A 56,908-nucleotide genomic window follows, 5' to 3' on the forward strand; every position below is an offset into this window, starting at 1 on the left:
CTGATCCTGCTGTTTTCGGTGACGCTCGGCTGGACCCCGGTATCGGGCCGCATCGACATCCTGTTCGACGTGCCGCCGGTAACCGGTTTCATGCTGATCGACAGCTTGTTGTCCGACGATAGCGGCGTGTTCAAATCGGCCGTCTCGCACCTGATCCTGCCCACCATCGCACTCGGCACCATCCCGCTGGCGGTGATTGCGCGCATGACCCGTTCGGCGATGCTGGAAGTGCTGCGCGAGGATTATGTCCGCACCGCGCGCGCCAAGGGTTTATCGCGGTTGCGGGTGATCGTGGTGCATGCGCTGCGCAATGCGTTGATCCCGGTGGTCACCGTGGTCGGCCTGCAGGTTGGCGTGATGCTGGCCGGCGCGATCCTGACCGAAACCATCTTCTCCTGGCCCGGTATCGGCAAATGGCTGGTGGCCGCAATCCAACGTCGCGATTACCCGGTCGTGCAGGGCGGCATCCTGCTGTCGGCCACCATCATCATCGTGGTCAATCTGGTCGTCGACTTGTTGTACGGCGTGATCAATCCTCGCATTCGGCACAGCTCATGAACAACGCCCAACCAACCCAAGTTACTCCGACCACACCGGCAATTCCGGCGGCTGCCGGCAAACCGCCGCATCCGATGCGCGAGTTGTGGTCGTATTTCAGCCAGAATCGCGGGGCCGTGATCGGCCTGGTAATCATTATTCTGATGGTGCTGGCCGCTTTGTTCGCCGACGTGATTGCGCCGCATTCACCGATCGAGCAATTCCGCGACGCCACCCTGGTGCCGCCGGCCTGGCAAGCGGGCGGCAGCAGCAAGTTCCTGCTCGGTACCGATCCGGTCGGACGCGACATGCTGTCGCGCCTGATTCATGGCGCCCGGCTGTCGCTGGTGATCGGCCTGGTGTCGGTATCGCTGTCGCTCACCATGGGCATCCTGCTGGGCCTGCTGGCCGGTTATTTCCGTGGTGTGGTCGAGATCGCGATCATGCGCTTGATGGACATCATGCTGGCTCTGCCAAGTCTATTGCTGGCGGTTGCCGTGGTGGCGATCCTCGGGCCTGGCCTGATGAACGCGATGTATGCGATTGCCATCGTGATGATGCCGCACTATGCGCGCCAGACCCGCGCCGCAGTCATCACCGAGATGTCGCGCGATTACGTCAGCGCCTCGCGCATCGCCGGCGCCGGCCCGTTGCGCATCATGTTCAACTGCGTACTGCCGAACTGCCTGGCGCCGCTGATCGTGCAGGCGACCCTGGGCTTCTCCGAAGCGATCCTGGACGCCGCCGCGCTTGGTTTCCTCGGCCTTGGCGCACAGCCGCCGACGCCTGAGTGGGGCTCAATGCTGGCCAGTGCAATGGAGTTCATCCAGAGCGCCTGGTGGGTGGTGACGTTCCCCGGCCTGGCGATCCTGGTCTCGGTACTGGCGTTCAACCTGATGGGCGACGGCTTGCGTGATGCGCTCGACCCCAAACTGAAACGATAAAGCGGAAGAACGACATGGCACTGTTAGAAATCAAGAACCTGAGAGTCGAATTCGGCTCGACGGCATCGCCGTTTACCGCTGTCGATGGACTGGACTTGAACGTCGAAACCGGCGAGGTAATCGGTATCGTCGGCGAATCCGGCTCCGGCAAGAGCGTGACCTCACTGGCCCTGATGGGCCTGATCGATTACCCGGGTCGGGTCAAGGGTGAACGCATGGCCTTCGATGGTCGCGACCTGCTGAAGATGCCGGAGGAGGAAAGGCGCAGTCTGCTGGGCAAGGACATCGCCATGATCTTCCAGGATCCGATGACCAGCCTTAATCCCTCTTATACCGTGGCGTATCAACTGATCGAAACCCTGCGTGTGCATCAAGGCGGTTCGACCAAGGAATTGCGCGCCAAGGCGCTGGCCTTGCTGAAGCAGGTAGACATTCCCGATCCGGAGCGCCGCCTCGATGCCTATCCACATCAGCTGTCGGGCGGCATGAGCCAGCGCGTGATGGTGGCGATTGCGATCGCCTGTAACCCGCGCCTATTGATTGCAGACGAACCCACAACTGCGCTGGATGTGACGGTGCAAGCGCAGATGCTGGACTTGCTGCTGCACCTGCAACGCGATCGTGGCATGGCGCTGATGCTGATCACGCACGACTTGAGCGTAGTCGCCCAAACTGCGCAACGGGTGGTGGTGATGTATGCCGGGCAGGTGGTTGAAACCGGCCGCGTGCCTGATATTTTCAACGCCCCTAAACACCCTTACACCCAAGCTTTGCTGGCAGCGCTGCCTGAACACAATATCGGCCGGGCGCGCTTGCAAACTATCCCCGGCGTTGTGCCTGGCCAGTACGATCGCCCCAGCGGCTGCCTGCTCAGCCCGCGTTGTGCGTACGCGCAAGACTTGTGCCGCCGGCAGCGGCCGGAATTGATGGGCGAAGAGCAAGTGCAGGCACGTTGCCATTTCCCGCTTGACGCCGCCGGCCAGCCGACCAATGGCTGGTCCGAACTGTCGCGCAAGACACCTGATGCCGTGCTGAGTGGCGGGGTTGCATGATGATGAATGCCAATATGAATGAAATCGCCAATCCGGTGGTCCTGCTGGAAGCAAAGAATCTGATCAAGCACTACGGCGTGTCGCAAGGCTGGTTCAAACCGAGAGCCACGGCGCGTGCGCTGGACGGTGTCTCGTTCCAGCTGCAGCCGGGTAAAACATTGGCAGTGGTCGGCGAGTCCGGTTGCGGCAAGTCGACCCTGGCGCGGCAGATCACGATGATCGAACCACCGACCGGCGGCGAGCTGTGGATGGACGGCGCCAACATTGCCGACGCAGACCGCGCCACCTTGAAACGGGTGCGGCCACTGGTGCAGATGGTGTTCCAGAACCCGTACGCTAGCCTCAACCCGCGCAAGAAAGTCGGGCAGATGCTGGAAGAGCCGCTGATCATCAATACCGAACTCAGCAAAGAGCAGCGCGCGCAGAAAGCCCAGGCGATGATGGCCAAGGTGGGTTTGCGGCCCGAGCATTACGGCCGCTATCCGCACATGTTTTCTGGCGGCCAGCGGCAGCGTGTGGCGATCGCCCGGGCGCTGATGCTGGATCCGAAAGTCATCGTTGCCGATGAGCCGGTCTCTGCGCTCGACGTTTCGATCCAGGCGCAGGTGCTGAACCTGATGATGGATTTGCAGCAGTCAACCGGCGTGGCTTACCTGTTCATCTCGCACAACTTGTCGGTGGTCGAACATATTGCTGACGATGTGCTGGTGATGTACCTAGGCAAGACCGTCGAGCATGGCAGCAAGCAACAGGTTTTCAGCCGTCCGCTGCATCCGTATACCAAGGCCTTGCTGGCCAGCACGCCGCGCATCGATCCGGCCCAGCGCCAGCAAAAGATGATGTTGCCGGGCGAACTGCCTTCGCCGCTGGCGCCGCCGCCGGGTTGTGCTTTTAATAATCGTTGCCCACGCGCTGTCGACCGTTGCCGGCAGGAAGTGCCTGTATTGCAATCGTTTGAAGGGCGCCTGGTGGCCTGCCATCGGGTTGCTGAAATATCCTGAGCGTTGCCGCCAGTCTGCCTGCGGGTAGGCTGGCGGCGCGATAGTCGCTCCATTTACGGAGCACTATCGCGGCCGGGCTTGGTACAATGGCGGCTTATTTCCCTGCCTATTTACTCAGTCCATGATCGACATCCAACTTCTTCGCAAAGACATTGCCACCGTAGCCGAGCGATTGGCTGCTCGCAAATTCCAGCTCGACGTCAACGGCTTCAATGCCCTGGAAGCCGAGCGCAAGCAAATTCAGACACGTACCGAAGAACTGCAAGGCCAGCGCAATTCGCTGTCGAAGCAGATCGGCATGCTCAAGGGCAAGGGCGAAGACGCCTCGGCTGTGATGGCCGAAGTGGCCGGCATCGCTGATGAGCTGAAAGCCTCCGCAACTCGCCTCGACCAGGTGCAAGAGCAAGTCAGCGCCTTCATGCTGTCGGTGCCGAACCTGCCGCACGAATCGGTGCCGGTTGGTCAGGATGAAGCCGGCAACGTGGAAGTGCGCAAGGTTGGCACGCCGCGCAGCTTCGATTTCGAAGTACGCGACCACGTTGACGTCGGCGCCGCGCTGGGTCTGGATTTCGATGTCGCCGCCAAGCTGACCGGTTCACGCTTTGCCGTGATGAAGGGCGGCATTGCCCGTCTGCATCGCGCACTGGCGCAGTTCATGCTGGATACCCACACCGGCGAGCACGGCTACACTGAATGCTATACCCCGTACATCGTCAATGCCGATTCGTTGCGCGGCACCGGCCAGCTGCCGAAATTTGAAGAAGACCTGTTCGCCGTCAAGAAGGGCGGCCAGGAAGGCGAGCAGGGCGTCGACGCCGCTGCCTTATACCTGATCCCTACCGCCGAAGTGCCGTTGACCAATACAGTGCGCGACGAGATCGTCGCCGGCGAAACCCTGCCGCTCAAGATGACTGCGCATTCGCCATGCTTCCGCTCCGAAGCCGGCAGCTACGGCCGCGACACCCGCGGCATGATCCGCCAGCATCAATTCGACAAGGTCGAAATGGTGCAAATCGCCCATCCGGAAAAGTCGTACGAAGCGCTGGAAGAAATGGTCGGCCACGCAGAAAACATCTTGAAAAAACTCGGCCTGCCGTATCGCGTGGTATCGCTGTGCACTGGCGACATGGGCTTTGGCGCCGCCAAAACTTATGACCTGGAAGTCTGGTTGCCGGCACAGAACACCTACCGTGAAATTTCCTCGGTGTCGAATTGCGAAGCCTTCCAGGCACGTCGCATGCAAGCCCGCTTCCGCAACGCCCAAGGCAAACCGGAACTGGTGCACACCCTGAACGGTTCCGGCCTGGCAGTCGGACGCACCCTGGTGGCGCTGCTGGAGAACTACCAGCAAGCCGACGGCAGCGTCGACATCCCGGCCGTGCTCCATCCGTACATGGGCGGCATTACCAAGTTGACTGCGTAAGTATTTGATTTAACAAGAATATTTTGCAGGAAATCGACGCTAGTGTTTACTGTGGCAAGATGAATAAAAAAAGGCATTCCATAGTCAAAAAAAGTCTGCTACAATCTTGCGCTTTGCTGCATTAAACACAGCAAGTCGACCGAAAACCGGAGAGGTGGCAGAGTGGTCGAATGTACTTGACTCGAAATCAAGCGTACGTTAAATCGTACCGTGGGTTCGAATCCCACCCTCTCCGCCAGATATTAGTTTCAAATAGATCTAAGAAGTCCCAGAGCCCGCATATCTCACTATGAGAATGCGGGTTTTTCGTTTCATGACGTCTCAGTTGGTTCATTGACATCCCAAAAAATCGGGGGTACTTTCGGGGGTATCAAAAGCACCCCTTGGGGGTACTCATATCAACCCTGATCCAATGAACTGATGGCACTGACAGACGCAGCCTGTAAAAACGCAAAACCCAAAGAGAAACCTTATAAGTTGGCCGATAGCGGCGGCTTACATTTGCTGGTGAAGCCCAACAGTGGGCGTTACTGGCGCATGAAATACCGCTTTGACGGCAAAGAGAAGTTGCTTTCCTTTGGCGTCTACCCTGAAGTCTCCCTCTCCGAAGCACGTACCAAGCGCGACAAAGCCAAGGCTCACCTGGAGGAGAGTCAGGATCCGGCGCAGGTCAAGCGGATAGAAGCCCTGCAACGGACAGAAAGTAATGCCAACACGTTCGAGGCGGTGGCACGGGCTTGGCATGATAATAAATTGGAAACATGGCAACCACAGACCGCTGCGAATATTTTGCATCGGCTGGAAAAGGATGTGTTTCCGCTGATTGGCAAGTTGCCTATTGCGACGATCAAAGCGCCAGTCATCCTTGACGTACTGCGCCAAATTGAAAAGCGCGGGGCATTGGATATCGCCAAGCGACAAGCTCAAGTGTGTGGCCAGATATTTCGCTATGCGGTAGCGACTGGCGCTGCCGAATATGATCCTGTCCCCAGTTTGCGTGGCGCCTTGAAGCCTAGCATTAGTGGTCATCATGCTTCCATTACTACCGACGAACTGCCCGAATTCATGCGCATTCTAGAGCGCAATGAAGCCCGCATGTTTATGCCGACGCGGGTGCTAATGCGAATTATGCTGATGGTGTTCGTGCGCACCAGTGAGTTGATCGAGACGCCGTGGACTGAAATCGATTTAGAGAATGAAATATGGGTGATTCCCTGGCAGCGCATGAAAATGGGCAAAAAGAAACTGAATCCCCGTAAGGTCGACCATCACGTGTTCTTGCCGCGCCAAGGCTGGGAGCTATTACGAGAGCTGCGCGCACTCACAGGCGGCAATACCTATTTGTTCCCGAATCAACGCGATCCTAGTAAACCGGTGAGCAACGGTGCAATTTTGGCGGCATTGAAGCGCATGGGCTATCAAAACAAGATGACAGGTCATGGCTTCAGATCACTGGCGATGGGCATCATTAAAGAGCGCCTGGGCTTCCGTCATGAAGTAGTGGACCGTCAATTGGCACACCAATCTGGCGACACTTACGGTGAAGCCTATGACCGGGCTGAATTCAAAGAAGAGCGGCGAGTGATGATGCAGCAATACGCCGATTATCTGGATAACATCGGCAGCGCTAAGGTCATCGTAGGTAATTTTAAGCGGGCGTGACTACCGTAGTTTGCCATCTCGAGACCGCGCCGCAGCGCGGCTTTTCACATCCCATATCATCATGTCCTTATTTTCCCCCACTATCAAGGTGTTGGAGGCATGGAGGCAGCATAGACAAATACAATAAGCTGTTGTTTATATAGATAATTATTGCTTCCAGAAATAGTAATAATGATGGGAGCGGGATGGAGGCATGTCGGGGGCGATCTGAAGTTAGCGGACACTTGATGCAGGTTGGCACGATGAAATTGCTTATCGTGTATGCACAGCAATTCTGCGATCCGATTACACGAATGCGATGCGGCTATGAAATCGCCCATCGCTCGGACAAAATAATTGACAAGATATGAAAAAAAACGACGTACTGGAAAATGGCTTGGAACTGTTACAGGCAAATAAAACCGCAGGACGGCAAGCCGAAGATGCGCACAGACGTAGAAAAATAATGGAATTGCTAAAAAAGCAAATCCCGTCCCAATCGCCTGCCATGAAGGCAATTGCTGCCAATGCAAAAAAGCTTGCCGAGCGCACTCAGCCAATTCGCGAATTGCAGGCTAGGCTGAAGCCACTAGCTGAACTGCGTCAGTTTGCCAAGCTGGATATCCCGGCTATGAAAATATTTAATGCGCTCGATTTACGCAGGGACTTGGATTTACATAAGAATCTCGCCGACTCAATGATAGTCATTGAACGCTTGAGTGCTCTAACCAGTATCCTGTCGCCTGACGATAGTGCGGCAGAAGTGTTTCGTAATAAAACAAAATTATTCTACGAAGAGAATTGCCAGTTCTTTCTAGCGATGAGTTTGATTGATGCTATCGAAGTTCAAGACGGCGAAGCAATCGATCAGTTAATGCAAAAATCTGATTTTGGCAGCATGACACTTGTTGAACTTGTCCGGATACAAAAGCAATCCAGTGAAGATAAGGAAGCCGAGTTGGCGCAGATGACTCGTGAGCTGGAGGCGCTGCAGATTGAAGCACGTGGCCTTGACGACAAAATGGAAAAAATCAAGGATGGTTTTAAAGCAGGCGCAAGTTATGCGGACAAGCAGATTTTTAATCAATGGGTGATGGCATCAAATATCGTTGTCCGCAATCTGCCTGAGTTGATGGCGGCATTTCAAAATGCCGAATTGCCATTGCAGAAGACATATACCGAGCAAACCATCAAGGGTTGGTACAAAAAAATCATGCCGACGGTAGCGTTAAGCAACGGCAGGCCAAAGAATAACTAGGTGTGACCCGGTTAAACTACCTTTTACCCGATCAGGGGTAATTTTATTATTATCCGCTAAGGCCAATACTTCTATGCATCCCGTGCAGTACCGCACGGTCTCATATGCAAACAAAGGAGTATTGAACTATGCAGCAACAGCAATCTACCAATCCATTGTGGCGCCTACCGACAGTCGTCGCGCAAACCGGCCTATCCAAATCAGAAATTTATCGTCGAATTAATAATGGCACATTTCCCAAGCCGCTGAAGTTGGGCGCGCGCGCGGTTGCATGGCCCGCAATGGAGATTGATACTTGGATCAAGTCGCTCATTCGGGGGATTGCACAATGAGTACGATGCATTCCCACGTGGCGGCAGGCTTTTGCGCTAAAGCCGATGACTTTACTGAGCTAGAAGTGGTAGGCGGTGCGAAATGAACCAAGAAATTGCGCGTGTCACGAAGTTCGCATCGGAAAACCTGGTTCAGACAAGCAATGGTGAATCATCTTCTCGTCCCTTCTTTAAGGTCGATAAACGTGGTGTGTGGTTTCACGGCTTTAATCAGCAGGGTGAAGTGTTGTCACCGCTGTGGATCTGCTCTCCTCTGCACGTCCCTGCAAAATCACGGGACGCCCACAACGGCGAGTGGGGCTATCTATTAGCATTTGAGGATGCCGACGGAAAGCCAAAGAGGTGGGCTATGCCTGCAAGTATGTTGGCCGGTGACGGTACCCCGTATCGTGCCATGCTGCTGTCAATGGGATTGCAAATTGCGCCGAGTGCGCAAGCTAAAAATCAGTTGACTGTCTATATTCAGTCCCAGCAAACAGATATGCGCGTGCGCTGTACTGAACGTATCGGCTGGCATGATAACGTGTACGTGTTGCCGGATCGAACAATCGGGGAAAGCGGGGAGATGGTGCTGTTCCAGGCAACGGGCGACGTCACTTCCCAATTCAAACAACGTGGCACCCTGAAACAGTGGCGGGAAGAGGTGGCAGCACTGTGCCAGGGCAATGCGCGGATGGTGTTTTGTGTCAGTGCGGGATTCGCCGCCCCTCTGTTGCATCATGCCGGTATTGCGTCCGGTGGTTTTCACCTTTGGGGTGATTCATCCAGCGGCAAATCGACGGCAGTGCGGGTGGCCGGTTCGGTCTATGGCAGCAAGGATTATCCACGCAATTGGCGCATGACCGATAACGCCCTGGAGATGACGGCGGTTCAGCATTCGGATGCATTGTTGATTCTGGACGAGATCGCACAGGTGGACCCGAAGGTCGTTGGTGACACTGTATATATGTTGGCAAACGAAACTGGCAAGGGACGTGCGACGCAAACTGCTACTGCAAGACGTGTTGCTACCTGGCGTTTGTTGTTTTTGTCCGATGGCGAAGTCAGTTTGGCGCATCACATGGGGGAAGCCGGAAAAAGCATCAAAGGTGGTCATGATGTGCGAATGGCGCATATTGGTGCTGACGCAGGTAAGGGGCTCGGTATTTATGACACCTTACACGGCTTTACAGACGGTGCGACGCTATCAAATCATTTGATGAGCATGATTGAACAGTATCACGGTACTGCTGGCATGGCCTTTCTGGAGTGGGCGGTAGTACGTTCTGCCAGCTTATCTGCCGATTTGCGTCAATGTGTGACTGAATTGACGCGAGACATGTTGCCGACGGATGCGCACGGACAGGTTGCACGCGTCGCGGCGCGGTTTGCATTGGTCGGAATGGCAGGGGAAATGGCGACTGAAGCGGGGATCACGGGTTGGCCGGCAGGTGAGGCGGCAAAGGCAGCTCGTGTCTGCTTTGCTGCATGGTTAGAAGGACGTGGCGGTGCTGGCAACGTGGAACATACGTCAATCATTCGTCAGGTGCAGGGTTTCTTGCAAGCGCATGGCGATGCGCGTTTTGTGTGGTGGCACCGTGCGCTGGATGATCGCAAGCAAAATACGGTCAACCGGGCGGGATTTAAACGTATGCTGACGAAAGAGGGAGCACCGATTAGTTCTAACGCCGATCATCATCGGGCATACGGCGACAGAATGCTTCTCGACGAGGTAGAAGATACAGAACTGGAATATTTTGTTTTGCCGGAAGTCTTCAACAATGAGATGTGCAAAGGTTATAGCCCCAAGATGGTCAAGAAGCTGTTAATGGATCGGAGTCTATTGGTCACAGAAGGAAAAGGTGACAAGGTCAGAGCTGATCGAAACGAACGATTACCAGGTTTGGGTAATACGCGATGCTATCGATTCAGCTCTAAAATCATGAGTGTGGAAGCTTAAGCGATAGACGGCGGGTGTTAAATCGGGTTGGAAGCAGATTTCCAACTATCGCAATAGTTCAAGGGGACATTCTCCACGTACTTACTAGCTCCGCGACCAGCTCGTATCAATCTTGTATCAACCAGCTCCCGATAAGTCGAAATCAACTGTATGAAAAGCGCCTTGATGCCTCCTTTTGCAGCTGACAATTCACGAAAACTAGAACGGTTGTGCATACCAAAAAATGTAAACAACCCCTCTCATCCCGCAGTTATAAGGCTTTTGTCGCCAACATCTCATGAAAATGTAATCAAAACAGCAGAATAAGGACAAGTTGTTTACATTTGGCGTCCTCAAGATGCAACTTGGTCATCGATGCCGTGGCCCGGCGAATATTTTTTCATGATGCTCAAGACCGACATGTCTTAGCTAGCATGAAGCGCGCCGCAATAAATTGGCCACATTTAGCAAGATAAATTGAATTTGCGTTACTTACCCACCGATGAAGGCTAGGTAAAGGGTGCTGAGGAAGCCTTCCAAGGACTTGTTTTCAGACGCAATAATAAAAATCACCTTTTCCAGTGGCTGCGCGAGGTGATGGCTCGCATTCGCCATGAGAATGGTGTACTTAAGCGCTTGACCGGAGCTTGTCCCGGTTTGGCGGATTCGTTTCCACCCTCCGTTCTCTTGCTCTTGCTGCAGAGCGCCGAAAATGTTGACCCTTACAAACTCGGCACAAAAACGCTGATCAAGTGGTGGCGAAGCTACATAAAGAGCCTATAAGGATAGATTTTCCCTGGTAGGTCCGGCGCGTTTGCGATGGTCCGAGCCAATCGTTGTGAGTAGCGGATGCTCACAGGAACAGGGTCATAGAGAGCATCATTGTTCCAATCCATTTTTGTTAATGCCAGCACCTCGTGCGCGACAGTTTCCAAAGGTCCGCGTCCAGCATGCCTAGTCAGTTGCAAAGGTTTCGGAATGCTTTTGCCGCCTTGGTAAAAATCACCCTTGGTGGACACGCTTGGTGCATTTCCGGCAGCCCACAACAAAACTGACGTGCCGGACCGCACAACGACCGTCCCCCTAGGTACTGGATAGTTGGAGGGAATGCTCTTGGGCGCCTCTCTCTTGGAATCTAGTAACCAAACTCCTCTCCAAGTGGAATGCGTCCCTACTTCGATGCATTCCACCTCTGGAATCGCTGCGAGAGCATCGAAAGCACCGTCAAGCTCCTCGCCTTTGAAAGCAGTGGTCTTATGAATGACGAGTCGCTTAGGGAGAAGACCAGCATTTCTGCGTTGGTACAACTCCAAGCTGCGCGCAAGGACTGCGCGCATATCAGACCTGCTCAAAAAGGGATTGCGCCTTGCTTCCTTCACGTCAGCAACAGGGTCGCGAGCCTCGAAGGCGACGAATTGCATGCCTCCGCCGTCCATGTCAAAAACTTGCGAACAGCATGTGACGTAATGTGCATTCGTTGGGTCACCGCGAAGTGCATAGGCTAGACCGATGTATGCAGTATCGTCAGGAACACTTTTCAGCCGGGCTAATTTCCAAGGAACCCCACCGGCTTTCACATACAACGCAATAGCCAGCCTCCAAGCAAGCGAAGCTTTGTACCGGAATGTAAAGGCACGGTCGTTGATAACTTGGGTAGGAATGTTGTACTTCGCTCCTAAGGCTTTCAACGCATCATGGGCGTCAAAAAATCTGGTTCTCGTCGCGGCGGACCACGAATCTGGAAAATGGACTAAGACCACATCGAAGTGGTCCCGCATACTGTCCAATCTAGCCAGTGCATTTTCCATTGCAGCAAATACGCGTTCCTCAGGAGAGCCACTCCCCGGAAGTTGGCCAATCGAATCAGGCCATTTGATGTGCGCATCGGCCGGAGCAGACACTAAATCAACTTGAAACAGTGCGTTGAACCCAGGATATCGTGGAACATACTCGGTCCGTTCTGACGCATCGTATTGATTCAATAACGACGCCATGAGCGCTCCGCGCGTCTTGAAAGTGCCATTCGGCCCCACAGTCGCAATTCGGATTTTCGGAGTGAATCCGGCAAAGGTTCCTTTCGAAAACGGGCCGTATTTCATCAGCCCTCTCAAGGGGTGAACTTCCAACTGGCCGTCGCCTGGAGCAAACAACAAGTTCGGCTCGTCGAGCAAACTAAAAGTAGGAAGCTTCGAAGCTGCTGCGGCGCCGGCCATTATTTGTTCCTATCGAAGTATGAATGATTATGAGAAGGGCGGCTCCACCCGGTCACTGGCGATAACTTGAATACAGCGTTAATTCCTTCACTCTCGCTGAGCCAGAATGACGAAAGACCATGTCCTTCGGAAGACGTGAGAAGACCCGCCCAAGCAGCAATGATTTGAGACCAATTTCCGTTGAACTTCCTTGCCCATCGCTCCCTCCGCCAATCAGCAGATGGGTCTGGTGCACTCATCATCGGACGACCTAGTTCATCGCCGCTTTCATTTCCGTTCTTTGTCCTTGACTCACGCGGAACATCAACAAACGTAAACGGCTCAAATCCGCACCACCATCTGTCCTGCACATTTTCCAGCTTTAGATGTATTCCTTCATTAAAGCAGTAGCGCAAATTTGGAACCTCTCCAGTCAGGGGAGAGCCATAGGCTTCTTTGAGCGCCTTTAACTCTGTTTCACGGCGCCGCTTGAGATTTTCATCATCCTCAGCGCGAGAGCTTGCCACCAACAAAGCATGACCAGAACGCTTGAGACGGGGGAAAAGCGGTCGTCCGCGAGACAAGGCTTTGGTGAGCGCGTCATATAGAAGGCCTAATGCCCAACTGTCTTTTTCTGGATTGAGGGCGATAGTCCCGTTCACTCTAGCATCCACGGAGGTTAACGCCTTCAGGATTTCATCGTCCCGCCCAAATACGGCTAGTTCATTACCGAGCGCAGCGAAAACAGCGCGACACTTTTGTTCTTTAAGGAGCTGTCGAACTTCATCTGTAGTTAGAGCTTTCGAAATGGAAACGCGCCTCGCAACGGTAGGAAGTGTTTCTACTAAAAGGGCCGAATATTTCAGAACCGGGAAAGGCAGCGCATCTGCGGTCCGAAGAACCACGGGCTGAAGCCTCTCGGTAGGCTTATGAACAACTACGTAATTTCGAAGAACATCTGGCAGTTTTATATGAGAAATCAAATCGCCAGCTAACTCGTCGAAATTTTTGGATTCAACTACAGCGACATTTACACCCGCTTTAGCAGCATTTTCAAGCAGCTTCTGCACTGCTGGTAAGACTCGGTCCCTTGATGAGGTCACCCAATAAAGGCCGCTTGGATACGCACTAGGCTCTCGTAAGACCGACTCTAGCGCTTCCATAATTGAAGCGTCTCGACCACTGTAGCCGACAATCACCAAGGCAGACCGCTTACACGCCTCAATCAGAACGCCGCGCATGCGTTCATCTTGCGTCCGCAATTCAGCGCTAGTGTTCTTGATGTTGAGTGATGTGTAGTCCCCGTGAAGTTTGGCCACTAAAGGCCAGTCTGATTCATCGATACAACGTTTGGCACGTTCGGCAGAGTCAATTGCAGCTATCGTTGGTTTCGCTTGTTGTTCTGGTGGCAGCAACGCATTGCTTAATGTTAGAGAATCCTCGACCAGTGGGTCGAAGTTCGTTGTGAATAGGCAATTTAGCTGTTTACTTGACATAAGCGCTGCCAAAACGCGATGAGCAAAGGAAGGAGTTCCCTTTCTTATTGCATCGGCGATGTATTGCCGACGAAGATTTTCCTGTGGGTAAACCAACTCAAAAGCTGTGGAATATTCTTCAGGGTCGCCGTCCGGAGGAAGGATATTGCTACGCTTGAAGAATTCGTCGATGCGCCCAATCCAAAGTGGGTCACCAGAATCCACCTCTTGAATAGAATAGCCATTCTTTTGGCAGAAAATCCGCTTTTTGAAGTCGCGAATCATTGCATATCCGGTCGGAATTCCCGAAGCAGCCGATGCGCCAGCGCCAAGAAACCAAGCGAACAAATGCGGGCGCAGTGCGAATGCCGACGCAAACTCCGCCCCCGACAGAGTAGGTATCGCAACTTCCAAGGCCCTCTCCTTGATTTGTAGTTAACAGTTGTTAATGTAATAGGAAGTTACCATAGTCTGGGAACCTCTCAAGAAATCGTTGCATTTATGAAATAGATTTAATTGTTATTAAAGCAACATGCCGCAGCTATTTACTTATCTTCGCTTTATCAGAGGATGAACCGGCATAGGGTGGCGTTTAATAAAATACTGAATTTCTTTGAAACGCCAAGTGATGTCCTCCAATGAACACAGCACCCGGAAATGCTCTCAGAAATCCCTGAAAACTCCACTTTCGCCAGCGTAAAATTGATAAAATGCAACGAACGTGGGAAGACTACACAAGCAACCAATCAACATGGCTCGCCTTCGCGCAAGACTGTCATTTTAGGGGCGTCACCGTACATATATTGGAAATTCTCATGCGCACAGGCGACCTTTCCGAATACATGCTGAGCGAGATTGCCAGCGTGGGTCAGAACGACCAGTTCTGCGCGTCCCGGCACATCATCCAATTGATGGCCGCACGCACTGCGCCCATACCCAAGGACGCGCTTCCTAGGGGGGGAGGGAAGCTCACTGTTGAATAAACTTCGTAACTATAAAAGAATTCTTTCCCGAAACAGACATAAAGGCTGACTTTGTGCGGACTTTTGATTCCCGTCTTTTCCCCGTTCAACCATCTAAACCGGAAGTTCAAAAAAGTATGAACAAGTCGGTTTCCCCGAATGTTGAGAAGAGACAATTTGCTAGACAAATCCGCCAAATCGCCCGATTTGTTTCCGAAGGGGAATACGACGTCAAGGACGTTGTTGGAACACTGGTTGTTATTTGGAGCAAACGCCAGGCACCTGGTCTGTCATGCTCGGGATTTCGTTACCTTAGAAGCCTTGCCCGCTCCAAAGAAATTCAAAGTTTTGTTGAATGGCTTTGTTGTCGTGATTTTTTAGAAGCCGCCTATTGGCTTAGTTCAGCATACTCAATCTGGACAGGACAAGAATATCGCAAGAAATTAGCGATGTTTTTTACTCCGCCGTCCCTCACACGCCGATTACTAGATGACCTTGAGCAATTTGGGGCCTCTTTTTTAAAACACTCTTTTTTTGACCCGGCATGTGGTGGTGCTGCATTTCTAGCGCCGATTGCTCTGCGCATGAAATCAGAGCTGAAAGCGAAGGGAAAATCTGACGAACACATTCTTAGGCATGTGGAGCAGCATCTGTTTGGGACAGACTTGGACCCCGTCTTGTGTCAGATGTCGAATCAATTTTTGCGAATTGCACTAGCCGATGAAATTGTACAAGCCCGAATAGAACCAAATTTCCATGTCACAAAAGCGAATTCTCTTAGCGACGTAGCCTCTCTTTACGGGAGTTTTGACGTTTTAGTTTGTAATCCTCCTTATCGCAAAATGGCAGCAGAAGAGGTGGCGGTTTACCGCGAAGACTACGATACCGTCATCGAAGCTCAGCCGAACCTATACGGGCTGTTCATGACATTGGGTTTAAGGCTTTTGCGCCCAACAGGTGTCGCCGCTTTTGTCACACCAACTAGCTTCCTGTCTGGGCAGTATTTTTCTAAGCTCCGCACCCATCTTATGGAAAATGCGGAGATTGTAAACATTGGAATTGTAAGGGACCGTAGTGGCGTGTTCATAGATGTTGACCAAGAAACTGCGCTAACAATTCTAAAGCGCCGTGCCCCAAAATACGCGACAGAGACTACTGCAAATGTATCAGTGGTTTCTCGACACGGTGATTTAACCTCCGTAGGGCGATGTGTTATACCAAATTCTGGTAGTGCATGGCCTATACCGAGGACCGAAGGCGACGCCGAGTTAATACAACTAATAGGTAAGAGTAAATACAGATTGTCGGATTACGGTTATAGGCCGCGAACCGGCGTTTTTGTGTGGAATCGAGATAAACGGCCAACCTTTCATTCTTGGAAGGAGGCTAAAGCGGCCAGTGCAGTGGCACCTTTCCCCCTTTTTTGGTCAAGCGATATCAGACCGGGAGGCGTGGTCGCATTTGATGGCGCCCCAAAAAGCAATTTTGAACCTTGTTTCGTTGATGTTTTAACTAATAGCTCTGTTTCGATTTTGCGCCGGCCGTCAGTGCTTCTACAGAGAGTTACATCCAATGACCAACAGCTTCGCTTAGTCGCCGGCGTCGTACCGACCGAAGTTTTCCGCCGTTTTGGCGGATTTATTGGCGAAAACCATGTTGTTGCCTTGGAATCGCAGGCGGACATACCTGCATTTTCGCCAGAAGTACTCGTCGCAGTGCTCGGTTCCCAGCCAGTTGATAGGTACTTCCGTTGCATATCAGGAGCGACAAATGTATCCATTTTTGAGCTCCAGCTGCTTCCTTTGCCAGACCCTAAGCGCCTCTGCGCTCTTTTAAAAATCGGCCTTGCCATAAATGAGGCAGTGATTCAGGCATATCGATAAAAGAAGTCCGAGAGACAGCCCTATACCTTGCATGCTAACTCACACTGTATCTCGATATGCCACAGCCATCCAGACAAGCTTTAGCTGAAAAAAAGAAAGCGCTGATTCAGCGTGTTCTTGCCGCTCATACCAACAAAAAGGGTAAGAATGTCTCTGAAAATCCAAACGAAAAGGTTCTTGCTGTCGAAACGGCGGCACCTTCAGTTTTAACGGCGGATGCATGGGATATAGCGAAAGAACGATACGGCGAAGCACAAGTACCGATTTTTCGGGAGGGGGAAGTTGGCGAAAGCGGCGCGTCCCCTGGGCTTATCCAATTGGTGAATGCCTATTTAGAGGTGGCTAGAACCAAAGAACGACGCATCCTAATGCTTTGGCCAACGGCACCTCAAACTTTACTCCCTATCCATACGCTAGCAACTCTTGAACGCTGGCAGTCGGGAGACAAAAAGGGCATCCGGGGCTTAACGTTTCCCGCCAAGTCCAATGTGTTTCATCCGCTCAATCATCTACATTTTGACAGGGAAAAAATTTTATCCCTTGCCCGCGAACTTATCGAACATAGTAATCAATCTAATATTTCGGTAACTCGAGGCATGCAAGACAAGGATGCATATCTTATGGCCTTGGCGAGTCTAAAGCCAGGGCATGAGGAGCAGTTCAATCCAACTATTGGTGAGCTTCTTCCTCGCTTTTATGCTGGTGTCGAGTTTCGCAAATGGGAGTCGTGCTCCGGGAATTTGCTAGAGAATATTGCTGCACGGCTTAAACGCAGAGTCCACAAGAAGGCTCTTAGCGCGAACTGTGACGCCATTGGCGACCCCAAAACGGCACCTGACGCGATGTTCGCTATCGACGGCCGACTATCACGGGACAAGCTGCGAGCGGCACTTGTTGCGCTCGAAAAAAATGGCCGGCCTGACGTCGTCCTCGTCAATGCCACCCGCCATATTCGGAAAGGTGAACGAAGCTGGCTCACGGAAATTGCGCGTTTCTGCTTGCTTGTGGAAGAGGTCTTTACTGAGGATGACCGACCTGGCGTACTTGTTATAACTGATGAGCCTCATGCTGCTTATCGATTGCGCGAAAAATTGGTCGAGCTAAACAGCAAAAGGGACCGGGAATATAAATGGAAAAACTCGCGAGAATACTGGATTTCCGCAGTATGTAATGGTGTTCGCGGAGATGGGCTTCTTCCCCCTGGCGTCGGAACTGTAGCTACCCCGGTCCCGCGCGAATTCAAAGTGGAGACAGTCGATACGGAAGCTAATCGTGTAATCAATCGGCTGTTCCGAATCGCCAGCAAAATTCCCGGAGGCAAAGAGGTGGCACAGCCGGTCCTGGACGCAGCGGCGTACCTGTCCAGACTAGCTGCTTTGCCATGTGGTGTTTCTACGCTTGTCGATTGGCTTTCGACTACCTCTACCTCGGACCACGCAAGACGAGTGTATAGCTGGGCGACCTTCCATTCTGCATTAACCGCATTTGAAAAGAGCGGCGATTGTGGGGCAGTGCAACGGGATATCCAAGAATGCTTAAAGCTTGGTTCGACACTATATGAAAACTACCAGAACGCCACTCCCTTCGCATTACGACTAACTAGCCTAGTTGGACATTTGGCAGAAACAAAAAAACAGCGAATTGTAATTGTCTACACCAGTTCGATTTATCGGCGCCTATCCGAGAAATTTTTAACTCAATATGGCGAATATCCTGGGGCTGTTCAGTTTGCGAAATTCTCAGATCGAGTTCAATTCATTCTCTCCGTACAACTTGAAGATTTTTTGCCGAATATTGGCGACGCAAAACTTATTTTTGCCGGGTTAGACGACGATGGCTTGCGATTGCTGATGATGGACAATCGGATTGAAAAAGATACCGTCATTCTCCTAACTCAGCGCGCCGGCCAGTACCTAAAAGCCGTTATGCGCCCGCTCGTGGATAATTTTGACGCATTCAAACAATTGAAGCCGCGGATGGAATCAATTTTGCGCCAATTGCAGTCGCTTCCAGATGACAAGAGCATCCTATCATTCGGGGACTTTGTTTTGCCAGTATTCCGAACTGAATTGATGGCCGAAAGCACAAATGGAAGCGACGCTTCGGACCCAGATGCCTGCAGAATTTTCTTGGAAGGCGGCCAAGTCATATATCGTCGTCCGTCGCACCATGTTTATGTGTACGACCCAGCTAGCGAGCATGCTACCGAACGCGGCTTCCGTACCTGCGAAGTGCAGACGCTTCAGGTGGGGGACAAACTGTTCTTTATGTCAGCGGAGTTGCGTGAACTTGTGGAGTCCGTCCTCAAGGAGGCAGGCGTCCCCATTGAGCATGATAAAAATTTCGAGTCCGCGCTTCGGGACTATCACCAATTTATAAGCAAAAGACTTCAGGAACGTTTTCCAGGCAAAACTCTGACCGACCAAGTCCGCCAACTAAGGGAGTCAATTCTTGAGGCTAACCCCAAGCTGGCAAAGGAATTGCCGGCGGCGCTTTCAGTAAAGCATTGGGTTAATCTCGGAGAATCCGCTGATACACCCTTTGAGAACTTACAGCCGCAGGCTCCAATGAAAAAAACGCATTTCGTCGCGTTCTCGCAAGCTCTTGGCCTCAGCAGCCTTGAAGCTGCCTACTATTGGCAGCGAGTGATTATGCCTGTTCGTAATGCCAGACGATTAGATGGCCGGCATGTTTCCGACCTATACGCATACATGTTGCTGCAACCAGAGTCGGCCATGTTGAACGGCAATATCAAGTCCGCAACGATAAAATTGCTATTCACCAAAGCTAGAGACAATGTTGCAACAGTTGAGTCAATAGTTTTCCCTTCCGAGGCCGAGAATAATGAGTGAGCCAGTCTTGCGGGTAAATCCTACCCAAATCTCCACAACGCTAAAAGAGGCTGTTGTCGATGCGCTGCTGAATATGACACATGCGCACATTAGCGGCGCAGGTGCATTTGGGAAGCAGCTATATGGTGCCCGCCCTCGTACGACCCTCAATTCGGGTTTTCTTTTGCCACAAAAAAATGACTCTGGCGGCGATGAAGTAACGTCCCCCATCTGGATTTCATCACATGGACTTCAGCTGCAGGTGACTTCCGGACTCGACTCGGCCATCACCGTTAAGCCGTATCTCTCTGTCTACGTCCGCATTCTCCCCGATGAGTCGGATTTGGCTAAACCAAACTGCCGGTTGAGTTTCCGGCTACGACGTGACATTTTCACTTCTGTGCGCGATGCAATCCGCTCTCGAGAAGACGATGAATGGGAAAAGATAAAGGGGAGTTACCCATCTCGTTACAAGCATCCGGACTGGCCTCGGATTCGGAATGAAATTCGAGACAAAGTTTACACTGAGCGCAACATCCCGCTTAACCTATCGACGCTTGAAAGCGAGGAGCCAGCTCAAGACGACAGTTCTCAGGCTGACGACGGTGCCGTAGAGGCCGGCGTGGTCACGGATGGAGTTACGCCAGTCTCCATTCGGGACGAGGATTTTGAGCCACTTACTATCCCACATAAATGGCTTCGGCTTGACGTGTCATTGCCAGAATTTTGTTTTGCTCCCAACAATGGGGCCGCTGCCGTAGAAATTGCAGCAAGCCAGCATGCAGAACTCATGAATGCCGCCCTAGAGCAATATCTGAAAGCATGGGCAGATGGCCCCGAAGGTAAGCAGTGGGGATACCGCCATATGCCAGTTAGGCCTAGCCAGTACAAGCGCTGGAGCGCCTTTTTAGATGATATTCGCAGTTCTCAAGAATCAGTCGTTCTACCGCAAATTCAGCTGGCGTGGAATGTACAGGTGGCTCAGGATTGGCTGGACCAGACTGGTCTGAACGTACTCATCGCTCTGGAGAATCGCAGCATCGAGTCACGCCAGCAAGTCGACAATACCGACCAAGCTGTGTTCCTTGTGGAGCTCGAGGTACACATGCCAAGCACGCTGCATCGTAACCTCAAGCTTGAGCGGGTGGAACCATCGTATCGCTATAACCGCTACCTGCGATATTCAGCGATGGGTCACAATGGTGGCGTAAAAGCCATCTCGGCAGACAACGATAGCACGGTTCTTCGTACCACTTGGGCGCCACGCTATGTTCAACCACGCATTGTTCCCACCTCGGGAAATAGCATCAACCGGCATGTGCGTGCACTGGGTAAAGCTGAAGGATTTGCGGGCGTAGTACCTATCGTTGCCGCTATGCGCGATTGGCTGGCCGAGCAGCCAAACAAGATTGACCCCACAGATGGGCTGGACAAGTCTGATATCACCTCCATCGAACGTGAAACTGAAAAATTTAAGGAAGACCTTCAGAAATGGGGCAACGAGATAGCCTCAATTGAAACGGGCATTGAGCTTCTGAAAGAGTCACGGGCGGCCTGGTCGGCGCGCGGCAAGCAGACGGATAATAAGGCCATCGTCTTTGAAGCTTGGCTTGCCATGAATGAATCCATGGCGAACTTTATGCAAAAACGGTTTAAGAACGACGACGGTGAATGGCGCCTGTTTCAGCTTGCCTTCATAATCGCGAATATTCCGGCCTTGGCTTCCCGTATTCCTGAATTCAAGCATTACTACAACGCAGCACGGGATGACTCTGTTACGTTGCTGTACTTTGCCACGGGTGGTGGGAAGTCCGAAGCCTTCTTCGGTCTACTTATTTTCAATCTCTTGCTGGACCGCTTGCGAGGAAAGTTAACTGGCGTTACTGCGATGCTGCGTTATCCGCTGCGGCTTCTTACTATCCAACAGGCTCAACGCTGCGCAAAAGTACTGGCGCAAGCTGAACTCGTCCGCAGAAAATACGGCTATCCGGGCGACCCACTATCCATCGGATTTTGGGTGGGAAGTGGGGGCTCGCCCAATCACCATAGCACCAAAGGCGTGAGCAGCATCAAAGAAATAGAGGAAGTGTTTCCCGACAAGACGTCGGAGGAAAAATTGCTGGACACAGACCCGAAATACAGAAGCGCGGTCCATGCTTGGAACAAGATTCCGTCTTGCCCTTTCTGCGACGCTATGACGACTTTGCGTCGCTTCCCAGCGCAGGGAGGCACCATCGCGCACGTGTGCTCCAATCGGGATTGCCCGTCCAATGACGGCGACTGGAAGCCGCTGCCTTTTTATATCTGTGATGAAGATATTTACGACCTTGCACCTTCAGTGTTGTTGGGCACAGTCGATAAGCTGGCGCTCATCGGCCACTCCTCGGGAACAATTCGCCGTGTGTACGGGATGCTTGGCGCGGCCCCTTGGCGAAATCCCAGTACCAAGCGCCTAAAGATTCCGCTTAAAAAAGACCTCGAAAAGGGATATGCGGCATGTGGATATGAGCCACTTTCGCCAGCCTATGCCAATGGAGTTAAACACTTTCATGACCCATTTCCAAGTTTGATAATTCAGGATGAGGCGCACTTGCTCGACGAATCGCTGGGCACTTTTGCCGGGCTATTCGAATCGACTTTGGACGCTATTTTTTCGCATATGTTTAAGCCATTGGCTAACATCGTCGCGCAAAGCCCAAACCACCTGCGCCGACGAGCAAAGGTCATTGCCGCATCAGCAACTGTCTCAGAGCCTGAACGCCAACTGGAGCACCTGTATCAACGTGAAATTCCAGCATCTCAGTTCCCGCATCCTGGCCCGACGCTGTATGACTCTTTCTATGCCGTTCCAGACGAGCCTGACAGCGCCGAAGTTAGCCGGGCCAAGCAACTTGAACCAGAGGTTCGCTCCCCTCAGGCGCGGGTGTATTGCGGGTTCATGACAAACGGGAAGCCGCATACGGCAACGAGCGTAGCCGTCCTCTCGAACTTCCACCTCTGCATTAGTCGCCTGTTCACCGGTCTAGTTGACGGAGACCAGAAGATGCAGCAAACAATGCGCCAAAGCTTGCAGGATTGCGTAAGCTCTGGGCCACTTCAGGAGTTGCACCAGCAAGTGCTCGGCACAGCTAGTATCAGCGAGATTGCCACAATGGTCGACTTGCACAGAATTGCCCTGACTTATGTCACGAACAAAAAGGGTGGTGACCAAATCATGGCCGCCGAACACGAGGAAACCCGGAAACGCCACCTCAACGGCGACGTCCCACTCGATAACCTCGATACACGGCTCATCACAGGCTCGGTTGACCAGGGTGAGATTCAGGCTGTTGTACGTGCGGCTCAGGAACGGGACCTGCCAGGCCAACCTTTTACACCTTTGTCGCAGGTGCTCCGGTCGGTCATCGCAACATCAGCTATTTCACATGGCGTGGATGTGGAAGAATTCAATTCAATGTTTTTTGCCGGGATGCCTTCGGATATCGCGGAGTATATTCAGGCTTCTTCGCGTGTCGGCCGAACCCACATTGGATTTGTTGTCCTAATTCCGACTCCGCAGCGCAGGCGTGACCGATACATTGTTGAGGTTTTTGACATCTTCCATCGATTCCTTGAGCGCATGGTGCAACCTGCCGCAATCGACCGCTGGGCTGAAAAGGCTGTTGAGCGAGTGTTCCCGAGTCTGCTGCAGGCTTACCTGGTCGGAATCGTGCCCACCTGCAAGCTCGTCGAACTTCCAGAAGACGAGAAGACCAAGGTCCCCGATTTCACTTGGGTGCCCGACATTCGAAAGGAGTTTAACCAGCGTGGTATCAACTTTGTGAAGGAAATTACTCGTTTCATCGAACTAGCCATTGGCTTAAAGGAAGGCTACTGCCCTGAAGGTATTGACCATTATCGCAAGATGATTGACGACAAGACCTGGTTGATACTGAACCTTTGGACTAGTAGTGCGCTGTATGGCAATGGCCATCTGAAAGCGTATTTCGATGGGCAGACGGATTCTATGAACAAACCGATGACATCCCTTCGTGATGTTGACCAAGGGGGTGATATTCGTATGTCGTTCAAGGACGCGCAAGGCAAACGCCAAAAAGCGAATGAAGTATTTGCTGTTATGGAACTTGTGCGCAATGGGGTTGCTGAAAATGATGACGATGAGACCTGACATGTCAAAGAACAATAATTTTGCAAACGACGAAGAAGACCAGAGGCAAATCAGGACGCCTAGCATGTCGCGTTCACGCAATCAACTTGCCGCGGCCTATGCTCCTGGTTCATTTTTTACGTTCGAAGGCGGTCTCGGGGCTTGCATTTCGATTCCTGACCAGTCTCCGACAGTGGACGAGGCCCAAATCAGCGAGCCAACTCGGGAACAAATTATGCTGCGGCTGCGCGAAGCGTGGCAGAGTTGGTTTACGCGCGCTTATGACCTTAACACTGGAGAGCGGCATATCGAAGCGCGTCAGTGCATTGATGAAATGTTGCTACGGGAAAATGCGCTTAGTCCCTTGGGCGCATCCCATATTTCTTTCGTCAACCCGCTGAAGATGGGGTATGCACCGGCCCCTTTGACCTTTGTATGTAACACCTGCGGCATGTTCAAAGGGTATGATTCGGTAGCCGAGGTGGCCAAGGACCAGCATACATTCAAGCCTGATAATTGCCCTGGCCCGACGAAACTCAAGCGTTGCAAATGGCGTCAGCTCGACGTCATCTTCGTGCATTGGTCTGGCGAGTGGATGCCTGCGACTCCAGGCATGTGGGAGTGGAGTACAAAGACCTCAGACAAAGCTCTAGTAGGTAAGCAGTGCGCAAGCTGTGGCAGCAGGGATTTCATTCTTCGCACAGATTCACCACGTATTGGCGAATGGGGCTTTGAATGCGCGTCATGCGGACACCGCGAGCGAGCTTCTTGGTTGCAGAACGACCCATTTACAACTGAAGTGTTTCGCGAGAATGGCGGTCGGCGCGTTGGAGAGCGACGCATGGAGCCTATTTCCTATCGCGCGTCCTCGGCGTTTTACGCCCAAGCCGAGCAGTTCATCATCTTTTCCGAACGTGACCAAAACTTGCTGGGCTTGCTTGCGGAGCAGAACGAGCAGGCCCTTGGCAGTTTCGTCGCCGGTAAATATGGATTCGGCGGTGCTGAGCCGACTTCCGACGAGATGAAGACCATACTTTTGCAAGGTGGGCATGACACGGAATGGGAAAGCCACGAGAGCATCTCCGGGATGTTGGATTTGGCACAGAAGTTGGGCGACACCAAAATGGCGTCTACTATCCAAATGGAGCAACGCAAGCTGATTAGACGCTGGCTGGACTCTGACCCACCTCTTATTCCTGTTAAAAACGAACTCCCGGCGACATTAAAATCTCTAATCCAGCGTCGTTCAGAGTTCTCGAGTCGGTATGACCCTTTTGTTCTGGCAGTGGAGCATGAAGCTCTTATGCGCAGCAAAGTCTCCCGTACTTCAGCAGACGGCGCCCGTGCTCCGTTTGTTCGGTTCTACCGACTTGACCAGGACCTTGCTCCAAAAAATGAGCAGGATAAAAAAGCGCAAGAAGACAAAACCCTAGACCTGATGGACAAACTTGGCCTTGCAGAATTAGGCCTGATTCGCGAGTTTGAACTTTGTCGATTCACACACGGTTACTCCCGCGTTAACCCAAGTCCGGTTATGGAAAAACGCGGCCAGATGGTGCCAGTTCGTTTACGGCTCTTCGAGCTACTAAAGAATAACAAGCGCCCCGTCTACGTTGTCAATCAAGCCAATGAGGCCATTCACGTAAGTCTGCGACCTGAGAATGTTTATACCTGGCTGAAGGCTGTCGGTGTGACGGATTTGCCCGACTGGGACCCCAACGGAACTGTGAAGCTGGGCGGCCGCATCCTTGAAACAGCTGAACCGTTTGGAAGGTATTTTTCGCATCTTCATCCAGGGGATGCGTCAACATATCGGTATGTGTACACGCTGCTACACAGCTATGCGCACCTATTCATGAAAGCAGTAGCTGAGTTTTCTGGCTTGGACCTTGGCTCCCTCGGCGAATACCTCTTTCCAGCTGACCTGTCCTTTGTAATTTACCGAAATGGCACGACCATGGACTTGGGTAATCTTTCTTCGCTATGGCGCAACGAAAACAACCGATTCCTGGCCCACTTGCTCGAGCCAGCCTCGCACCGATGCAACTCGGGTAGTTTGTGTGACTTTGGCGGAGGGGCTTGTCCTGACTGCATCATGGTTCCGGAAACATCTTGTGTAGCGCAGAACCAACTTCTGTCGCGAGCGGTTCTTCGCGGAGGCTTATCTCCCCGTGAAGACCTAACTCATAAAGACCAGCGGATTCCCGGTTTTCTTGAGGTGGTCAATGGCTCAAATATCTAATCGGCTAATGGGTGACCCACGTATAGACCACAATCCCACTCAATATAGTGAGTGGGAGATTGGAGTGATCGTCAACAGGCCAGGATGACCTCGGGGCCGTCGTCGCCCAAGCGGATGATCGGCGCCGAGTAGTCGTTATATATTTCGTGCGGCCAGTCCCAGTCCTGCTTCGGTGGCCGCATGGCAGACACTATCGACGGTAGCCGGTCCCGCGGCGTGGCATTGTAATTTGTACACATAATTCGGATCTCGCAGTTGCGTTTCCGATCTAGTCTACCTGCGCGGCGACTTTTTGTTGAGTCGTCAGTTCCAATACCTTAACCTTCCAGCTTTGGGAAAAGGATCGCTGCAGCACCTCATCTGTCTGGATGCCGGTTATTAGAATATGGTTGTTATAAATCCATGTGACCGCGGCGTCTTGAAGCGGCGACAGCGAATCGAATCCACCATTTAGCAACCGCGCTACGAGAGTAGGGCGATCTGCAGAACCATCGCTCGGCTTGCGCTCAACGCGGAGCTCTTCGCTCACGCAATTCATCCTACGCTTGATCAATTCGTTTCGGGTGAGTAAGCGCCCCTCATCCCAAAGACTTTCCACTATGACAAACATTCTGTTGCTTCAAAAATACTGTATGGATGAACAGTGTATGTGGTTTGCGAATTGCCGCAATGTTGTCTTTTGGTAACCTGCGGGTGTGATTCCGATGTTTACTTGTATCCAAAGCAAGCTATTTCTGTAAAGATGTCATAGTGGAAATTTTTCGGGATCGAACATGGTGATGCGGAAGATTGTTGTCGTAGGCGATAAAACTACTACGGCCGGCGTGATTCTGCCGAACGCGAACTCAACATTCTCGGTTGGCGATGCATCCCACAAGGTTGCGCTGATCGGCGGGCAGGCAACATGCTTGGCCTGTAAAGGTGTGGGAGTCATCGCTAAGGCTGGTGGTCCACGCAGGATGAACTTTATGGGCGAAGTGGCTTTGGAGAACGACATCGTTATTTGTGGATGTCCCGTTCACCCAAAACTCGTCGCGAATCTCCGTCAAACGATGACCTACGATGACCAGGCGGAAGCGCTTGGGAACGTAGCCATTCCTGCGGCAGCAGGAATGATCGCGTCGAGCCAGGTTGGCGAATCACCTGCGCACGCGAATGTCAGCAGGCCCGACGAACAGGTACGCGCAGTCGACGCAAAAACTGGCGATCCAATCGCAGACCTTGCGTACTATATCGAAGCGCCCGATGGATCGACACACAATGGCTACACTGACTCGGCCGGGCTGTGCGACCGACTCACGACGTTCCAGCCGCAGGAACTCAAGGTATGGTTTGGCGAAGATGCTGAAGAAAAGATGCGGAGCGCTTAATGGACGGCAAAGTCAACACGAATCACGAAAAAGGATCGGTGGCTTCGGTGCCGCACAAGCGCAAGGTTCGCCTGCTTCTGTGGGGTGGCGCCGCCGGCGTAGGCGATAACTCAGCATTCGAATTTGCTGCGCGCAATGTGGTCAACGACTACAAGGCCGCCGACAAGGGCAATTTCACAATCATTAGTCAGCGCATTCTTGTCGCGAAGGACATTGTGACCCAGATCAACAGCCAGGACGACGACAGCATTCGGTCGGTTGATATTTTTACACATGGCGGGCCGCAAGCCTTGTATCTTACGACAGCGCAGCCGGACGGTAGCAAAATATTGCGCTACGTCTTTCACAACTCCAGCCTTTACCGTACCCGCACGCGGATGATTTTGAACGCTGCCGGCTGGACGAAAGGATCTGCGCTCGTCGGCGAAATCGAGTTTTCCAAATTCACGTCAAATGCGAAGATTGAGCTGCACGGTTGTAAGACCGCAGATGCCGAGTCGGACACTGATAACATAGCTGACGACCTGTCGACGCGCCTAGCCGAGGCTGGCAAGAGCGCCGCAATCGTCATTGGACACGCGGACAAGGCGAATCCCAATATTAAAGGCGGCGGCGAGAAGAATGCCGAGCAAGACTATCGCCATGGACAGCGGGTGGTGTTCGTTAACGGAAAAATTGCCAAGGTCACGAAACAGAAAGGGCCGATCAGCGATAAAGAGCTGGATGCTCTGGTCAAAGGAAAGGGTGGTTCATGAAACTCGGCGCGGTAGCACGGTACTTATCAACGGCATTTCTCATATTTGCGGCTGTGCTGATTGCATATGGCCTCTACGGCATGTCGCGGTTTGTCTTGTACCAAGGCATGTACGTTGACGATGGATTTATCCTGTTCGACAACGGTTTTTACCCTTTCTTTTGGGCTGTCTTTTCCTTTTAATTGGACAGGTGCTGCGACTACATTGGCGACGGCAAGTAATGATCGTCGCGGCCGCGGCCAGTCTTGTATTCCTGATCTGGAAACGGGTCACAGTTCCCGCACTCAGCACTGGTGGCCAGGAATTATTTCCTGACGCAGGATTACTTAGCGAACTTATCGTGGTCGCCGTTGTTCTTTTGGGTTTTGCTCTGGCGGACAGGTACGTGCAGATCGTGATCGACGCCATTGTGGTGCGTCCGTTTCGTAGGCTTACAGGATCCAATGACTAGATATTTGGCAGCGTAACCCCTCTGTAGTCCAAAGGAACGTTTGGGCGTCGATCACCAATATTTGGAGAACTTCTAGATGAGAAAGATTGGTGTTCAAATATTTATTGTCTGCGCACTTATTCTTTGTTTTGGAAGCCCTCAATGTAACGACCAGTTATCGCCGACTTTAAAAAATGAACCTCTGGCTGGTTTTACACATGACCAGCGAATACGCATAAATGGCGTTGGTGCAGCAACGACTGTGGCGGAACATCCATCATTGGCGGTTTGGGCGCGGACGAGTGGTGACGCAGTGGAAAAGCATTGGGAATTCTTTTCCACTGAAGCCTGGTTAGTGTATTTAACGGGCCTGCTAGCGCTCATCACAGGTTTTCTAGCGCTTTACACGGGTAAGTTGTACAGGGCAACCGTCCAGCTCGGGAAGGAAGCTCAGAGTAACGGGGAAGATCAGGGGAAAAAAATGGAAGCCTCTATTCGAGAGGCGACTCGCGCTGCTTCCGCGATGGAGGCGCTTGCGGAGGCTACGAAAAGTAACGCACTACTGCTGCCAGATATGCTGAGTAAGCAAATGCGGGCATATTTACAAGTTGAGATCGGGCAAGCGGTACATCAAGCTGTGGGGATCAAATTTGCAGCGAGTCCAATTATCGTCAATAAGGGTGTCACGCCGGCAAAGAACGTCTGCTTTACTTTGAACGCCGCTATCCTCAGCAGCAATATGCTGCCGAATTTTATGTTCGAAGATCGAGGCGAGAAAACTATCAACGATGCTGGATTGGCCGCTGGGCAGCACTTTATTATTAGCTGCATTGTGGCAGAACGATACTCAGAGGCAGAAGTCGCCGATATTGTCGACCAAAACGACAAGTCGCTTTTTGTGTGGGGAACAGTAACTTATGACGATGTGTTTGGCGGCGCTTGGAAAACCGATTATTGCCACAATTATAATTTCTTTCGAGACGGTGAAAAGATTGGTTTAATAACTATTATTTTCAACGGCACAACGGAAGCACCTAGCGACCCATCAATCGAGTGATAACAGAAGGCGGCAATCGGCCGAGGCTGTGTAAAAACTCAGAAAAATTCGGCACATGTAAAAATCGGCCTCTCAAAACGACCGCTAAGCGATTTTTTCAATATCGGCAATGGTCACTCTACCCACGAAAATTTCATGTTTTGCGTTTTTACACAGCCTCGGCCAGTAGCGGTCACTCACAAAATCAACCCAAAGCGGACATCAGTGCGTTATGGTCATATGGTCATATGGTAATGGCTGCAGCCGCGCCTCGGATACCAGTCGGCTAGGGGTGGGCGAAGTGGCGCGGTTCCGGTTGGAAATGGAAAATGAGATTGTCCAAATCAATAAGGTGAAAGATGGAAAAAATTAAAATAGATAATTTTTCCAAGGAGTACCCTAGGTGTCATTTCCCCGAATTTACTTCCCTGGACAAAGATAATTGCACCGCAATTTATGAAAAAATTTCGAAGAAACTAGGACTTGCCACCACCAGCGACGGATTGGCTTTGGTAAGAACCATTGATGCGCGTCAAAAAACTTGTCCAACTGCCGAAGGTATTGGAGATCAATTTAGTTTTACTTCATTATTGACGACCTATGGATTAAAGGGAGCCGACAATGTCTACGTAAATTGGTACCGCTACGATAGGATAGATAAACTGAAGTTTAGCGATCTAGACAAATATTTTTTAGACATATGGTACCGGGGCGTAGACGATATGGATGTCTTTGATGACACCCTTGATTGGATAATATCCGTAAGCCACGATTCGAAAATTAAGCTACTGAAGTTATGAAGCCAGCATCAAAGGATGATATGGCGAGGTAGAACGCCCACTGGTCCGGCCCGAGGGGTTTATACCAAGATGAGCAGAGGCCTTTTTATTTGCGTTATAGAATTCGATTGCGTTATTCAACTGTATTAACTAAAACTTGATCTGGCAAGAAATGCCAGGTCAAGTCTAGGTCGACTAGCGATTTTATTGGCTCCAAGCCGATCACACTTAGTGGCAGGTACAAAGCAGCCTGGCAGATTTATTCAAATCCAAGCGGCATACCGGGTGGTGAATTTCGCTACCTCGTTTGGCACGTAAAGTGAAAAGCATTAATTATGAACATCCCCACCACCGTTTGTTCGCTCGAAAGCTTTGACTAGAATGTCGTTTACTTTTAAATGTAATGCTTGTGGCGAAATCCATGAGGGCATGCCGAGTTTTGATTGCCATGCTCCGCTTAGTTACTACAACATCCCAGAGATGGAGCGTGCTGGGCGCTGTGATTTGGGAAGCGATGACTGCGTAATCGATAAACAGCAGTACTTCGTTCGTGGATGTATTGAAATTCCAGTCCAAGGTGAAACGGAACCATTTAGTTGGGGAGTGTGGGTTTCGCTAAGTGAAGTTAATTTTCTTCTATGGCTTAAATATTTTGAAGAAGAAAAACGTTCACAAGTCGGACCGTTCTTCGGCTGGCTTAACGCGTGGTTGAAGCCTTATCCAGACACCATAGGTCTAAAAACAATGGTTCACCTGCGTGATAATGGTATTCGCCCATATATTGAACTTGAACCGACCGTTCATCCACTTGCGATTGAACAGCGCGCGGGAATTACCGTTGAGCGTGTAGCAGAAATTTATTCACTCATGATGCATCAAGAAGGGAAATCGCCTTTGACCAGGTAGCTTTGTTTATGCCCTAAAGAATCAATAATATGAAAAAGTTTCTTAACATAGGTTTGCCAATTGGAGTTGCCATATGTACTCCGCCCATCATCGCAGTTGGATATACTTTGTTTTCTCTACTGCTAACTGCAAGTCCTAACGAGTCGGTTAGTTCAATAATTTCGCTTGTATTTATTGGTTCTTTTTTTGTCTCAGCGGGGCATCTTTTTCTTTTCGGATTGCCGGGTGTGTGGCTGTTGCGAAAGTTGAAAATATTTCGTGGCTGGACGGTTATTTTGTTGGGACTGTTCGTCGGAAGTATTCCAGTTGGCATTTTTCTTATGCCGCGATACACAATGAACGCCGGCTACATTAGCAACAGGATAGTGATGATCAAAGATGGTGTTCCTACACAGGCATGGTGGAATGGTTACTTTCAAAATGTCGCCATTGTGGGATGCCTGGGCGCTTTGACTGGATTTGTATTTTGGTTGGCATGGAGGCGCTGCAATCCAACGGATTAAATCGTCTCTATTCATCAGAGATTGGAAACCATGTTCGTATTCTAAATATGAAAAACAAGTCAAAAACAAAACTGGACGCGATCATTGATACCTACGAAGAGCTCGCAGCGGAGTACAGAGTTCTTGGTGATCAAAAATTGATAGACTTGTTCGAGTCTTTTATACCGCTCATCCACGAATCGAAAACTAATTCCGAAATCAAGCGCTCTGCGATTGTTACTGGATGCGAACAGGGCTTAAGAGAAACGCCGCAATTTCTCGCTAATTTTAAGCTGCCAGAAGATATTCAAAGTACGGCGCTTAAGATTTTTTATAGAGTAGTGGAGACTCATATGCCAGCTTTTTTCGAAAAAGAGCGGCAGAAGCGAGGGCAGATAGTCAGCCGTGGGAAGATCAAAGGGGAACGTGAGTGGTATCTACTCCGGAATCGTGTGGATGAGATTGAAGGAGACGTTGCTCATGAAGTGGAGTTGTTTGAACTCTACAAGATTCTGGATGATTACGAGAGTGTGCCATAGTCGTGCGCGCAATAACGTCGATGGCAACGAGATACGACATAACTGTGACGGCCACGCTTCACTTTTTCGTACTTGAGTTTTAATGATAATTTTATGACACCGACGACAGATTTAGCCGCGCTAATCCCCATTACAAAGCATGAAACGGAGAAGGCCTCTGCATTGGTGCGGCTTGGTTTCCCAGCAGTTGAACCAGTTATGCCCCAAATTCTTGAGTGGCTGCAAGACCTGAATTGGCCGGTTGGCTTTATATTTCAACCGTTTCTGATTCGCATTGGACAACCGCTTGCCCCGTACATTCGAAACATTTTAGCTGGTCAAGACGACGGTTGGAAATATAGCTTGCTAGTTGCAGTCGTCGCTCCGTCAACCGAACTTGCGCAAACTCTGCGACCTGAGCTTGAGCACTTGGCAACCAGTCCGAGCGCAGGAGAATCGAAGGAGGAGGTTGATTTAATTGCGATTGAAATACTTGATGCACTTAGAAGTGGTGCACCTGAAGCTTAGCGGAAAATGACAAAATCGGCCAGATGCGGTCGCTCAAGGCCGATATCGACTCACGTACTACACTAGATTGACATAAATTTTTCATCTAAAGACCTTCGAATGAATTTTAGATTAATACTAATTTTCGTGGCCTTACTGGCGCAGCTAACAAATACGGGAGCCGCTTTGGCTGAACAATCCAACTTCGCAAATCTGAAACCCACACCCGAAATGGTGTTGGAAGCAAAGAAAAATCCAAATGGATGGGTGTATGTGATTGCTGGAAACTACGGGCCAAACGATGCGGTCCCGCCGGAAGCAATCGCCGGCGCTTGGAAGGTAGATTCATCAGGGACCATTGTGGCGGGCAGTTTTCAAGCGAATCCAAAGTACAAGCCAAATCATGATAAATAACGTGTTCGATTCCTAGGCCCATCCACCGACAGAACATCAAAATGCTATTTTTTGTTCTTCGATGGCGCCATCGAGTAAGGCCGCAATCGGTTGAATGTCTGGATAGGGTCGAAGCCTACCTTTCGTGTATGGCTTAGTTCGGCCAGAAGCGGTCAACCAGTAAAACTTAAAATCATGACCTCTAAAAATTCCACTTGGCGTGTTCATCCTTTTAAGCAAGGGTATGTATACACCGCCATAGAATCATTCAAAGGTGTGCCAGAGGACTTCTTAACGGATGTAGATTACGTGTTTGATGGTACGACTTATAGTCATTACGATTCGTCGACCGTTTTCACATTTCATATGAGCGGAAAAAACACCCCAATTCAATGGTGGTGGCATGACGAGGACTCTGAATCATGCCCTTTTACTCGATTTAAGCCGTATGATTGAGTCAACCGTAGACAGCCTGCAATCGGCCATAAGCAGTCGTTTCACTCGATATACCGCGTTTAAGAGATTTTCTACCCGAAGGGATTTACATGTTGGAACTTGTAGCCTGTTCAGTCTGTGGTGAGCTGCATTCGCCTGATGAAATCGAACTCGCCTTCAAGCGCCCGGATGCGATTGCAGCACTCTCGGCGATTGACAGAGAAAAATTCTGTAAAGAGACTGAAGACCTCTGCGCAATATGGGGCAAAGACGACGATTCGCATCGTTTTTTTGTGCGAAGCTTATTGCCGATAAAAGTTGTGGCTCGGTCTACCCCTTATAACATCGGTGCGTGGATAGAGGTATCCAAAGAGGTCTTTAGTAGAATTAATGAGCTTTGGGACAGCGACAGCCAACTTCACGAGCCGCTATATACAGGCAAACTAGCCAACGAAATTCCAACTAGGTCTGGCTCACTCGAATTGAATGGACATATCCAACTAACGGGGCCGACTACGCGCCCCAATTTCATGATTTCTGATACTGAATCGACCTTATTTGCCGACCAACAATTGGGCGTTACTGAACACCAAGCGGCAGAGTACCGAAAATAATTATCCCTGTTAATGCGTTAGGCAGCAGCCGGTCACAAACCGCCAGTCGCGGAACCTTGATAACCGACGTGATTAGACCGTTCCAATTAAATGGGCTGGTCGTGGAATTACAGGAACAAAATGAAAAGCGAAGAAAAGTTTATTAAGCAACTTCCTATCCCTGAATCCGCAATACGCGACGAAGATGCGGTGGAGATGCTGCGAGTATGGATTGCTGAGCGCAAGTTACATTGCTCAATGAAAGTTGGTATGTATCAAGAGTCAATGAATATTCCGGAAGAGAAAGCATGGGGAACAATCCTTGCAGATGCTGCACGACACTTGGCCAACGCGATGGAGTCTCGCTATTCGACGGATGCGGCGGAGTCATTGAGAAAGATTCGCGACGTATTTATTGATGAATTGGGGAACCCGAGTTCCGACGCGGACGGGGATTTTATAAAGAAACATTGATGGTAGCCATGGGCTGTGATGTTCCGCCTTGATGCGAACCGAATGAATCCAAGGGCTATAGTCGAATCTTGTGGGTATCCCTAGCTATGAGTGAATTTTTTAAAGAAATTATGATTTGGAAGCGCCTTGACAAGGTGTCGGCTGTCCGATATTCGTGCCTAAATGATTTGCAAAATGGTAAATTTGCCGTTCAAAGCGCGGATTTCTTTCGATTGCCATTGGATGGGTATTCGGCGAACGAATTCGCAAGGCAATTCGCTGTGCTTTTTATTGAGGTTCCGCCACGAGAACGTTGCTCATGGTTTGATTCGCTTGATGAGGCAATAATTTATCATGAACGCGAATTCTCATAGTGCCGGTAATCGCGGCTATTAGTTGCATGTCCGCTTCCAGGTAGTACGAAGGGCCGCTGTGGGGTATGGATTCAACCGGTGGATGCAACACTTGATGACGAATTTCAAAATGAATACAGAAGAACTTTTAAGAGAAATTGCGATAACATTTCCACCTATCGAGAAACCCAATAACCTGGTTATTTCTTTCCACAAAGATGAATGTTTTCAATGTGAATATTTGCGCAAAGACTTGAGTGAATTTTATGGCACTTTGCTGCCAGTTAAAGCTATTCGTACGATACACCAGGAAATGAGCTGTCTTTCTGCGCAAGGATGGCGCTGGGTATTACCTTCGTATCTCACGCATTGCGTAAGTGTGAAGACCGTTTCCGATGATATGGAAACGGAATTTTTAATCTACAACTTGGGACCTAGTCAGCAATTTCAAGATGAAACGCTCGAGCGATTGTCCGCACTTAATTTTCCTCAAATTGACTGTCTCATACATTTTCTTGAATGGTGTTCAGCGCACGAGCATTGGGCCGCATACTGCCCTGAAGATATTGAGAGGGCTCTGTCGTTTATGCGAACAGTGAAAAACGATGGTGCCGCGCGAGATTGAAAATTTAGAGTAGCTGCGGTCACCCTCATCGTTGAGTGTCCGCTTTGAAGAAGATCGAATGTCGCTTTTGGGTCGAAATCCACCTGTTGCGGCAGGCTCAAAACGGCCAGAACCTGCCAGTCGAGAGTCTGCTCCAAAGCTGACATTGGTGTCGCTGATATTGGAAAACTTCCGCGTAAAATTAACATTTTTCGTGGCATTACAGAGGTGTAGATGTATCGTATTATTAAATTCATTGGCTGGTATATCGCACTCTCAGTTGCAGCAATATTGGGAATGCTAGTTCTTGCATTTCCTGACTATCCGAATACGCAATCTGGCTGGCTGTGGTTTTTTGTTTTGGCACTGCCTGTAACACTTGTCGGTGACTTGATAGGAGAATTCACTTTTAGAAATCGCGTGGCGCAAGCCATTTTAGAAAAATCACAAGGCAAGGCGTTCTCGTTACTGCGCATCCTATACGGACTTATTGCGATGCTAATATTGTTCGACATAGTTTGGACGCTTGCGATGCATTTCGGCGTGAATAAAGTGTGATTTTTTACCTCCTTAATTAGTCGGCACCCGGCCACTACCTGCCGGTCGCAGGTTGTTCTCGTTAGCCGACGTTCGTAACGGTGTGTTAAAAAAACATTCATGTTAGATTGTCGTTTTCGAACATTCAACACGAAAGCTGCCATGAAACGCGCACTTTGGCCCACAGTCTGGTTGCTCGTTGTTGCTTTGCTCGCGGCTGTTTTCGCAGCAATTTCAGGGTTGATATTTTGGTAGGCATTTCTGATCGTGGTAGCGGCAATCCTAATCAACGGTTGGGCGGCAACACTTGAAGACGATCTCCCTGGAGGGTTGAATAGCCCAGACGGAACTCACGCGCCGAGATATGCAATTGTCACGGGCTGGATAATTCGCATTCTTGGGGTTTTACTTATGCTTTCGTGTCTTGCTGCTCTTGGTGCCTACTTCTTTGGATCTCAATAACAGACATGATAGTTGTTGTGGCCGTTTGCGGCGACAGGCAGTAATCGGCCAATTGCGGACGGTCGAAAGTCTTTGCAAAACTAGTGGCGATTCAAAATACCATGGAGGTTTTAGAATGTCCGTCGCACGAATATCATCAGCCAGCCTAATGGACCGAAGCATTAATAAATTTCGTTTGTCCAGCCGCGAACTTTTCAATACCTATTTTCTTGAGAACTTATCGGACGATCAGAAAGATTCGAACTATCTAGAGCATTTCGACTTTGTTGAAGAAAGCCTCTTTCTTGCCTTAGTTGCGATGCCGAATGGATTGAATAAGATTGTGTATGGTCGTCCTCAACCACAAATTCTGGTCAAAACCTCTAGCGAAGTTGGCGCGCCTTTAATGCTAAATCGTGAAATCGATGGCGGGTACTGGGATTATCCAATTGCGTACAGCGTACCTAATGTAGTTTTTACGTTCGTTAGATTCTTCGATTGGGATCAGACGAACTATAAAGACAATCGGTTCGTTCAGGTTATTGTAGAAGAATGGCCTGGAAATACAGAATTGATAGGAAAGCACGCCTTACTCGAGACGCATTACGTTACCTATGAAAAAGCATAAAACTTCGCTCAACACTTCAAGCTGGTGTGCTGGTTAGCTCGGGTCAACCATGACTGACTGGATTGAGCCGAACTTGGTCTTTCGCGAATGACTGAGTCCGGCCAGGAGCTGACGGTCACGGATGTGCCTCCAAAGCAGTCGGTCCAGCTTCTCAGGCCTAGTCCCTCTCAAGTGGGCACGCAATACGTGGAACTGTATCTGCGTCGCAAATTCTCTTGACAAATCCCTGGTTTTGAAATCATAGTGATATCACTTCGATATTTCATCGAAAGCCGGGGAAACCCGTTACAAGGGGAGTTGCTATGCACACAACACAAGAGCATATTTGCAAGACCAGTGATGGCTATACGCCATTGGCGATTTTTTTTCTATCGGGGTTGCTTGGACTCGGCATCCTGATTAGCTCTAATGCAACGCGCCCGATTGCATGGGTGGCAGTTGCCATCTTCTTGATTATTGCTGCCGTGTTCGGCTTGCGAGGGTTATATATTGTGCAGCCCAATCAGGCAGCCGTATTACAGTTGTTTGGTGCATATCGAGGCACCGTGCAGGACAATGGCTTGCGCTGGTCTAATCCATTTCTCAGTAAAAGGAAGGTGTCTTTACGCTCAAATAACCTGAATATGGATAAACTCAAAGTCAACGACAAGCGTGGCAACCCTATTGAAATCGCCGCGGCTGTTGTATGGAAAGTTGAAGATTCGGCGCGCGCAATTTTTGATGTCGAAGATTTTCAGGTGTTTGTAAAAGTACAGGCGGAAGCTGCGTTGCGACACGTTGCAACTCATTTTAGCTATGACGATAATGGCTCGGAAAATCGGAACGGAGAAGAAGAATTAACTTTATTGAGAGGTGGTGACAAATTTCTGACGATGTTGGTTGAAACCCTGCAGAGTCGTACCGCTGCGGCGGGCATTATGGTGCAAGAGGCACGTCTAACCCATCTTGCCTACGCGCCGGAAATTGCCGGTGTGATGCTTCGTCGCCAGCAGGCAGAAGCCGTAATCGCGGCACGTCAAAAAATTGTCGAAGGCGCGGTTGGCATGGTCGAGATGGCTCTTAAAGCGCTATCGGACAAGAAAGTTGTGCACTTGGACGACGAGCGCAAGGCGTCGATGGTGAGTAATTTATTAGTAGTGCTATGCGCGGACCGCGAAGTTGAGCCGGTGATAAATACTGGCACTCTGTACCATTAAATTTATTCATATGGCCAGCAATAGAAAACAATTTTTACTTCGGCTCGACCCAAAACTCTGGGCCGAGCTTGAAGCGCTGGCGGCGCAGGAATTGCGCAGTGTGAACGCTCAAATCGAATATTTGTTGCGTGACAGCCTGATCAAGCATCGACGTTTTGTGCCGCCGTCATTGGATGACGACGAAAATTAGTATTGGCGAAGCGTACATTGGCCAACTGCATGACTCGCCCTTCAATATTTGTTGAATCTTCTTTGTGTTATGTTTTGAATCTACGCTCTGATCATATCGTTGGACTCACTGATGAAACGTCTACTTTCGATGGTATTTAATATTGCTTTAACGTTTGTAGTTCCCATTTTGGGATGGTTTTTTTATCTAGACTGGTCGCACCATACCGATTGGTCAAAGCCGATTTACTCATTAACCGTTTGCGCCGCGCTAATCTTGATAGCACTCAAAGGAGTGCAGCGATTAACCGTTGGGTGGTCATTGAATAGCAGAGTTGGCGTTGGTGCCTTATATACTCTTTTTCTATTTTTTATATTTTTCTTTCTTGGTTTCGCATCAATGTTAGATGGGGCAACTCAAATGCCATAGGCACGCGCAAACACCTATCTATCATCAGATATTGATGACGCAAATCGGCCAGTTGCGGACCTTCGGCGCATTCCGTAACCTGTTCAAAACCGATATCAGTCGTTATTCAAATTGTGAGGAGAATCCATATGCGTTCGGTTCTGATGACAATTCTACTTACCGCAGCACTACTTGGCTGTCGCGAAGATATTCCACCAATTGTGTCTGGCAATGTAGTTGATGGTGGATTATTCATGGGGGAGTTCGTACTGGCTCGGACCGGCCATCCAGCCAAGGAATGGGAACTCACAAAGCCACAGATTGACCAGGTCAATCTGTGGTTGCAAAGTCACCGTGACGGCTGGGAAACCATAGTCGCATCGCCACCTCCACCTAGTTTATCAATACGGCTAACTCATACCGATAAAACTCAGTCACGAGTCGATCTTTTTGACATCAATAACAACTGGAGAGAAGTAATGGTCATTCATGCGGCTAACGCAAGTAACAACGGCATTCACCACATAAGTATTCAAGAGCGCGAGGAATTGCTGGCTATCGTAGGGAAGAATCCATAACAGGCGTTTTGGGGAGGGCGTTCAACGATGATGTCGGTGGCGACTGGCTGCCGTCGGCCAAATCTGGTCGTTTACTCAGCCCAGCAAAACGATGTCATTCGAGAAATTTTCTGGTGATATGATGCATCGTTCGATGCCATCATCCAAAACATCAGGAAATCGTCCGAATTCTCGAAAGCATCTATGAGCCCTTATCGAAAAATCTGTCGTTTATTTATTTTGCTGATCACTGCAATCGCGATTCCCAATGCGCATGCACAGACACAAATCATTTACGAAAATCATTTCGACAATGCAGATGTTCCGATCTATAAATCTAGAATTTTTACAGTTCCTGAAAAGACCAGAGCAGGCGCCTTTGCCATCATGGGAGACAAACCTTTTCAGTTTGTCGATAGTGACACTTTGGGGCAAATTTTCCCAGGCCAAGAATTTGATGACCACCGGATGTTGAATGATCAATTTGAGGCCGCTACAAATTACGAGAAATATCGCGAGTCATCGGCGGCCGATCCATTTTTTGCAAATCAGCGCGTATGGATGGAAAACGAAGCCGAAGTGCATAGAAAATTGGCAGAGTATACGCAAGGCATCCATGACAAGCTAAAACCATATTTGATTAAGGTTCCTGTGTATTTTGAAGGTACCGGTGCATTTGATGTTCGCTTAAAAGGTAATGTACTTTACGTTTTCCACGGGTCTCTTGGGCACAATACTCCTAACACGCACTTGGTGCCAATTGTGGTTTTTTCTGAAAGAAGCGTAACCAAGGTTAAAGTTGATGCAGCTCTTGCAGAATAGATACCACCTTCCAGCAAACGATAAGACCGATTAGGCATGAAACTTACCTGGCGCGACCGGCTCAAAACGGCCAAAACCGGACCGTCAGTTTTGAGTTGAATTTGATATTTTATTGACATCGAGTGGGTTGAAATATTATGAGTAATTGGAGTGAGTATCTGAAATTTTTGTTTGCCGTAATCACATTCTCATTTTTATCATTTCCTATGTCTTCATACGCAAGCGAGATAATTTTCAAAGATCGGGCCGGAAGGATTCTGACGAAAGAGGATATAAAAGGTATCTCTGGCGATGTTAAGTGGGAGATCAATTCAGGAACTCCAATTCCGGAAGAGGCGAAAAGGCTCCATGACCTTGGCAGAGTTGCAGGTCAAAAGGGTGAGAGCAAAGCTGCTATAAGCTACTTTCGAAAGGCCTCCGAAATTGCGCCGAATTGGCCATATCCTTACTATGATTTGGCATTTACCTATCTACTCAATCGGGATTTTGAAAATGCCTATGACGCCTACAAGAGAGTTGATAATCTTGCCCCTCGTGGTTTTTTTACTACCAAAACAGCCGTTCATTCACTCCAAGGTGAGCGAAATGGAAAATATCCACAAGGAACCTATTTGTTTTACCTGAGCCTTGAGTGGACAAATGATCTTGAATCAAAACAGAAAATTGTCGATCAATTGCTACGCAAGGTGCCAAATTTTGCCCCCGCGTGGAAAGAAATGGCTGCGCTGGGGATAGACGATAGCAAGAGACTTGATTATTTGGACAAGGGTTTGAAGGCTGATCCTGATTTAGAAACGAAAGGGTTTCTCTTGATAAATAAAGCTCTCATTTTTGCAAATCGTGGAAGGAAAAATGAAGCGATCCCAATTCTTGGAGCACTTGCGCTTGACCCAACGTCACCATTGGATATTGAAGTTATCGCGAAAAAGACTCTTTCAATGATTGTGTCAAAGTAACGTGCTGGAGAAATTTTTTGATTTCCGCATGAACGCGTATTTGCTGTCGCAAGTGCGATAGACACTGGCCAATAAACTGATCGAATCCGTCCGTTGCCGGCCAATACCAGCCGGTCACGGTTGTTACGAAAAGCCGACATTCAAGAACGGCTTTAGTCTTCGTCGCACAAATCACGATGTAACCATTTCCTCTTTTTCTGGTTATATAACTAATTTCACGAGCACCGTGCTAAGATTTATTTTGCCTTTTAACTCATAGGTCACATGTCATTCCCCTACTTGAGCGATGTAGTGAGTACGTTGTTCGGCATCACGCTGCCATTGCCATTGCCATTGCCAATGTTTGGTTTATTTGTGGCCTTGGCGATGCTTGTCGCCGCCCATTACTTGAAGCGCGAGTTGTGCCGCCTATACGAGACCGGTCGCATTGGCACAGCGCGGGTTCCGCACAAGGGAAAGGACGGCGTTGTCATCTACACCGAAGTGCCGCCGCAGGACGTCGTCCCTGACCTTGCAGTTGTCGTGATGTTCGCTGGCATAGCAGGGGCGAGGCTTTTTCATATCCTGGAACACCTGGACGAATTTACCGCGGACCCGTGGGGAATGATATTTACCACGTCCGGGTTAAGCATTTTCGGTGGATTAATCCTCGGAACCTTAGCCGGACTGTTCTGTGTAAGACGGTGGAAATTACCACTTCGCCCTCTCCTTGATGCGGCAGCACCGGCGATGATGCTCGGTTACGCAATCGGTCGTATCGGTTGCCAGGTATCCGGAGACGGAGACTGGGGAATTGTATCCAATATGTCGTTGAAGCCAGATTGGTTACCCCTGTGGACCTGGGCTCAAACCTACGAACACAACATCGCGGGTGTCGTGATATCTGCGCCAGGGGTATACCCGACGCCATTATATGAAACGCTCATGGGCATTGCTTGTTTCTTGTTGCTGTGGGCGCTCAGAAAGCATCCATTTCGAATGGGGTGGCTCTTCTCCGTGTACATGACGCTCGCGGGTGCTGAACGGCTCTTGATTGAGAAAATCCGTATTAATCCGGTGTTTAATGTCTTTGGGATTCACGCTACGCAGGCGGAGATTATTGCTTTCCTCCTGATTCTGTTCGGACTTTTCGGTATCGCGATTCTTGGTAGACGGTTACCCACCGAGCGACTACTTTCAGCCAGTGCGAGTGGTTCTTGATGCACGCAATTGGTCGTGACAGGCAACAACCGGTCAATAGCGGACCTCTGAGAGCGTCTTTTAAACTCGGGCCATTACGTAACCTGGGACGACGGGGTCAGGTCTTGCAATGACATATTACTCAGTACCCGCGCAAAAAATGTGTCTCTGTAAGACCCGACTCCGTTTCCTTTACACATGCAGAACAGAAGTCCGCAAACGGCCAAATCGAGTCATTCGCTCTGACTACGAAATCGATGTTGCAATGACAATACATTCATGGCAACATTGGTTCAATTATTTCCAATAAGAAATTGACGAACACGATTTTTGCGAGAGATTCGTCGCCAAACCGAATCAATATTGACATCAAATTTTTATAGATACTTCTTTAAACATACAAGGAACCATAGATGGTTAGCAATGCTGATGAAATTGCAAAACGTGAGAAAGCCGCTCGTGCAGCTATTAGGCACGCTTTTGGAACGGAAGAAGATGAGTTTGGCGCCACTCTGTTCGTTTCGCATCACATCGACGAGATCGATGCCAACTATTGGCAGGCACATCTTGGCTCTAATAAACCTGAACCAGTTCAGATACTCGATCTATTAGAGTTACGTTCGCACTGGGGTGACGATGGGGATGATGGAATCGAAGTATTCGATTTCACTCTGCCCGATAGTGTCACCGACTATGTCTTAAGTGTTCGCTTTGATGAGGCTGGTGAAGTCGAAGATATTTCCATGGAGAGTTAAACAGGAGCCCATATAGTTTTTTTGCTTAAATGCCAAACTTATGGCGCAACTGTCAGGGATATCAATCTTAGGAAATTATTATGGTTACTTGGGTACTTGCGGAGAGATCTACCCCCGAACAAATTCACTTGCTGCGGCTTGCTCAATTCGAAACAAAATTTTCATTTGAGAGAAACCATGAGCGACTGCATATCATATGGTCATTCCGTAGCGCCTCAAATAATGCGCCTTCGGACGCAGATCTGCTCGAAATGAGTGCGTTTGAGAATTTACTGTGCGATCAACTTGAGGCGCTGAATATTGGGCAATTGGTGGTCGTGTTCACTCTACCTGGCTACCGTGAATATGTGTTTCATACAAACAGCACTAATGCATTCATGAAGACCTTAAATAGTCTTCCTGATCAAACACATCAATTTCCTATCGAAATACATTGTGAGAGCGACGCCAACGGTGAGTTCTATAACTCATACGCGAACGGTGTACTTGGCACTTCCTAAGTTTTCCATCTGCCGAGTTGACCAGACAATACTCTTTGGGCGGCCTACGATCCATCGAAATGAGTTTATAAGTATTGGACCGCAATCGGCCAAATGCTGCCGTTCAAGTATGCCGTTCAATTTTAAATACAATTAGGAGATACATGAAGAGTTCATTGTCGCTGTTGTGGAGAATCGTTGTCCTGCAGATGATTTTCGATTTAATTGCGTTACTTCTTTTGAAGAATACTCCGTTAATGTTGGATGTGAATTTAGTTCAATGGAAGGCCCCGTTCATTTATCTTGGTTTTGGATTGCTGCTCTTTCTCTTTCAAATCATAAAAAACCAGTCATTGGTGGCATTAATTTTTGGTGCTCGTCTCAATTTGAGTGTGGTGGTCTGGAGTCGACTAACATATTGCGTCGTTGCGTATTGCATCGTTGTAGCATGCGCGGACATTGCCCTTGCCCAATTCGCCTCGTTCGAGGTTTGGAATCAATTCAAGCTTTTAGCGCCATTGATTGCTTTAATCGTCCTTGCATTTTTGTTTCCCTTGGTTATGCGAAGTGTCCGGACATGAATCTGAATCTGCCTTTGATACCATCTCTGAACTCGGTGTTGAACAGCCGTAAATGGAAAAACGCTATGGCCGATTTGGGTCGAAATCAACTTGTCGCGACTGACTAAAAACGGCCAAATCCGGACGGTCGAGCGCTTGACCAATCTGATGCTATTTTGGCAATATATTATTGCCGCAGGTCGGCGATAAGGTAATCGAGAGGTCAATAAATAATGCGGCTAGAGGTTGAGAAAAAGCGCCCAGTTGAAAATGCTAGCGAGGCTCAGGTTCGTTCCGCGATTTTGGCGCTGCGAAGTTACGGCCCTTCATCATTTGCATCGCTAACTGACGTCCGTGGGAATTACTTGCAGGTTGCCGGCGGTGGCGTTACGTGCATGTTGGAACATCGTGATGTCTTCAAGAATCGACATTACCGCGGATATCACAATACGCCGAGCAAGGTCTATCCCGATGGCACAATCTTGGTTTTTGGAGGTGGCGAAATACAGTTATTGGCGGATGAATGGTTTACGGCTCCGATGGTGCTAGACGCGTTTCTGGCGTTTTTTAATGGCCGTGAACTTCCCGCGTCGATTGCATGGCGTGATAAGACGGAAACACTGACAAGTTCGTAAAGCTCAAATCGAATGACAAATGAACGTCGCAATGCGGCCAGAAGCCGACAGTCGACGGACCTACATAGATCGCAAACAATCGCCGCGGGTTCGACGCCTAAAAGTGCTCAACGGTACCAATATGCCCCAGGCATTGCTACCCAGGCCCCAAGCGGGCCTACGTTGATTCGATACTCGATTGGTCAAGTTTGCTGCAATAAATTGCGGACTCCATAAGCAACGTCAGAGCGACATCAGGGGCCAAGACTTGTTTCACATCTTGGATAGGGCGATTCGAGGCTTGTGCTGTGATGGCCGACCACCATGCGATAGGTGCGGCTCCAAATTCGCGCTTGGCACCAGGAATTTTTCCTGAAAGACAGGTGAGCGCTAAAGGCCACACTAGTTTCAGCAGATCTCGTGCCGCAAAGTGAGCTTGATGCTGAGCAGGAACTGAAGATCGCCCTTCATTTGCTCCGCCAATCGTCGACACGACATGTTTAAACATCGCGTCGAGATTGGGTATTTGCTGAGGTTGCAGGCCAGCACCTAGTGCACCGCCGGCCGCCAAGGACCATAGGCAGCGACTCCCATCGGCTTCCGTTTTTGGCATGAGCATGTTGTTCAGTGCATCGCCAAACCAGTACTGTTCGCCAGACTTCGTGCCCACGCGATGAATGTTGTGCCCGACAACCGGCGGCGTTTCGGCGAACAACGTGCGCTGCGCAGCGTAGCCCGCAATTGCACCGACTGCCGCAATATAGGTTTCAGCATGGACACGGCCATTGACCTGCAATCGCGGCTGGAGGTTCATAAGAAGATGACCCATCGCAAGATTGCACTCCATCTCACACGAGGTATTTTTCCAGGGAAGTACGTTCGGCGTGGATTTCATTTGGTCTTTCTCGATATTGGCTGGATATGATTTCTTAGCGACCCACAGTTCGAGAAATTCTATCGCATCCGCAAGATTATAACTGGTCGCGTCGAGCGTCCGATGTGGAGAAAACGGACGGACCGCTTTGGGTCGTTTGCTGCCTGTCGCGACACATATTGTAGAGCTCAGTAGAGTTCCCGGAAGATTACAGGAAATGCTGAGACTGAATTATTTCTTTGTCTCAAAAATGACGCAAAAAATGCGTCATTTTGCGTCAAACCGTTGCCGCCAATTTCCCCGCGAACCCCGCGTGGCTTAAAGGTTCAGTGTCTTGGCGAAGTGCGTTAAAAGCAGTGCGTTTAACCCCCATGGCAGGCGTGGGGGGACTGCGATTAGCGATATGAAGTCGTGGAGTAATTGCTTTGCTCACAGAGTGTCGCGATGACAAGGTCTGCTGTGCCGTCAATGGCGATTGGCTTGTTTTAATCTCTTATTGCCAATCCATTTCGGCAAAATCAGTGGTAGAAATCATCCCTGACAACATTATCTTTAAGACTGTTTCTGTTGTTGCTTCGAACTTTGTAAGATGAAACAACACGACAAGATTCTCGGCAAAAATGATGGATTTTTGAATAGTCTCAAGATCGGCATTGGGTGCGATCACAGGCATCATATCAAGAACAATGTCCAGCACTTCTTCGATGGGGGTAGCCTCCATAATTTTGCATTTCGGGGGCGGGTTTTAAGTTTAGGGAGCGAGTTCCTGGAGGCAGCTTTTCTCCGTGGGTCTTAGGCCCGCTGGCCGATTTAATAATCTGCCCCCATTGCCCCCATTAAAAACAGATAGCTATAGTGGTGCGATGAGCTCCTTCATCCACCCAAAAACGCAGTGCGTCTCAATTTTCCAACAGTCGTTAAATTTTTTTGAAAGATTTAGCGTGAGTAATTAGCATATAAAAGCACTCGCCAATTTAGACATGGTAGCAAAATAATTTGGGGGTACTTCTGGGGGTTCTTTTTATATTTAAAAAAGGGGAATCGTTTATTTATAAGGACTGGAGGCGATGGTTTGAATCCCACCCTCGCCAGATATTAGTTTTAAGCAGTTCCAAGAAGTCCCAAAGCCCGCATTCCTCGTTATGAGAATGCGGGTTTTTCGTTTCATGACGTCTCAGTTGGTTCATTGGCATCCCCAAAAATCGGGGGTACTTTCGGGGGGTATCAAAAGCACCCCTTGGGGTACTCATATCAACCCTGATCCAATGAACTGATGGCACTGACAGGCGCAGCCTGTAAAAACGCAAAACTCAAAGAGAAACCTGGCTGGTAGCGGCGGCTTACATTTACTGGTGAAGCCCAACAGCGGGCGTTACTGGCGCATGAAATACATTTTTGATGGCAAAAAGAAGCTGCTTTCCTTTGACGTCTACCCTGAAGTTTGCTTAATGCGCCAAGCAACAACTGCAAATAGAGCTGTATCTAGGTAAACGCCATCGTCAAGAAAATCAAACACAGTTGAGATGGCGATTGCAATGGTGGCGACTACAGCAGAAAAACCAACAATCCAGATCGCCGCCCAATAGCCATATTTGGCCGCCCTTTGCGCAGTTTCGATATCGACGATTTCCGGCCACAACCAATTAAATTTCAGTTTTGCAGTGCTCATGCGATGAAATCCAAGATGTTTTTTGATACTACAATCGGAAACCGCCATGGGATGAAATTAAAGCAGTAGCTTTCACACCGAGGCTTTGATTTCTGCCCACGATGGCAAATTGTATTGGCGTGCCCGGATGTGATAATAGGGGGCCATGGCCACCCCAAAGAGCACACCGCTCAGGGTAGATACGATCATAGCGGTCATACCCGACATGCTGCGTTCCGTCTAGGAAGAAAACCACGTCATTATTCCCCAGGTGACGCCAAACCATATTCCTGTGAAAAAGAAACTCGATGAGACGCTGGCGAGATGGGGCGGCGGAATCGAGACCCCTGCGCGCCAAAAAATATGATGCAAAAATGGAGCGTAATTGCTAGGCCCAATATTTTGACCAGTTGCGCAATAGATAAGACCAACTGTATTAGCTCTAAAGGTTTCCAAATAATAGTGGACGGTGCATTCAATATGAGCTTTTACGAATTATTTTGGGGCTTCAATCGGCAAGCCACCTAGTATTTGCGCTGGCCGGCGCAAGACCGGGTCGAACGGATTGATCTGCGCGCCGACGTTTGTGGCTTCTTTCTTCAATATCTGCACCACGGTAGGCAAACGATCGGCATTCAATCTTTCCGCCAGCGTGGCCACGCTCAGGGCGGCCACCGCGCGGCCCTGGCGATCCAGCACCGGCACCGCAATGCCCGCCATGCCCGGCAGCAGTCCTACGCCGTGGCTGGCGGCGTAGCCAAGATCGAGAGAGCGCTTTATTTCGGTGCGCAGATACACCTCGTCGTACAAGCCCAGGTCTAGTAGGCGCGGCAGGTTGAAGCGGATGATTTCTTCCCGTTCTGCTTCCGGCAGGAACGCCAGGATCACCAATGCTCCCTGGCCGACGCCTAGCGCCACCCTGCCGCCTACGTCCCCCGTAAACGAACGGATCGGGAACGGTCCTTCGCTGCGGTCCAGGCACATGGCATCGTAGCCGCTGCGCACCAGCAGGAACATTGTGTCGCCCAGCGCTGCCGACAGCCGCAATAGGATGGGCCGGCAGATATCGCGCAAGTTGCTGCGCTGGCCGGCGCGTGCAGCGAGGGCAAAAAATTCCACGCTCAATCGATAGGCTTTGCTGCGTTCATCCTGTTCGACCACGCTTTCACCCACCAATGCGCGCAGGATGCGGTGCGCGGTGGGCTGGGCCAGACCGGTGGCCTGGGCGATATGAGTCAGCTTGGCACCGTCGCCGCTGCTGGCGGCCAGGGCCCGGATAATCGCGAAACCGCGCTGCAGGCTGGTTCCGGTGGAAACATCTTGATCCTTCATGAATTTCTCCAGATGAAATGTATTTATCTATTCGTTTAATAATATATTCATTTAATGGAATAAATCAAATAATTAGTCTGGTATGTGGAATATTAAATTGACCTATATTTTTCTTTTCACTATATTTCGGAAAAGGCTTTGGCAGGTATTGGATGCAAAACCGACCGTCATGGGAGATAAGTCGATGTCGTTTCTACAGCTGGAAAACCTCTCCAAGCACTACGGTGACTTCACCGCGGTGGAGCAGCTCAACTTGACGGTGGAGAAGGGCGAGTTCGTTTCGCTGCTCGGCCCTTCCGGTTGCGGCAAGACCACTACCTTGCAAATGATCGCCGGCTTTGTCGAAGCCAGCGCTGGCCGCGTGCTGCTGGACGGGCGTGACATCACCCACGAGAAGCCGAACCGCCGCGGTCTCGGCATCGTGTTCCAGAGTTATGCCTTGTTTCCGCACATGACGGTGAGCGCCAATGTCGGTTTTGGCCTGGAAATGCGGCGGATGGCAGCTGACGAATGCACGGAGCGGGTGCGCAAGGCGCTGGCACTGGTGCACCTGAAAAAATTCAGTCATCGCTATCCGCGCGAGCTGTCCGGCGGTCAGCGCCAGCGGGTGGCCCTGGCGCGCGCGCTAGTGATCGAACCGCCGGTGCTGCTGCTGGATGAGCCGATGTCGAACCTCGATGCCAAGCTGCGCGAGGACATGCAGGTCGAACTGCGCGAGATCCAGCGCAAGGTCGGCACCACCACCATCATGGTCACGCATGACCAGTCGGAAGCCTTGTCGATGAGCGACCGCGTGGTGGTGATGGACGCCGGCCGCGCGATCCAGATCGCCAAGCCTTTCGATGCCTATGAATCGCCGGTCAACCAGTTCGTCTCGCAGTTCGTCGGCAAGGCCAATCTGTTCGAAGGGGAGGTGGCTTCGGTCAGCCGACAAGGATCGGCGCTGAATGTACACGGGCATCTATTGAACACCAATGACGCAAGCCTGCACATCGGCGAACAGGTCACACTTTGCCTGCGCCCGGAAAAACTGGAGCGCTGCAGCCCGCAGGATGAAATCATCCGCGGCCGAGTGCGTTCCGGCGTATTCCTTGGCAACCAGTGGCTGTATCACATCGACACCGGGCTGGGCGATTTGCTGGCCACTTGGCAGAACTGCGGCAATGCCGCCTGCTGCGACGGCCAGGAGGTTTCCTTGCGCTGGCCGACGGACGCGCTGCATATAGTCAAACGCGGACAGCACGAGGTCCGGCATGGCTAAGTCGTGCGCGCTGCCTTCGTTATCTTCGCCATCGCTGCCATACCTGCTGACGGCGCCGGGCGTGATTCTTTTTTTTACAATGGTACTGGTGCCCTTGCTGCTGACCTTGCTGCTGTCTTTTTACGGCTTTGATTCCGGCACCGGCATCATCGAAAAATTTAACTTGAACAACTACTGGCAGGTTTTCAGCGACGAGTATTTCCATTCGATTTTCCTGCGCACATTCTGGATAGCGGGACTGACCACGGTCATCTGTATCGCGATCGGCGCGCCGGAAGCTTATGTGCTGAGCCGTATGGGGAAGCCGTGGCGCTCGATTTTCCTGATCGTCATTCTCGGACCCTTGCTGGTGTCGGTAGTGGTGCGCGCTTTCGGCTGGAGCATGCTGCTCAGCGCCAACGGCCTGGTTAACTCGGCTATTGTCTGGCTTGGTTTTGCGCCGCTCAAACTGCTCTACACCACGGGTGCAATCGTGATCGCCCTGGTGCACGTGATGCTGCCGTTCATGGTGATTCCGGTATGGACTTCCCTGCAAAGGCTAGATCCTACCGTCGCCCAGGCAGCCTTGTCCCTGAACGCTTCGCCGGCGACGGTGTTGCGGCGGATCGTGCTGCCGCAGGTCTTGCCTGGCATCCTGTCCGGCAGCCTGATCGTGTTCGGCCTCAGCGCCAGCGCCTTTGCGATTCCGGGCTTGCTGGGCGGACGCCGCCTGAAAGTGGTGGCGACCACCGTCTACGACGAGTTCCTCGGCTCGCTCAACTGGCCGCTGGGGGCGTCGATAGCCATCATCCTGCTGCTGGCGAATCTGCTCATCATGCTGAGCTACAACCGGGTCCTGGAGCGCAAGTATTCCAGGACGCTGGGCTAACCGGGGAAAACTATCGTATGCGCAACAATGGTCCGATTGCATTGATATTCCATGCGCTGGTGGTGACGTTCGTGCTGGCGCCGCTGCTGGTGGTGTGCCTGGTCGCGTTTACGCCGGAAGACACGCTGTCCTTGCCGACCCACGGCGTTTCGTTACGCTGGTTCAAAGCCATTTTCGAGCATCCCGACTTCGTGCAATCGTTCTACAACAGTCTGCTGCTGGCGCTGCTGTCCGCTACGCTCTCGCTGTGCGTGGCGCTGCCGGCAGGATTGGCGATCGGGCGCCTGAGCTTTGCCGGCCGCGATTTCCTGAATGCCTTGTTCTTGTCGCCGCTGATCATTCCCACCTTGGTGCTAGGGGTGGCGCTGATGCGTCTGTTTGCCAGCATGGGCGTCAGCGGCTCGTTCGGCTGGCTGGTAGTGGCCCACGTAGTGGTGATCAGCCCCTACGTATTGCGGCTGGTGCTGGCTGCGGTGGTCGGCATGGATAAAAGCGCCGAGCAGGCAGCGCAGTCGCTCGGCGCCGGGCCCTGGACGGTATTCCGGCGCGTCACGTTGCCGATGATCTTGCCTGGCATTACCGGCGGCTGGCTGCTGGCGTTCATCAATAGTTTTGACGAGCTGACCATGTCGATTTTCGTGACCACGCCGGCTACCGTCACCTTGCCGGTGCGCATGTACATGTATGCCACCGAATCGATCGATCCGATGATGGCCTCGGTGTCGGCATTGATGATCCTGATTACCGGCGCCGCGATGCTAATCCTAGATCGCGTCTACGGGCTGGACAAAGTATTGATCGGCCAGCAAGGATGAATTCATGCCGGCAACTGGAAACCAAGCAATGACTTTATTTACCAGAATCGTAGAGACACAACGGGTACCCGTCAGCTTCTCGCTGGATGGCCGCAGCGTCACTGCGTTGGCAGGCGACACCGTCCTGACCGCGGTGCTGACACAGGTGGACAGCTTGCGCATGTCTGAATTCAGCGGCAAGCCGCGCGCCGGATTTTGCCTGATCGGCGCTTGCCAGGATTGCTGGATGCGCACCGAAGACGGGCAGCCGCTGCGCGCTTGCAGCACTGAAATCCAGGCCGGCATGCGGTTGCTGACCGAGGTTTCTGGAGCCTTGCATGAATGAGCCGCGGATCGTGATTGTCGGCGCCGGCCCGGCCGGTGTGCGTGCTGCCGAGGTGCTGGCGGCTGTCGGCTTGCGACCCGTGCTTGTCGATGAAAATCAGCGTGCCGGCGGCCAGATATATCGCCAGCCGCCTGCCGGCTTCGTGCGCTCGGCAAAACAGCTGTACGGTTTCGAATCGGCCAAGGCGGATGCGTTGCATCACACATTCAGCCAACTGCTTAGCCATATCGATTATCGGCCCGAGACCCTGGTGTGGAATTGCGACGGCCGTCAGCTGGACTTGCTTGATCGTGGCCAGCAGCGCTCCTTGCCCTATTCTCACCTGATGTTATGCACCGGCGCCATCGATCGGGTTTTGCCTTTCCCCGGCTGGCTTTTGCCCGGCGTGTATACCCTGGGTGCAGCCCAGGTTGCACTCAAAGCGCAGGGCTGCGTGATCGGCAGCCGTATCGTCATGGTTGGTTCCGGTCCCTTGCTTTACCTGCTTGCCTACCAATATGCGAAAGCCGGTGCCAGCATTGCCGCAGTGCTGGATACGTCTTCTTTTTCCGGCAAGCTGCAGGCGACAGCCGATCTGCTTAAACAACCGCTCACCTTGGCCAAGGGCTTGTATTTTCTCGCGTGGCTGCGCTGTCATGGCGTCAAGGTGGTAGAGGGTGTAGATAAAATTGCTGTCTCGGGTGAGCAAAAAGTAAAAACCATTTCCTGGCATAAGAATGGCCGGGAACAAACGCTGGAGTGCGACGCGGTTGCTAGCGGTTTCGGCTTGCGCTCGGAAACGCAGCTGGCCGACCTGGCTGGCTGCGTGTTTGAATTCAACCAGCTCAATCAGCAATGGCTGCCGCAGCGCGACTTGGCCGGGCGCAGCAGCGTCAAAGGGGTATATCTTGCGGGTGACGGCGGCGGCATCGCTGGCGCCGACGCCGCTGAGCTGGCAGGAAAGCGCGCCGCCCTGGCTTTACTTGAAGATTTGGGAAAGACCATCGACCCGCGCGAGGGCCGGCGCCTTGATCGTGCATTGCAACGCATCCAGGGATTTCGGCGTGGACTGGAGCGTGCATTTCCCGCGCCTGTCGCATGGGCGCGTGAGTGCGCCGATGAGGAAATTATTTGCCGCTGCGAGGAAATCACAGCGGGCGAGTTGCGCCGTGTCGTAAACCATGCCGGCACGGTTGAAATGAACCGCCTGAAAGCACTGACCCGGGTTGGCATGGGGCGCTGCCAGGGGCGGGTTTGCAGTGCCGCGGCCGCTGAAATCCTGGCTTGCAGCGCTGGCAAATCGCTGACGGAAATCGGACGCCTGCGCGGGCAGCCGCCGATAAAACCATTTCCGGTGGTGGTCGGCGTGGCGCTGAGTTCGGCACGGGAAACCTCATGAGCGAGCGGCTGACAGCTGACGTCGCCATCATCGGCGGCGGCCTGATGGGCTGCTCTGCGGCGCTGGCCTTGCGTCGCATGAACTTGTCGGTGGTGTTGCTGGAACAGGGCTGGTGTGGTGCGCAAGCCAGCGGCGTCAATTATGGCGGAGTGCGGCGCCAGGGGCGGCCCGTGGTGCAGTTGCCGTTGTCCCAGCGGGCTTATGCGATCTGGCAGCGTTTACCGCAGCTGATAGGCAGCGACTGCGAATATGCGATTTCCGGCCATCTGAAACTGGCGCGCAACGAGGCGGAGTTGGCGTCGCTAGAAGACTACCGCGGACAAGCCGACGGCTTCGGCCTGCAGCTTGAAATCCTCGGACGGGAAGCACTACGCCAGCGCTATCCCTGGCTCGGAGAGAATATTGCCGGCGGTTCCCTGTGCCCGGGCGATGGTCACGCCAATCCGCGGCTGGTGGCCGCAGCTTTTGCATTGGCGGCAAGGAATCACGGCGCCGATCTGCGCGAAGGGACGACAGTAGAAAGCGCCGTTTTCGACGGCAGGCAATTTACGGTTTGCGCTGCCGGCGGGCTGGAAGTCAAAGCGAAATTCCTGCTTAACTGCGCCGGTGCATGGGGCGCAAAATTTGCCGAGCAATTTGGCGAGCAGGTGCCGGAATATCCGATTTTTCCAAACATGTGGGTGACCGAACCGATGCCGAAGTTGGTCGAGCCCAACGTCGGCATTGTCGGCGGCGGCTTTTATGTGCGCCAGGTGGCAAGAGGAAATTTCGTGCTGGGAGGCGGCCGTGGCACGGGGCAGTTGGCGATTGCATCGACGCGGCCGGACAGCGCTGCCATGTTTGCCTCGATGAGGATGGCCTGCGAATTCATTCCTGCATTGCGAAACGCACTGGTGATTCGCAGCTGGACCGGCGTCGAGGGTGCATTGCCGGATCATCAGCCGGTTCTCGGGCCGAGCGTGACGACGCCTGGCTTGTTTCATGCTTTTGGTTTTTCCGGTGGCGGCTTCCAGCTGGCACCTGCAGTGGGTGAAGTCTTGGCGGATCTAGTGGCCCATGGGGCGACGGCAACGCCTATCGAGGCTTTCAGCATCGGCAGATTCAACGCAGCAAGTTGAAAATACGTTGAAAACCAGCTGAAGCCGGTGCATCAGGAAATTATGTGGCAGGCATATCGGGGCGTTTATTCTTTGAGGAGGCGGGACCATGAAATTCAAACAGATTCTCCTGGCGACAGGATTCATTTCTGCATTAGGCGTCGCGGCGACAAGCAACGCTGAGACGCGCACGCTGTATGTCGGCATGAACGGCGGTAGCATGGAAAAGAATTACACCAGTTATATATTCCCAGAATTTGAAAAAGCCAATAACGTCAAGATCGTGGTGGTTCCCGGCACCTCTGCCGACATCATGGCCAAGATGTCGGCGCAAAAGGACAAGCCGCAAATGCACCTGGTGTTTCTCGACGACGGCGTCATGTACCGCGCGATCGGCATGGGGCTGTGCCAGAAACTGAAAGACGCCCCCGTATTCAAGGAAATCTATCCATTCGCGCGCATGGCCAACGACCAGGCGGTGGGGATAGAGCTGGGCACCGTCGGCATCGGATACAACAAGAAGATGTTCGATGAAAAAGGCTGGGCTGCGCCGACCTCCTGGATGGATTTCGCCGATCCGAAATACAAGGGGAAAGTGGTGTTCCAGTCGATCCAGAGCAGTACCTTCGGCCTGCACAGCTTCCTGATGTTCAACCGCCTGGTCGGCGGCACCGACAAGAATATCGAACCAGGTTTCCAAAAATGGGGCAGCACCGTCGGTCCCAACGTGCTTGAGTACCTGTCCAGCTCGGCGAAAATCTCGGAAATGGTGCAAACCGGCGAAACCGCCATTTTTCCACTGACGCCGACGGCAATCGCGAATCTGAAGGCCAAGGGTATTCCGGCGGAATTCGCCACGCCGAAAGAGGGAGGCGTCATGCTGATGGTCGGCGCTTGCGCCCTGAAAAACAATTCCGAGCCGGAGCTGTCGCAGAAACTGGTGGAATACCTGCTGAGCGCTGGTTCACAGGCCAAGGCGGTGGAGTATGCCAACGCCATACCGATCAACAAGGGCGTCAAGATCCCGGAGTCGGTGCAGACAAAAATCGGCAACGTCGACAAGCTGATGAAAAACATCAACACGGTCGACTGGGAAGTCATCAACAAGGAACGCGCCGCCTGGAACGATCGCTGGGGCCGTTTGATCGAACGCTAGATGCTAACTTGGCATTAAAATGCGTTATTTTACGTCAAACCGTTACAGCCAATTTCCTCGTGCCCCTCCCGCCGCATAACTTGAGAACTTGCCGTTTTGCGAACTGCGTTAAAAGCGCTATATCTAACGCGGTGGGCAGGCGTGGGGGACTGCGATTAGCGATATGAAGTCGTGGAGTAACTGCCGTGCTCATAGAGTGTCGCGATGACAACGTCTGCTGTGCCGTCAATGGTGATTGGCTTGTTTTAATCTCTTATTGCCAATCCCTATCGGCAAAATCAGTGGTAAGAATCATCCCTCACAACATTATCTTTAAGACTGTTTCTGTCGTTGCTCCGAACTTTGCAAGATGAAACAACACGACAAGATTCTCGGCAAAGATGATGGATTTTTGAATGGTCTCAAGATCGGCATTGGGTGCGATCACAGGCATCATATCAAGAACAATGTCCCGCACTTCTTCGATGGAGGGCATTCACCGAATTTGCTGGGTAGGATGTGGGTAAATTATTGGTCAGGGGGATTTGTTCGGCATGTCGTCCCTGGCTGATCTAGCTTGTCCTACTGCAAGGGCACAATGCATGCAGATCCCTAAGGTTTTACGCAACTTATGTCACGTGCGCTGTACATGGGCAAGTGCTTCGTGCGTCCAGGCCTCAAACCACGCAAAGACTTTATTCACGTTGGAATAGCATCGTTCTCTAACATCATTCGTCAACTCGATTTTCGCTAATTCCGCATGCTCCTGTCTTTGAGCATGCCCGGATTCGAGTGCAAGATGAAATTCACCGCAATAGCGCAGATCGGTGCCCGTTTCGTGTCGAATCATATTGGCAAGAGGGGTGGTGAGTCCAAACACTACGTTACCGGTTTCCTCAATCGCTTCGATCATGGCTAGTCGTTCGATACCGCTCATCTCTGATACTAGCGCGCTCAAACGATACATGAGCATGCGGTTAGCCTGTGTTTCGTCGCTCCATAGTGCACGCAAACACTCCACGGTGGTAGTTGTTTGGTTGTACCCGAGCTTATCCAAATCTTCCAGAAACCAACGCCAATGGTGGTCGTCCTCATAGGTGTGGTCATTGACCTTTTTCTGATAAATATCAGCTGACGTTTCGTTGCGTAATATGAATTTATTCAAATCTGAAAACGCCATAATAAAAAAGGCGGTATGTGGCATAAAAGCCAGCCTCTCCTTGGCTGTTCGGCGAGAGTCACGCAAGAATTGGAATAGAGGGAGCTGAGAGAAGTCCTGTTTCTTGCGCATGACATGGGCTAAGAGCAACTTCATTTTGTCCTCCTGTAAATGCATCCGACAGTCCCTCGTTGGCACCTATAAATAAAGTAGAAGGCATAACGGACAAATGCTAGCTATCACTTTTGTCAGTCTGTGAGGCG

The 56,908-nt window shown here is 51.1% G+C and carries 57 protein-coding genes, 1 tRNA gene and 1 pseudogene (1 of these 59 cut by a window edge); 48 read left to right on the forward strand and 11 right to left on the reverse strand.

All coding sequences use genetic code 11. The features are described from left to right. From CAter10_RS07890 to CAter10_RS07935, 10 genes are all read left to right on the forward strand, one after another. Positions 1-558 carry the 3' portion of an ABC transporter permease subunit gene (locus CAter10_RS07890; RefSeq protein ID WP_061532990.1) on the forward strand. Its footprint begins 453 nt before the window's first position, so only the last 558 of its 1,011 coding nucleotides appear in the window; the start codon falls outside the window, past its left edge; its stop codon occupies positions 556-558. Further along, positions 555-1,481: an ABC transporter permease subunit gene (locus CAter10_RS07895; protein WP_061532991.1), complete on the forward strand. Its 927-nt coding sequence runs from the start codon at positions 555-557 to the stop codon at positions 1,479-1,481. The genes CAter10_RS07890 and CAter10_RS07895 overlap by 4 nt, the downstream gene beginning before the upstream one ends. A 14-nt stretch (positions 1,482-1,495) precedes the next feature. Continuing rightward, complete coding sequence (locus tag CAter10_RS07900) at positions 1,496-2,533, forward strand: oligopeptide/dipeptide ABC transporter ATP-binding protein (RefSeq protein ID WP_061532992.1); 1,038 nt, start codon at positions 1,496-1,498, stop codon at positions 2,531-2,533. Continuing rightward, positions 2,530-3,534, forward strand: coding sequence for a peptide ABC transporter ATP-binding protein (locus tag CAter10_RS07905; RefSeq protein WP_082797835.1), 1,005 nt, complete (start codon positions 2,530-2,532; stop codon positions 3,532-3,534). The genes CAter10_RS07900 and CAter10_RS07905 overlap by 4 nt, the downstream gene beginning before the upstream one ends. Positions 3,535-3,655: 121 nt before the next feature. After that, positions 3,656-4,957 (forward strand): serine--tRNA ligase, encoded by a 1,302-nt coding sequence (serS, locus tag CAter10_RS07910; protein WP_061532993.1) that lies wholly within the window; start codon positions 3,656-3,658, stop codon positions 4,955-4,957. A gap of 148 nt (positions 4,958-5,105) precedes the next feature. Beyond that, positions 5,106-5,195 (forward strand) — tRNA-Ser (locus tag CAter10_RS07915). A 182-nt stretch (positions 5,196-5,377) separates the two neighbouring features. Then, positions 5,378-6,619, forward strand: a complete 1,242-nt coding sequence (locus CAter10_RS07920; RefSeq protein ID WP_061532994.1) for a tyrosine-type recombinase/integrase — start codon at positions 5,378-5,380, stop codon at positions 6,617-6,619. Positions 6,620-6,965: 346 nt separating this feature from the next. After that, positions 6,966-7,856 carry a hypothetical protein gene (locus CAter10_RS07925; RefSeq protein ID WP_061532995.1) on the forward strand — a complete coding sequence of 297 codons (891 nt, stop codon included), beginning with the start codon at positions 6,966-6,968 and terminating at the stop codon, positions 7,854-7,856. Positions 7,857-7,984: 128 nt separating this feature from the next. Next, positions 7,985-8,188, forward strand: coding sequence for a helix-turn-helix transcriptional regulator (locus CAter10_RS07930; protein ID WP_061532996.1), 204 nt, complete (start codon positions 7,985-7,987; stop codon positions 8,186-8,188). Positions 8,189-8,270: 82 nt separating this feature from the next. Further along, complete coding sequence (locus tag CAter10_RS07935) at positions 8,271-10,127, forward strand: DUF927 domain-containing protein (RefSeq protein WP_082797836.1); 1,857 nt, start codon at positions 8,271-8,273, stop codon at positions 10,125-10,127. 743 nt (positions 10,128-10,870) lie between these two features. Here the strand turns inward: CAter10_RS07935 and CAter10_RS07940 are convergent. Next, positions 10,871-12,319 (reverse strand): argonaute/piwi family protein, encoded by a 1,449-nt coding sequence (locus CAter10_RS07940; RefSeq protein ID WP_061532998.1) that lies wholly within the window; start codon positions 12,317-12,319, stop codon positions 10,871-10,873. Next, positions 12,319-14,187: an SIR2 family protein gene (locus CAter10_RS07945; RefSeq protein ID WP_128083013.1), complete on the reverse strand. Its 1,869-nt coding sequence runs from the start codon at positions 14,185-14,187 to the stop codon at positions 12,319-12,321. The genes CAter10_RS07940 and CAter10_RS07945 overlap by 1 nt, the downstream gene beginning before the upstream one ends. A 685-nt stretch (positions 14,188-14,872) precedes the next feature. On the opposite strand from CAter10_RS07945, the gene CAter10_RS07955 reads away from it, so the two are divergent. From CAter10_RS07955 to CAter10_RS07970, 4 genes are read left to right on the forward strand one after another with little or no spacing between them, the layout of a single operon-like run. Then, positions 14,873-16,618 (forward strand): HsdM family class I SAM-dependent methyltransferase, encoded by a 1,746-nt coding sequence (locus tag CAter10_RS07955; RefSeq protein ID WP_061533000.1) that lies wholly within the window; start codon positions 14,873-14,875, stop codon positions 16,616-16,618. Between the two features lie 56 nt (positions 16,619-16,674). Beyond that, the gene (locus CAter10_RS07960; protein WP_061533001.1) at positions 16,675-19,470 is read left to right on the forward strand and encodes a hypothetical protein; all 2,796 of its coding nucleotides are present in this window, start codon (positions 16,675-16,677) and stop codon (positions 19,468-19,470) included. After that, entirely contained in the window at positions 19,463-23,617 is a 4,155-nt protein-coding gene (locus CAter10_RS07965; protein ID WP_061533002.1) for a DEAD/DEAH box helicase family protein, read from the forward strand. The genes CAter10_RS07960 and CAter10_RS07965 overlap by 8 nt, the downstream gene beginning before the upstream one ends. 1 nt (position 23,618) lies before the next feature. Next, positions 23,619-25,838, forward strand: coding sequence for a hypothetical protein (locus CAter10_RS07970; RefSeq protein WP_061535230.1), 2,220 nt, complete (start codon positions 23,619-23,621; stop codon positions 25,836-25,838). A 71-nt stretch (positions 25,839-25,909) separates the two neighbouring features. Here CAter10_RS07970 and CAter10_RS23100 read toward each other — a convergent pair whose 3' ends face one another. Further along, complete coding sequence (locus CAter10_RS23100; RefSeq protein ID WP_205630295.1) at positions 25,910-26,077, reverse strand: hypothetical protein; 168 nt, start codon at positions 26,075-26,077, stop codon at positions 25,910-25,912. A 29-nt stretch (positions 26,078-26,106) separates the two neighbouring features. Continuing rightward, positions 26,107-26,367 (reverse strand): hypothetical protein, encoded by a 261-nt coding sequence (locus CAter10_RS07975; RefSeq protein ID WP_128083014.1) that lies wholly within the window; start codon positions 26,365-26,367, stop codon positions 26,107-26,109. Between the two features lie 244 nt (positions 26,368-26,611). Here CAter10_RS07975 and CAter10_RS21865 point away from each other — a divergent pair, with 244 nt between their 5' ends. The 26 genes from CAter10_RS21865 to CAter10_RS23440 all read left to right on the forward strand — a co-directional run bounded on the left by CAter10_RS21865 (position 26,612) and on the right by CAter10_RS23440 (position 44,774). Continuing rightward, the gene (locus CAter10_RS21865) at positions 26,612-27,208 is read left to right on the forward strand and encodes a PAAR domain-containing protein (RefSeq protein WP_082797837.1); all 597 of its coding nucleotides are present in this window, start codon (positions 26,612-26,614) and stop codon (positions 27,206-27,208) included. Further along, positions 27,208-27,963: a hypothetical protein gene (locus CAter10_RS07985; protein ID WP_061533004.1), complete on the forward strand. Its 756-nt coding sequence runs from the start codon at positions 27,208-27,210 to the stop codon at positions 27,961-27,963. Before CAter10_RS21865 ends, CAter10_RS07985 begins: the two co-directional genes overlap by 1 nt. Continuing rightward, positions 27,960-28,145 carry a hypothetical protein gene (locus tag CAter10_RS07990; RefSeq protein ID WP_061533005.1) on the forward strand — a complete coding sequence of 62 codons (186 nt, stop codon included), beginning with the start codon at positions 27,960-27,962 and terminating at the stop codon, positions 28,143-28,145. The genes CAter10_RS07985 and CAter10_RS07990 overlap by 4 nt, the downstream gene beginning before the upstream one ends. A gap of 38 nt (positions 28,146-28,183) precedes the next feature. After that, positions 28,184-28,414, forward strand: a complete 231-nt coding sequence (locus CAter10_RS07995) for a hypothetical protein (RefSeq protein WP_061533006.1) — start codon at positions 28,184-28,186, stop codon at positions 28,412-28,414. Positions 28,415-28,490: 76 nt separating this feature from the next. Beyond that, the gene (locus tag CAter10_RS08000; RefSeq protein WP_128083015.1) at positions 28,491-29,450 is read left to right on the forward strand and encodes a hypothetical protein; all 960 of its coding nucleotides are present in this window, start codon (positions 28,491-28,493) and stop codon (positions 29,448-29,450) included. A 338-nt stretch (positions 29,451-29,788) separates the two neighbouring features. Beyond that, complete coding sequence (locus tag CAter10_RS08005; RefSeq protein ID WP_061533008.1) at positions 29,789-30,229, forward strand: hypothetical protein; 441 nt, start codon at positions 29,789-29,791, stop codon at positions 30,227-30,229. Positions 30,230-30,589: 360 nt separating this feature from the next. Continuing rightward, complete coding sequence (locus CAter10_RS08010; RefSeq protein WP_061535231.1) at positions 30,590-31,114, forward strand: DUF2199 domain-containing protein; 525 nt, start codon at positions 30,590-30,592, stop codon at positions 31,112-31,114. 29 nt (positions 31,115-31,143) lie between these two features. Beyond that, positions 31,144-31,617, forward strand: a complete 474-nt coding sequence (locus tag CAter10_RS22340; RefSeq protein ID WP_128083016.1) for a hypothetical protein — start codon at positions 31,144-31,146, stop codon at positions 31,615-31,617. Positions 31,618-31,664: 47 nt separating this feature from the next. Continuing rightward, positions 31,665-32,135 (forward strand): hypothetical protein, encoded by a 471-nt coding sequence (locus tag CAter10_RS08015; RefSeq protein ID WP_164840425.1) that lies wholly within the window; start codon positions 31,665-31,667, stop codon positions 32,133-32,135. Between the two features lie 93 nt (positions 32,136-32,228). Then, positions 32,229-32,642 carry a DUF5071 domain-containing protein gene (locus CAter10_RS08020; protein WP_061533010.1) on the forward strand — a complete coding sequence of 138 codons (414 nt, stop codon included), beginning with the start codon at positions 32,229-32,231 and terminating at the stop codon, positions 32,640-32,642. 126 nt (positions 32,643-32,768) lie between these two features. Continuing rightward, positions 32,769-33,035 carry a hypothetical protein gene (locus CAter10_RS08025; RefSeq protein WP_205630296.1) on the forward strand — a complete coding sequence of 89 codons (267 nt, stop codon included), beginning with the start codon at positions 32,769-32,771 and terminating at the stop codon, positions 33,033-33,035. 524 nt (positions 33,036-33,559) lie between these two features. Beyond that, on the forward strand, positions 33,560-34,063 hold the full coding sequence (locus CAter10_RS08030; RefSeq protein ID WP_061533012.1) for a DUF2199 domain-containing protein: 504 nt from the start codon (positions 33,560-33,562) through the stop codon (positions 34,061-34,063). A 120-nt stretch (positions 34,064-34,183) separates the two neighbouring features. Then, positions 34,184-34,516 carry a DUF5076 domain-containing protein gene (locus CAter10_RS08035; protein ID WP_197467208.1) on the forward strand — a complete coding sequence of 111 codons (333 nt, stop codon included), beginning with the start codon at positions 34,184-34,186 and terminating at the stop codon, positions 34,514-34,516. 462 nt (positions 34,517-34,978) lie between these two features. Then, positions 34,979-35,473 carry a DUF6714 family protein gene (locus tag CAter10_RS08040; protein WP_061535233.1) on the forward strand — a complete coding sequence of 165 codons (495 nt, stop codon included), beginning with the start codon at positions 34,979-34,981 and terminating at the stop codon, positions 35,471-35,473. 213 nt (positions 35,474-35,686) lie between these two features. Continuing rightward, positions 35,687-36,010 (forward strand): hypothetical protein, encoded by a 324-nt coding sequence (locus CAter10_RS08045; protein WP_061533013.1) that lies wholly within the window; start codon positions 35,687-35,689, stop codon positions 36,008-36,010. 556 nt (positions 36,011-36,566) lie between these two features. Beyond that, positions 36,567-37,058 (forward strand): hypothetical protein, encoded by a 492-nt coding sequence (locus tag CAter10_RS08050; protein WP_128083018.1) that lies wholly within the window; start codon positions 36,567-36,569, stop codon positions 37,056-37,058. 302 nt (positions 37,059-37,360) lie between these two features. Then, positions 37,361-38,254, forward strand: coding sequence for an SPFH domain-containing protein (locus CAter10_RS08055; protein ID WP_061533015.1), 894 nt, complete (start codon positions 37,361-37,363; stop codon positions 38,252-38,254). Between the two features lie 10 nt (positions 38,255-38,264). Further along, positions 38,265-38,444: a type II toxin-antitoxin system antitoxin gene (locus CAter10_RS08060; protein ID WP_061533016.1), complete on the forward strand. Its 180-nt coding sequence runs from the start codon at positions 38,265-38,267 to the stop codon at positions 38,442-38,444. A 536-nt stretch (positions 38,445-38,980) separates the two neighbouring features. Beyond that, positions 38,981-39,409, forward strand: coding sequence for a hypothetical protein (locus CAter10_RS08065; RefSeq protein ID WP_061533017.1), 429 nt, complete (start codon positions 38,981-38,983; stop codon positions 39,407-39,409). 183 nt (positions 39,410-39,592) lie between these two features. Continuing rightward, positions 39,593-40,210 (forward strand): hypothetical protein, encoded by a 618-nt coding sequence (locus tag CAter10_RS08070; protein ID WP_061537096.1) that lies wholly within the window; start codon positions 39,593-39,595, stop codon positions 40,208-40,210. A 137-nt stretch (positions 40,211-40,347) separates the two neighbouring features. Further along, the gene (locus tag CAter10_RS08075; RefSeq protein WP_061533019.1) at positions 40,348-41,166 is read left to right on the forward strand and encodes a tetratricopeptide repeat protein; all 819 of its coding nucleotides are present in this window, start codon (positions 40,348-40,350) and stop codon (positions 41,164-41,166) included. A 291-nt stretch (positions 41,167-41,457) separates the two neighbouring features. Continuing rightward, positions 41,458-42,366 (forward strand): prolipoprotein diacylglyceryl transferase, encoded by a 909-nt coding sequence (locus tag CAter10_RS08080; RefSeq protein ID WP_231879226.1) that lies wholly within the window; start codon positions 41,458-41,460, stop codon positions 42,364-42,366. Between the two features lie 392 nt (positions 42,367-42,758). Further along, positions 42,759-43,100 (forward strand): DUF2004 domain-containing protein, encoded by a 342-nt coding sequence (locus CAter10_RS08085; protein ID WP_061533021.1) that lies wholly within the window; start codon positions 42,759-42,761, stop codon positions 43,098-43,100. Positions 43,101-43,180: 80 nt separating this feature from the next. Then, complete coding sequence (locus CAter10_RS08090; protein ID WP_061533022.1) at positions 43,181-43,600, forward strand: DUF695 domain-containing protein; 420 nt, start codon at positions 43,181-43,183, stop codon at positions 43,598-43,600. A 143-nt stretch (positions 43,601-43,743) separates the two neighbouring features. After that, positions 43,744-44,160, forward strand: coding sequence for a septation protein IspZ (locus CAter10_RS08095; protein ID WP_061533023.1), 417 nt, complete (start codon positions 43,744-43,746; stop codon positions 44,158-44,160). 374 nt (positions 44,161-44,534) lie between these two features. Continuing rightward, positions 44,535-44,774 (forward strand): hypothetical protein, encoded by a 240-nt coding sequence (locus CAter10_RS23440; protein ID WP_231879228.1) that lies wholly within the window; start codon positions 44,535-44,537, stop codon positions 44,772-44,774. Between the two features lie 157 nt (positions 44,775-44,931). Here CAter10_RS23440 and CAter10_RS08105 read toward each other — a convergent pair whose 3' ends face one another. Together CAter10_RS08105 and CAter10_RS08110 are read right to left on the reverse strand one after the other, a co-directional pair. Further along, entirely contained in the window at positions 44,932-45,648 is a 717-nt protein-coding gene (locus tag CAter10_RS08105; protein WP_128083019.1) for a hypothetical protein, read from the reverse strand. Between the two features lie 472 nt (positions 45,649-46,120). Continuing rightward, a complete protein-coding gene (locus CAter10_RS08110) occupies positions 46,121-46,348 on the reverse strand; it encodes a hypothetical protein (protein ID WP_061533026.1) in 228 nt (75 codons plus the stop codon). A gap of 631 nt (positions 46,349-46,979) precedes the next feature. On the opposite strand from CAter10_RS08110, the gene CAter10_RS24195 reads away from it, so the two are divergent. Next, positions 46,980-47,117: a hypothetical protein gene (locus tag CAter10_RS24195; protein WP_335339743.1), complete on the forward strand. Its 138-nt coding sequence runs from the start codon at positions 46,980-46,982 to the stop codon at positions 47,115-47,117. On the opposite strand, the gene CAter10_RS08115 is transcribed toward CAter10_RS24195, so the two are convergent. The 3 genes and pseudogenes from CAter10_RS08115 to CAter10_RS08120 form a co-directional block, all read right to left on the reverse strand. Beyond that, positions 47,057-47,296, reverse strand: a complete 240-nt coding sequence (locus CAter10_RS08115) for a hypothetical protein (protein WP_061533027.1) — start codon at positions 47,294-47,296, stop codon at positions 47,057-47,059. The two genes, CAter10_RS24195 and CAter10_RS08115, sit on opposite strands and share 61 nt — an antisense overlap. A gap of 72 nt (positions 47,297-47,368) precedes the next feature. Continuing rightward, a pseudogene (locus CAter10_RS24500) lies at positions 47,369-47,731 on the reverse strand (DUF6404 family protein). Between the two features lie 39 nt (positions 47,732-47,770). Continuing rightward, positions 47,771-48,607 (reverse strand): IclR family transcriptional regulator, encoded by an 837-nt coding sequence (locus CAter10_RS08120; protein ID WP_061533028.1) that lies wholly within the window; start codon positions 48,605-48,607, stop codon positions 47,771-47,773. A 184-nt stretch (positions 48,608-48,791) separates the two neighbouring features. Between CAter10_RS08120 and CAter10_RS08125 the strand changes: the two genes are divergently transcribed. The 7 genes from CAter10_RS08125 (at position 48,792) to CAter10_RS08155 (ending at position 55,507) form a co-directional block, all read left to right on the forward strand. Then, positions 48,792-49,868: an ABC transporter ATP-binding protein gene (locus tag CAter10_RS08125; RefSeq protein WP_061533029.1), complete on the forward strand. Its 1,077-nt coding sequence runs from the start codon at positions 48,792-48,794 to the stop codon at positions 49,866-49,868. Next, positions 49,861-50,736, forward strand: a complete 876-nt coding sequence (locus tag CAter10_RS08130; RefSeq protein WP_061533030.1) for an ABC transporter permease — start codon at positions 49,861-49,863, stop codon at positions 50,734-50,736. The genes CAter10_RS08125 and CAter10_RS08130 overlap by 8 nt, the downstream gene beginning before the upstream one ends. Positions 50,737-50,753: 17 nt before the next feature. Then, positions 50,754-51,551, forward strand: a complete 798-nt coding sequence (locus tag CAter10_RS08135; protein WP_061533031.1) for an ABC transporter permease — start codon at positions 50,754-50,756, stop codon at positions 51,549-51,551. 28 nt (positions 51,552-51,579) lie between these two features. Next, positions 51,580-51,876 carry a (2Fe-2S)-binding protein gene (locus tag CAter10_RS08140; RefSeq protein WP_061533032.1) on the forward strand — a complete coding sequence of 99 codons (297 nt, stop codon included), beginning with the start codon at positions 51,580-51,582 and terminating at the stop codon, positions 51,874-51,876. Further along, positions 51,869-53,254, forward strand: a complete 1,386-nt coding sequence (locus CAter10_RS08145; RefSeq protein WP_061533033.1) for an FAD/NAD(P)-dependent oxidoreductase — start codon at positions 51,869-51,871, stop codon at positions 53,252-53,254. Before CAter10_RS08140 ends, CAter10_RS08145 begins: the two co-directional genes overlap by 8 nt. Continuing rightward, positions 53,251-54,372, forward strand: a complete 1,122-nt coding sequence (locus CAter10_RS08150) for an NAD(P)/FAD-dependent oxidoreductase (RefSeq protein WP_061533034.1) — start codon at positions 53,251-53,253, stop codon at positions 54,370-54,372. Before CAter10_RS08145 ends, CAter10_RS08150 begins: the two co-directional genes overlap by 4 nt. A gap of 88 nt (positions 54,373-54,460) precedes the next feature. Beyond that, positions 54,461-55,507 (forward strand): ABC transporter substrate-binding protein, encoded by a 1,047-nt coding sequence (locus CAter10_RS08155; RefSeq protein ID WP_061533035.1) that lies wholly within the window; start codon positions 54,461-54,463, stop codon positions 55,505-55,507. Between the two features lie 298 nt (positions 55,508-55,805). On the opposite strand, the gene CAter10_RS22755 is transcribed toward CAter10_RS08155, so the two are convergent. Both CAter10_RS22755 and CAter10_RS08160 read right to left on the reverse strand, forming a co-directional pair. Continuing rightward, positions 55,806-55,982 carry a hypothetical protein gene (locus tag CAter10_RS22755; protein WP_156477085.1) on the reverse strand — a complete coding sequence of 59 codons (177 nt, stop codon included), beginning with the start codon at positions 55,980-55,982 and terminating at the stop codon, positions 55,806-55,808. A gap of 138 nt (positions 55,983-56,120) precedes the next feature. Then, positions 56,121-56,801 (reverse strand): hypothetical protein, encoded by a 681-nt coding sequence (locus CAter10_RS08160; RefSeq protein ID WP_061535234.1) that lies wholly within the window; start codon positions 56,799-56,801, stop codon positions 56,121-56,123. Positions 56,802-56,908: the final 107 nt, after the last annotated feature.

Origin of the sequence: Collimonas arenae (assembly GCF_001584165.1) — a bacterium.
Taxonomy (GTDB): Bacteria; Pseudomonadota; Gammaproteobacteria; order Burkholderiales; family Burkholderiaceae_D; genus Collimonas; species Collimonas arenae.

Excerpts from the sequence above, each read along its gene's own strand:
- CAter10_RS07895 (WP_061532991.1), top strand. The coding sequence starts at position 555 with ATGAACAACGCCCAACCAACCCAAGTTACTCCGACCACACCGGCAATT.
- CAter10_RS07900 (WP_061532992.1), top strand. The coding sequence starts at position 1,496 with ATGGCACTGTTAGAAATCAAGAACCTGAGAGTCGAATTCGGCTCGACG.
- CAter10_RS07905 (WP_082797835.1), top strand. The coding sequence starts at position 2,530 with ATGATGATGAATGCCAATATGAATGAAATCGCCAATCCGGTGGTCCTG.
- serS (WP_061532993.1), top strand. The coding sequence starts at position 3,656 with ATGATCGACATCCAACTTCTTCGCAAAGACATTGCCACCGTAGCCGAG.
- CAter10_RS07920 (WP_061532994.1), top strand. The coding sequence starts at position 5,378 with ATGGCACTGACAGACGCAGCCTGTAAAAACGCAAAACCCAAAGAGAAA.
- CAter10_RS07925 (WP_061532995.1), top strand. The coding sequence starts at position 6,966 with ATGAAAAAAAACGACGTACTGGAAAATGGCTTGGAACTGTTACAGGCA.
- CAter10_RS07930 (WP_061532996.1), top strand. The coding sequence starts at position 7,985 with ATGCAGCAACAGCAATCTACCAATCCATTGTGGCGCCTACCGACAGTC.
- CAter10_RS07935 (WP_082797836.1), top strand. The coding sequence starts at position 8,271 with ATGAACCAAGAAATTGCGCGTGTCACGAAGTTCGCATCGGAAAACCTG.
- CAter10_RS07940 (WP_061532998.1), bottom strand. The coding sequence starts at position 12,319 with ATGGCCGGCGCCGCAGCAGCTTCGAAGCTTCCTACTTTTAGTTTGCTC.
- CAter10_RS07955 (WP_061533000.1), top strand. The coding sequence starts at position 14,873 with ATGAACAAGTCGGTTTCCCCGAATGTTGAGAAGAGACAATTTGCTAGA.
- CAter10_RS07960 (WP_061533001.1), top strand. The coding sequence starts at position 16,675 with ATGCCACAGCCATCCAGACAAGCTTTAGCTGAAAAAAAGAAAGCGCTG.
- CAter10_RS07965 (WP_061533002.1), top strand. The coding sequence starts at position 19,463 with ATGAGTGAGCCAGTCTTGCGGGTAAATCCTACCCAAATCTCCACAACG.
- CAter10_RS07970 (WP_061535230.1), top strand. The coding sequence starts at position 23,619 with ATGTCAAAGAACAATAATTTTGCAAACGACGAAGAAGACCAGAGGCAA.
- CAter10_RS23100 (WP_205630295.1), bottom strand. The coding sequence starts at position 26,077 with ATGTGTACAAATTACAATGCCACGCCGCGGGACCGGCTACCGTCGATA.
- CAter10_RS21865 (WP_082797837.1), top strand. The coding sequence starts at position 26,612 with ATGGTGATGCGGAAGATTGTTGTCGTAGGCGATAAAACTACTACGGCC.
- CAter10_RS07985 (WP_061533004.1), top strand. The coding sequence starts at position 27,208 with ATGGACGGCAAAGTCAACACGAATCACGAAAAAGGATCGGTGGCTTCG.
- CAter10_RS07990 (WP_061533005.1), top strand. The coding sequence starts at position 27,960 with ATGAAACTCGGCGCGGTAGCACGGTACTTATCAACGGCATTTCTCATA.
- CAter10_RS07995 (WP_061533006.1), top strand. The coding sequence starts at position 28,184 with ATGATCGTCGCGGCCGCGGCCAGTCTTGTATTCCTGATCTGGAAACGG.
- CAter10_RS08000 (WP_128083015.1), top strand. The coding sequence starts at position 28,491 with ATGAGAAAGATTGGTGTTCAAATATTTATTGTCTGCGCACTTATTCTT.
- CAter10_RS08005 (WP_061533008.1), top strand. The coding sequence starts at position 29,789 with ATGGAAAAAATTAAAATAGATAATTTTTCCAAGGAGTACCCTAGGTGT.
- CAter10_RS08010 (WP_061535231.1), top strand. The coding sequence starts at position 30,590 with ATGTCGTTTACTTTTAAATGTAATGCTTGTGGCGAAATCCATGAGGGC.
- CAter10_RS22340 (WP_128083016.1), top strand. The coding sequence starts at position 31,144 with ATGAAAAAGTTTCTTAACATAGGTTTGCCAATTGGAGTTGCCATATGT.
- CAter10_RS08015 (WP_164840425.1), top strand. The coding sequence starts at position 31,665 with ATGAAAAACAAGTCAAAAACAAAACTGGACGCGATCATTGATACCTAC.
- CAter10_RS08020 (WP_061533010.1), top strand. The coding sequence starts at position 32,229 with ATGACACCGACGACAGATTTAGCCGCGCTAATCCCCATTACAAAGCAT.
- CAter10_RS08030 (WP_061533012.1), top strand. The coding sequence starts at position 33,560 with ATGTTGGAACTTGTAGCCTGTTCAGTCTGTGGTGAGCTGCATTCGCCT.
- CAter10_RS08035 (WP_197467208.1), top strand. The coding sequence starts at position 34,184 with ATGAAAAGCGAAGAAAAGTTTATTAAGCAACTTCCTATCCCTGAATCC.
- CAter10_RS08040 (WP_061535233.1), top strand. The coding sequence starts at position 34,979 with ATGAATACAGAAGAACTTTTAAGAGAAATTGCGATAACATTTCCACCT.
- CAter10_RS08045 (WP_061533013.1), top strand. The coding sequence starts at position 35,687 with ATGTATCGTATTATTAAATTCATTGGCTGGTATATCGCACTCTCAGTT.
- CAter10_RS08050 (WP_128083018.1), top strand. The coding sequence starts at position 36,567 with ATGTCCGTCGCACGAATATCATCAGCCAGCCTAATGGACCGAAGCATT.
- CAter10_RS08055 (WP_061533015.1), top strand. The coding sequence starts at position 37,361 with ATGCACACAACACAAGAGCATATTTGCAAGACCAGTGATGGCTATACG.
- CAter10_RS08060 (WP_061533016.1), top strand. The coding sequence starts at position 38,265 with ATGGCCAGCAATAGAAAACAATTTTTACTTCGGCTCGACCCAAAACTC.
- CAter10_RS08065 (WP_061533017.1), top strand. The coding sequence starts at position 38,981 with ATGCGTTCGGTTCTGATGACAATTCTACTTACCGCAGCACTACTTGGC.
- CAter10_RS08070 (WP_061537096.1), top strand. The coding sequence starts at position 39,593 with ATGAGCCCTTATCGAAAAATCTGTCGTTTATTTATTTTGCTGATCACT.
- CAter10_RS08075 (WP_061533019.1), top strand. The coding sequence starts at position 40,348 with ATGAGTAATTGGAGTGAGTATCTGAAATTTTTGTTTGCCGTAATCACA.
- CAter10_RS08085 (WP_061533021.1), top strand. The coding sequence starts at position 42,759 with ATGGTTAGCAATGCTGATGAAATTGCAAAACGTGAGAAAGCCGCTCGT.
- CAter10_RS08090 (WP_061533022.1), top strand. The coding sequence starts at position 43,181 with ATGGTTACTTGGGTACTTGCGGAGAGATCTACCCCCGAACAAATTCAC.
- CAter10_RS08095 (WP_061533023.1), top strand. The coding sequence starts at position 43,744 with ATGAAGAGTTCATTGTCGCTGTTGTGGAGAATCGTTGTCCTGCAGATG.
- CAter10_RS23440 (WP_231879228.1), top strand. The coding sequence starts at position 44,535 with ATGTTGGAACATCGTGATGTCTTCAAGAATCGACATTACCGCGGATAT.
- CAter10_RS08105 (WP_128083019.1), bottom strand. The coding sequence starts at position 45,648 with ATGAAATCCACGCCGAACGTACTTCCCTGGAAAAATACCTCGTGTGAG.
- CAter10_RS08110 (WP_061533026.1), bottom strand. The coding sequence starts at position 46,348 with ATGGAGGCTACCCCCATCGAAGAAGTGCTGGACATTGTTCTTGATATG.
- CAter10_RS08115 (WP_061533027.1), bottom strand. The coding sequence starts at position 47,296 with ATGAGCACTGCAAAACTGAAATTTAATTGGTTGTGGCCGGAAATCGTC.
- CAter10_RS08120 (WP_061533028.1), bottom strand. The coding sequence starts at position 48,607 with ATGAAGGATCAAGATGTTTCCACCGGAACCAGCCTGCAGCGCGGTTTC.
- CAter10_RS08125 (WP_061533029.1), top strand. The coding sequence starts at position 48,792 with ATGTCGTTTCTACAGCTGGAAAACCTCTCCAAGCACTACGGTGACTTC.
- CAter10_RS08130 (WP_061533030.1), top strand. The coding sequence starts at position 49,861 with ATGGCTAAGTCGTGCGCGCTGCCTTCGTTATCTTCGCCATCGCTGCCA.
- CAter10_RS08135 (WP_061533031.1), top strand. The coding sequence starts at position 50,754 with ATGCGCAACAATGGTCCGATTGCATTGATATTCCATGCGCTGGTGGTG.
- CAter10_RS08140 (WP_061533032.1), top strand. The coding sequence starts at position 51,580 with ATGACTTTATTTACCAGAATCGTAGAGACACAACGGGTACCCGTCAGC.
- CAter10_RS08145 (WP_061533033.1), top strand. The coding sequence starts at position 51,869 with ATGAATGAGCCGCGGATCGTGATTGTCGGCGCCGGCCCGGCCGGTGTG.
- CAter10_RS08150 (WP_061533034.1), top strand. The coding sequence starts at position 53,251 with ATGAGCGAGCGGCTGACAGCTGACGTCGCCATCATCGGCGGCGGCCTG.
- CAter10_RS08155 (WP_061533035.1), top strand. The coding sequence starts at position 54,461 with ATGAAATTCAAACAGATTCTCCTGGCGACAGGATTCATTTCTGCATTA.
- CAter10_RS22755 (WP_156477085.1), bottom strand. The coding sequence starts at position 55,982 with ATGCCCTCCATCGAAGAAGTGCGGGACATTGTTCTTGATATGATGCCT.
- CAter10_RS08160 (WP_061535234.1), bottom strand. The coding sequence starts at position 56,801 with ATGAAGTTGCTCTTAGCCCATGTCATGCGCAAGAAACAGGACTTCTCT.